General features: G+C 55.2%; 57 protein-coding genes and 2 tRNA genes (2 of these 59 cut by a window edge). 34 read left to right on the forward strand and 25 right to left on the reverse strand.

Annotated elements, in window-relative coordinates; all coding sequences use genetic code 11:
* On the reverse strand, window positions 1–433 hold the start of the coding sequence (gltB, locus tag USG84_RS16115; protein ID WP_320738374.1) for a glutamate synthase large subunit. Its footprint begins 4,028 nt before the window's first position; 433 of the gene's 4,461 nt are visible here — the first part of the coding sequence; it begins with the start codon at window positions 431–433; its stop codon lies beyond the left edge, outside the window.
* Between the two features lie 687 nt (window positions 434–1,120).
* On the opposite strand from gltB, the gene USG84_RS16120 reads away from it, so the two are divergent.
* Window positions 1,121–2,062 carry a TIGR01212 family radical SAM protein gene (locus USG84_RS16120; RefSeq protein WP_151412479.1) on the forward strand — a complete coding sequence of 314 codons (942 nt, stop codon included), beginning with the start codon at window positions 1,121–1,123 and terminating at the stop codon, window positions 2,060–2,062.
* On the opposite strand, the gene USG84_RS16125 is transcribed toward USG84_RS16120, so the two are convergent.
* On the reverse strand, window positions 2,042–3,544 hold the full coding sequence (locus USG84_RS16125; protein WP_320738375.1) for a DUF853 domain-containing protein: 1,503 nt from the start codon (window positions 3,542–3,544) through the stop codon (window positions 2,042–2,044). The two genes, USG84_RS16120 and USG84_RS16125, sit on opposite strands and share 21 nt — an antisense overlap.
* A gap of 137 nt (window positions 3,545–3,681) precedes the next feature.
* Here USG84_RS16125 and USG84_RS16130 point away from each other — a divergent pair, with 137 nt between their 5' ends.
* Window positions 3,682–5,328, forward strand: coding sequence for a dihydroxyacetone kinase subunit DhaK (locus tag USG84_RS16130; protein WP_253543352.1), 1,647 nt, complete (start codon window positions 3,682–3,684; stop codon window positions 5,326–5,328).
* A 92-nt stretch (window positions 5,329–5,420) separates the two neighbouring features.
* On the opposite strand, the gene ahr is transcribed toward USG84_RS16130, so the two are convergent.
* From ahr to pepA, 5 genes are all read right to left on the reverse strand, one after another.
* Window positions 5,421–6,440 carry an NADPH-dependent aldehyde reductase Ahr gene (ahr, locus tag USG84_RS16135; protein ID WP_151412463.1) on the reverse strand — a complete coding sequence of 340 codons (1,020 nt, stop codon included), beginning with the start codon at window positions 6,438–6,440 and terminating at the stop codon, window positions 5,421–5,423.
* 83 nt (window positions 6,441–6,523) lie between these two features.
* A complete protein-coding gene (locus tag USG84_RS16140; protein ID WP_151412480.1) occupies window positions 6,524–7,027 on the reverse strand; it encodes a GNAT family N-acetyltransferase in 504 nt (167 codons plus the stop codon).
* A gap of 123 nt (window positions 7,028–7,150) precedes the next feature.
* The gene (locus USG84_RS16145) at window positions 7,151–10,006 is read right to left on the reverse strand and encodes a valine--tRNA ligase (RefSeq protein WP_253543351.1); all 2,856 of its coding nucleotides are present in this window, start codon (window positions 10,004–10,006) and stop codon (window positions 7,151–7,153) included.
* The gene (gene holC / locus USG84_RS16150) at window positions 10,006–10,449 is read right to left on the reverse strand and encodes a DNA polymerase III subunit chi (protein ID WP_003861884.1); all 444 of its coding nucleotides are present in this window, start codon (window positions 10,447–10,449) and stop codon (window positions 10,006–10,008) included. The genes USG84_RS16145 and holC overlap by 1 nt, the downstream gene beginning before the upstream one ends.
* Before the next feature lie 86 nt (window positions 10,450–10,535).
* Window positions 10,536–12,047: a leucyl aminopeptidase gene (pepA, locus tag USG84_RS16155; protein WP_014833462.1), complete on the reverse strand. Its 1,512-nt coding sequence runs from the start codon at window positions 12,045–12,047 to the stop codon at window positions 10,536–10,538.
* Between the two features lie 143 nt (window positions 12,048–12,190).
* Between pepA and USG84_RS16160 the strand changes: the two genes are divergently transcribed.
* The 6 genes from USG84_RS16160 (at window position 12,191) to mtgA (ending at window position 18,573) form a co-directional block, all read left to right on the forward strand.
* Window positions 12,191–12,250 carry a hypothetical protein gene (locus tag USG84_RS16160; RefSeq protein WP_213743486.1) on the forward strand — a complete coding sequence of 20 codons (60 nt, stop codon included), beginning with the start codon at window positions 12,191–12,193 and terminating at the stop codon, window positions 12,248–12,250.
* A gap of 63 nt (window positions 12,251–12,313) precedes the next feature.
* Window positions 12,314–13,414, forward strand: a complete 1,101-nt coding sequence (lptF, locus tag USG84_RS16165) for an LPS export ABC transporter permease LptF (protein WP_028014576.1) — start codon at window positions 12,314–12,316, stop codon at window positions 13,412–13,414.
* A complete protein-coding gene (gene lptG, locus USG84_RS16170; RefSeq protein ID WP_028014575.1) occupies window positions 13,414–14,496 on the forward strand; it encodes an LPS export ABC transporter permease LptG in 1,083 nt (360 codons plus the stop codon). The genes lptF and lptG overlap by 1 nt, the downstream gene beginning before the upstream one ends.
* A gap of 135 nt (window positions 14,497–14,631) precedes the next feature.
* On the forward strand, window positions 14,632–16,965 hold the full coding sequence (gene arcB, locus USG84_RS16175) for an aerobic respiration two-component sensor histidine kinase ArcB (protein ID WP_061096945.1): 2,334 nt from the start codon (window positions 14,632–14,634) through the stop codon (window positions 16,963–16,965).
* Window positions 16,966–17,197: 232 nt separating this feature from the next.
* Complete coding sequence (elbB, locus tag USG84_RS16180) at window positions 17,198–17,851, forward strand: isoprenoid biosynthesis glyoxalase ElbB (protein WP_151412464.1); 654 nt, start codon at window positions 17,198–17,200, stop codon at window positions 17,849–17,851.
* On the forward strand, window positions 17,848–18,573 hold the full coding sequence (gene mtgA, locus USG84_RS16185) for a monofunctional biosynthetic peptidoglycan transglycosylase (RefSeq protein WP_253543350.1): 726 nt from the start codon (window positions 17,848–17,850) through the stop codon (window positions 18,571–18,573). The genes elbB and mtgA overlap by 4 nt, the downstream gene beginning before the upstream one ends.
* A gap of 39 nt (window positions 18,574–18,612) precedes the next feature.
* Here the strand turns inward: mtgA and npr are convergent, their stop codons facing one another.
* From npr to USG84_RS16240, 11 genes are all read right to left on the reverse strand, one after another.
* Window positions 18,613–18,885 carry a PTS phosphocarrier protein NPr gene (gene npr, locus USG84_RS16190; protein ID WP_003861872.1) on the reverse strand — a complete coding sequence of 91 codons (273 nt, stop codon included), beginning with the start codon at window positions 18,883–18,885 and terminating at the stop codon, window positions 18,613–18,615.
* Entirely contained in the window at window positions 18,882–19,736 is an 855-nt protein-coding gene (gene rapZ, locus USG84_RS16195) for an RNase adapter RapZ (protein WP_014885397.1), read from the reverse strand. The genes npr and rapZ overlap by 4 nt, the downstream gene beginning before the upstream one ends.
* 45 nt (window positions 19,737–19,781) lie before the next feature.
* Window positions 19,782–20,273 carry a PTS IIA-like nitrogen regulatory protein PtsN gene (gene ptsN / locus USG84_RS16200; protein WP_008501443.1) on the reverse strand — a complete coding sequence of 164 codons (492 nt, stop codon included), beginning with the start codon at window positions 20,271–20,273 and terminating at the stop codon, window positions 19,782–19,784.
* Between the two features lie 82 nt (window positions 20,274–20,355).
* Window positions 20,356–20,643 (reverse strand): ribosome hibernation promoting factor, encoded by a 288-nt coding sequence (hpf, locus tag USG84_RS16205; RefSeq protein ID WP_014171818.1) that lies wholly within the window; start codon window positions 20,641–20,643, stop codon window positions 20,356–20,358.
* A gap of 22 nt (window positions 20,644–20,665) precedes the next feature.
* Complete coding sequence (gene rpoN, locus USG84_RS16210) at window positions 20,666–22,099, reverse strand: RNA polymerase factor sigma-54 (protein WP_061096948.1); 1,434 nt, start codon at window positions 22,097–22,099, stop codon at window positions 20,666–20,668.
* A 47-nt stretch (window positions 22,100–22,146) separates the two neighbouring features.
* A complete protein-coding gene (lptB, locus tag USG84_RS16215; protein ID WP_028014570.1) occupies window positions 22,147–22,872 on the reverse strand; it encodes an LPS export ABC transporter ATP-binding protein in 726 nt (241 codons plus the stop codon).
* A 6-nt stretch (window positions 22,873–22,878) separates the two neighbouring features.
* On the reverse strand, window positions 22,879–23,433 hold the full coding sequence (lptA, locus tag USG84_RS16220) for a lipopolysaccharide ABC transporter substrate-binding protein LptA (RefSeq protein WP_061096949.1): 555 nt from the start codon (window positions 23,431–23,433) through the stop codon (window positions 22,879–22,881).
* A complete protein-coding gene (lptC, locus tag USG84_RS16225) occupies window positions 23,402–23,977 on the reverse strand; it encodes an LPS export ABC transporter periplasmic protein LptC (protein WP_028014568.1) in 576 nt (191 codons plus the stop codon). The genes lptA and lptC overlap by 32 nt, the downstream gene beginning before the upstream one ends.
* Window positions 23,974–24,540, reverse strand: a complete 567-nt coding sequence (kdsC, locus tag USG84_RS16230; RefSeq protein WP_151412465.1) for a 3-deoxy-manno-octulosonate-8-phosphatase KdsC — start codon at window positions 24,538–24,540, stop codon at window positions 23,974–23,976. The genes lptC and kdsC overlap by 4 nt, the downstream gene beginning before the upstream one ends.
* A gap of 14 nt (window positions 24,541–24,554) precedes the next feature.
* Window positions 24,555–25,541: an arabinose-5-phosphate isomerase KdsD gene (kdsD, locus tag USG84_RS16235; protein ID WP_253543349.1), complete on the reverse strand. Its 987-nt coding sequence runs from the start codon at window positions 25,539–25,541 to the stop codon at window positions 24,555–24,557.
* A 13-nt stretch (window positions 25,542–25,554) separates the two neighbouring features.
* Entirely contained in the window at window positions 25,555–26,532 is a 978-nt protein-coding gene (locus tag USG84_RS16240; protein WP_151412466.1) for a calcium/sodium antiporter, read from the reverse strand.
* A 227-nt stretch (window positions 26,533–26,759) separates the two neighbouring features.
* Between USG84_RS16240 and mlaF the strand changes: the two genes are divergently transcribed.
* From mlaF to murA, 7 genes are all read left to right on the forward strand, one after another.
* On the forward strand, window positions 26,760–27,572 hold the full coding sequence (gene mlaF / locus USG84_RS16245; protein ID WP_028014565.1) for a phospholipid ABC transporter ATP-binding protein MlaF: 813 nt from the start codon (window positions 26,760–26,762) through the stop codon (window positions 27,570–27,572).
* A gap of 7 nt (window positions 27,573–27,579) precedes the next feature.
* Window positions 27,580–28,362 (forward strand): lipid asymmetry maintenance ABC transporter permease subunit MlaE, encoded by a 783-nt coding sequence (gene mlaE, locus USG84_RS16250; protein WP_028014564.1) that lies wholly within the window; start codon window positions 27,580–27,582, stop codon window positions 28,360–28,362.
* 4 nt (window positions 28,363–28,366) lie between these two features.
* Complete coding sequence (gene mlaD / locus USG84_RS16255) at window positions 28,367–28,915, forward strand: outer membrane lipid asymmetry maintenance protein MlaD (protein WP_041911946.1); 549 nt, start codon at window positions 28,367–28,369, stop codon at window positions 28,913–28,915.
* A 17-nt stretch (window positions 28,916–28,932) separates the two neighbouring features.
* Window positions 28,933–29,568, forward strand: coding sequence for a phospholipid-binding protein MlaC (gene mlaC, locus USG84_RS16260; protein WP_061096951.1), 636 nt, complete (start codon window positions 28,933–28,935; stop codon window positions 29,566–29,568).
* Window positions 29,568–29,861, forward strand: coding sequence for a lipid asymmetry maintenance protein MlaB (mlaB, locus tag USG84_RS16265; protein ID WP_045630728.1), 294 nt, complete (start codon window positions 29,568–29,570; stop codon window positions 29,859–29,861). The genes mlaC and mlaB overlap by 1 nt, the downstream gene beginning before the upstream one ends.
* Window positions 29,862–29,987: 126 nt before the next feature.
* Window positions 29,988–30,242, forward strand: a complete 255-nt coding sequence (gene ibaG / locus USG84_RS16270; protein ID WP_008501458.1) for a BolA family iron metabolism protein IbaG — start codon at window positions 29,988–29,990, stop codon at window positions 30,240–30,242.
* Window positions 30,243–30,292: 50 nt separating this feature from the next.
* Window positions 30,293–31,552, forward strand: coding sequence for a UDP-N-acetylglucosamine 1-carboxyvinyltransferase (murA, locus tag USG84_RS16275; RefSeq protein WP_028014560.1), 1,260 nt, complete (start codon window positions 30,293–30,295; stop codon window positions 31,550–31,552).
* Window positions 31,553–31,614: 62 nt separating this feature from the next.
* Here murA and sfsB read toward each other — a convergent pair whose 3' ends face one another.
* Entirely contained in the window at window positions 31,615–31,902 is a 288-nt protein-coding gene (gene sfsB / locus USG84_RS16280; RefSeq protein ID WP_061096952.1) for a DNA-binding transcriptional regulator SfsB, read from the reverse strand.
* Window positions 31,903–32,133: 231 nt separating this feature from the next.
* The gene (gene ispB, locus USG84_RS16285; protein WP_253543347.1) at window positions 32,134–33,105 is read right to left on the reverse strand and encodes an octaprenyl diphosphate synthase; all 972 of its coding nucleotides are present in this window, start codon (window positions 33,103–33,105) and stop codon (window positions 32,134–32,136) included.
* A gap of 257 nt (window positions 33,106–33,362) precedes the next feature.
* Here ispB and rplU point away from each other — a divergent pair, with 257 nt between their 5' ends.
* From rplU to cgtA, 4 genes are all read left to right on the forward strand, one after another.
* Window positions 33,363–33,674, forward strand: coding sequence for a 50S ribosomal protein L21 (rplU, locus tag USG84_RS16290; protein ID WP_003025032.1), 312 nt, complete (start codon window positions 33,363–33,365; stop codon window positions 33,672–33,674).
* Between the two features lie 19 nt (window positions 33,675–33,693).
* Window positions 33,694–33,951: a 50S ribosomal protein L27 gene (gene rpmA, locus USG84_RS16295; protein ID WP_004385076.1), complete on the forward strand. Its 258-nt coding sequence runs from the start codon at window positions 33,694–33,696 to the stop codon at window positions 33,949–33,951.
* Window positions 33,952–34,046: 95 nt separating this feature from the next.
* On the forward strand, window positions 34,047–35,012 hold the full coding sequence (locus USG84_RS16300) for a DMT family transporter (protein ID WP_061096953.1): 966 nt from the start codon (window positions 34,047–34,049) through the stop codon (window positions 35,010–35,012).
* A gap of 15 nt (window positions 35,013–35,027) precedes the next feature.
* Entirely contained in the window at window positions 35,028–36,200 is a 1,173-nt protein-coding gene (gene cgtA / locus USG84_RS16305) for an Obg family GTPase CgtA (protein WP_014885381.1), read from the forward strand.
* A gap of 34 nt (window positions 36,201–36,234) precedes the next feature.
* Here the strand turns inward: cgtA and pmrB are convergent, their stop codons facing one another.
* From pmrB to dacB, 3 genes are read right to left on the reverse strand one after another with little or no spacing between them, the layout of a single operon-like run.
* Complete coding sequence (pmrB, locus tag USG84_RS16310; protein WP_061096954.1) at window positions 36,235–37,278, reverse strand: two-component system sensor histidine kinase PmrB; 1,044 nt, start codon at window positions 37,276–37,278, stop codon at window positions 36,235–36,237.
* Window positions 37,275–37,937: a two-component system response regulator PmrA gene (gene pmrA, locus USG84_RS16315; protein WP_253543346.1), complete on the reverse strand. Its 663-nt coding sequence runs from the start codon at window positions 37,935–37,937 to the stop codon at window positions 37,275–37,277. The genes pmrB and pmrA overlap by 4 nt, the downstream gene beginning before the upstream one ends.
* 2 nt (window positions 37,938–37,939) lie before the next feature.
* Window positions 37,940–39,373, reverse strand: a complete 1,434-nt coding sequence (gene dacB / locus USG84_RS16320) for a serine-type D-Ala-D-Ala carboxypeptidase (RefSeq protein ID WP_151412467.1) — start codon at window positions 39,371–39,373, stop codon at window positions 37,940–37,942.
* Between the two features lie 228 nt (window positions 39,374–39,601).
* On the opposite strand from dacB, the gene greA reads away from it, so the two are divergent.
* A complete protein-coding gene (gene greA / locus USG84_RS16325; protein WP_006812122.1) occupies window positions 39,602–40,078 on the forward strand; it encodes a transcription elongation factor GreA in 477 nt (158 codons plus the stop codon).
* A 151-nt stretch (window positions 40,079–40,229) separates the two neighbouring features.
* On the opposite strand, the gene yhbY is transcribed toward greA, so the two are convergent.
* Window positions 40,230–40,523: a ribosome assembly RNA-binding protein YhbY gene (gene yhbY, locus USG84_RS16330; protein WP_003861814.1), complete on the reverse strand. Its 294-nt coding sequence runs from the start codon at window positions 40,521–40,523 to the stop codon at window positions 40,230–40,232.
* Between the two features lie 127 nt (window positions 40,524–40,650).
* Between yhbY and rlmE the strand changes: the two genes are divergently transcribed.
* From rlmE to USG84_RS16360, 6 genes are all read left to right on the forward strand, one after another.
* Window positions 40,651–41,277 (forward strand): 23S rRNA (uridine(2552)-2'-O)-methyltransferase RlmE, encoded by a 627-nt coding sequence (gene rlmE, locus USG84_RS16335; RefSeq protein WP_003861812.1) that lies wholly within the window; start codon window positions 40,651–40,653, stop codon window positions 41,275–41,277.
* Between the two features lie 102 nt (window positions 41,278–41,379).
* Window positions 41,380–43,314: an ATP-dependent zinc metalloprotease FtsH gene (ftsH, locus tag USG84_RS16340; protein ID WP_013098921.1), complete on the forward strand. Its 1,935-nt coding sequence runs from the start codon at window positions 41,380–41,382 to the stop codon at window positions 43,312–43,314.
* 98 nt (window positions 43,315–43,412) lie between these two features.
* The gene (gene folP, locus USG84_RS16345) at window positions 43,413–44,261 is read left to right on the forward strand and encodes a dihydropteroate synthase (RefSeq protein WP_151412468.1); all 849 of its coding nucleotides are present in this window, start codon (window positions 43,413–43,415) and stop codon (window positions 44,259–44,261) included.
* Window positions 44,254–45,591: a phosphoglucosamine mutase gene (glmM, locus tag USG84_RS16350; protein ID WP_028014552.1), complete on the forward strand. Its 1,338-nt coding sequence runs from the start codon at window positions 44,254–44,256 to the stop codon at window positions 45,589–45,591. Before folP ends, glmM begins: the two co-directional genes overlap by 8 nt.
* Before the next feature lie 223 nt (window positions 45,592–45,814).
* Entirely contained in the window at window positions 45,815–46,147 is a 333-nt protein-coding gene (gene secG / locus USG84_RS16355) for a preprotein translocase subunit SecG (RefSeq protein WP_021242256.1), read from the forward strand.
* A 9-nt stretch (window positions 46,148–46,156) separates the two neighbouring features.
* A tRNA-Leu gene (locus USG84_RS16360) sits at window positions 46,157–46,243 on the forward strand.
* 153 nt (window positions 46,244–46,396) lie between these two features.
* Here USG84_RS16360 and argG read toward each other — a convergent pair.
* Entirely contained in the window at window positions 46,397–47,743 is a 1,347-nt protein-coding gene (gene argG, locus USG84_RS16365; protein WP_061096957.1) for an argininosuccinate synthase, read from the reverse strand.
* A 287-nt stretch (window positions 47,744–48,030) separates the two neighbouring features.
* Here argG and USG84_RS16370 point away from each other — a divergent pair.
* The 8 genes from USG84_RS16370 to pnp all read left to right on the forward strand — a co-directional run.
* Window positions 48,031–48,107 (forward strand) — tRNA-Met (locus USG84_RS16370).
* A 207-nt stretch (window positions 48,108–48,314) separates the two neighbouring features.
* The gene (rimP, locus tag USG84_RS16375) at window positions 48,315–48,767 is read left to right on the forward strand and encodes a ribosome maturation factor RimP (protein ID WP_014833432.1); all 453 of its coding nucleotides are present in this window, start codon (window positions 48,315–48,317) and stop codon (window positions 48,765–48,767) included.
* A 28-nt stretch (window positions 48,768–48,795) separates the two neighbouring features.
* Entirely contained in the window at window positions 48,796–50,298 is a 1,503-nt protein-coding gene (gene nusA / locus USG84_RS16380) for a transcription termination factor NusA (protein ID WP_014885374.1), read from the forward strand.
* 24 nt (window positions 50,299–50,322) lie between these two features.
* Window positions 50,323–53,010 (forward strand): translation initiation factor IF-2, encoded by a 2,688-nt coding sequence (infB, locus tag USG84_RS16385; protein WP_041907885.1) that lies wholly within the window; start codon window positions 50,323–50,325, stop codon window positions 53,008–53,010.
* 102 nt (window positions 53,011–53,112) lie between these two features.
* Complete coding sequence (gene rbfA, locus USG84_RS16390) at window positions 53,113–53,517, forward strand: 30S ribosome-binding factor RbfA (RefSeq protein WP_041907887.1); 405 nt, start codon at window positions 53,113–53,115, stop codon at window positions 53,515–53,517.
* Window positions 53,517–54,467: a tRNA pseudouridine(55) synthase TruB gene (gene truB, locus USG84_RS16395; RefSeq protein ID WP_045260076.1), complete on the forward strand. Its 951-nt coding sequence runs from the start codon at window positions 53,517–53,519 to the stop codon at window positions 54,465–54,467. The genes rbfA and truB overlap by 1 nt, the downstream gene beginning before the upstream one ends.
* 154 nt (window positions 54,468–54,621) lie before the next feature.
* Window positions 54,622–54,891 carry a 30S ribosomal protein S15 gene (gene rpsO / locus USG84_RS16400; RefSeq protein ID WP_003861789.1) on the forward strand — a complete coding sequence of 90 codons (270 nt, stop codon included), beginning with the start codon at window positions 54,622–54,624 and terminating at the stop codon, window positions 54,889–54,891.
* Between the two features lie 242 nt (window positions 54,892–55,133).
* Window positions 55,134–56,585, forward strand: the 5' portion of a protein-coding gene (gene pnp / locus USG84_RS16405) for a polyribonucleotide nucleotidyltransferase (RefSeq protein ID WP_061096958.1). It continues 681 nt past the right edge of the window; 1,452 of the gene's 2,133 nt are visible here — the first part of the coding sequence; it begins with the start codon at window positions 55,134–55,136; its stop codon lies beyond the right edge, outside the window.

Raw genomic sequence — 56,585 nt, forward strand, 5'->3', positions numbered from 1 at the left:
GCGCGTTAACGAAAATCTGCTCAATGCGAGGCAGCGAGGAGAGGGCGATTTCACCGAGCACCCCTTCGTTGGTTGGCACATCGCGCCAGCCGACAATCGACAGGGTTTCGCGCTGAAGTTCTTCTTCAACGATGCGGCGTGAGGCGGCAGCCTTTTCAGGATCCTGATTCAGGAACAGCATGCCGACAGCGTAGTTTTTGGCTAAACGCCAGCCGCGCTCTTCCGCCACGATGCGGAAGAAACGATCCGGTTTTTGCAGCAGCAGGCCGCAACCGTCGCCGGTTTTACCATCGGCCAGGATGGCGCCACGGTGCTGCATACGGGCCAGTGCGTGAATAGCGGTACGCACTACCTTGTGGCTAGGTTCGCCTTCTATGTGGGCGATCAGGCCGAAACCACAGTTATCCTTCTCAAGGGATTTATCGTACAACATATCAGTGAACCTCCCCAGGCTCGTCGGGCTTCCCACTGAACTTTACCGTGGCGCACAGGCGCAGAAAGAGCATGGCGACGGGGTTTGCGTTTCATACGCGGACCTCGCATTCGCCCTCTTTTTCATCCTTTCGCGCAGGTAAACAAGTTTGAGGACTTGCTTCAGAGGGAATCTCAATTACTGCATAAATATGATGAGCAGGCCGCTCATCCAGAAAGCTTCCAGCGGATTTCCAACTTATCGGGAATTGGTACACAGGTCAAATGGCAATCTTATTTATACAAATATGTGCTAAAGACTACTTATCGTTTTGTTTTTAAATGGTATTTAACTATTTTTATAACCAACGAAAGGCTAGGGGAGCCGTGAAGGAGTGTGATCTGACTCACTGTATGAAAGCGGTATTATTGATGCAGCGTGCTGAAATGCTGATTTATAGCAGAACAATAATCTGGTGATGCATTCAAACCCGCATAAAATCACTGTTTTTCAGTGTTGCCGCTATAAATGAAAAAAACAATCAGAACATAAGGAAAAGTAATCACAGATAGCGTGAATGAAATTGCAGTAATCCTGATTATTTATTCATATAGATAAAGGCCGTCCAGGGCGATTGATCCAGGTCATCGCCGACAGAGGCTAAAAATGGCAGGCTTGTCCCCTTTCTTCGGGACGGTCTATCAGATTATGCAGTTACAGAAATTAGTCAATATGTTTGGTGGGGATCTTTTGCAGCGATACGGCGAAAAGGTTCATAAGCTGACGCTGCACGGTGGCTTTAGCTGCCCGAACCGCGACGGCACTATCGGGCGCGGCGGCTGCACCTTCTGTAACGTTGCGTCGTTTGCTGACGAAGCCCAGCAGCATAAATCCATCGCGGAACAGCTCGCCCATCAGGCAAGCCTGGTGAACCGCGCGAAGCAGTATCTGGCCTATTTCCAGGCCTACACCAGCACGTGGGCGGAGGTGCAGGTGCTGCGTTCCATGTATCAGCAGGCGGTCACCCAGGCCAATATTGTCGGTCTATGCGTCGGTACGCGCCCGGACTGCGTGCCGGAGGCGGTGCTGGATCTGCTCAGCGAGTACAAAGAGCAGGGCTACGAGATCTGGCTGGAGCTGGGCCTGCAGACCGCGCATGACAAAACCCTGCACCGCATCAACCGCGGCCATGATTTCGCCTGCTACCAGCGCACCACGCGGCTGGCCCGCGAGCGCGGCCTGAAGGTTTGTTCGCATCTGATTGTCGGCTTGCCTGGTGAAGGGCAGCAGCACGGCCTGGAGACGCTGGAAAAAGTCGTTGAAACCGGCGTGGACGGCATCAAGCTGCACCCGCTGCATATCGTTACGGGAAGCATTATGGCCAAAGCCTGGGAAGCCGGGCGGTTAAGCGGTATTGAGCTTGAGGAATATACGGTGACAGTAGGGGAGATGATTCGCCACACGCCGCCGGAAATTGTCTATCACCGCATCTCCGCCAGCGCCCGCCGCCCAACGCTTCTGGCACCGCTATGGTGTGAGAACCGCTGGACGGGGATGGTGGAAATCGACCGCTATCTTCAGGAAAACGGCGTGCAGGGTTCTGCGCTGGGTCGCCCGTGGGTTCCCCGCCTACCGGCGACGGCCGCCTAACAGACTTCCCAGCATGCCGCGCACAATCTGATTAGTAACCTGCCGCGCGGCGCTTTTCGCCATGGTCTGTACCACGCCGTCGCGCTTGCCGCCGCGCGGCCCGGTTGTACCAAACAAAATGTCTTTTAGCCCGCCGAGAATGCCGTCATCCACCGCGACTGACTGACCCTTCGCGGGTGGCGCATCCTGCGATTCGGTGGTTGCCTGTACCCCTTTTTGCAGCATCTCGAACGCAGACTCCCGATCGACCTCGTCCTCATACTTGCCGTACACCGGAGAGTGGTTAATCAGGCCGTTGCGCTCATCGTCGGTAACGGGCCCCATGCGCGAACAGGGCGCGATCACCATGGCGCGCTCGACGATGGAGGGGCTGCCCTTCGCATCAAGGAGCGAGATCAGCGCTTCACCGGTGCCCAGCGCCTGAATCGCGGCTTCGGTATCAAAGGCCGGATTGGCACGCATGGTTTGCGCGGCGGCTTTCACCGCTTTTTGATCCTTCGGCGTAAAGGCGCGCAGGGCGTGCTGCACGCGGTTGCCGAGCTGGCCCAGCACATTGTCCGGAATATCCGACGGGTTTTGCGACACAAACCAGACGCCGACCCCTTTGGAGCGGATCAGGCGAATGACCTGCTCGATTTTATCCAGCAGCACCTGCGGAGCGTCGTTAAACAGCAGGTGCGCTTCGTCAAAGAAGAAGACCAGTTTGGGTTTTTCCAGATCGCCCGCTTCCGGTAGCTGCTCGTACAGTTCGGAGAGCATCCACAGCAGGCTGGCGGCGTAAAGCTTTGGCATCTGGTAGAGCTTCTCTGAGCTCAGAATGTTGATGATGCCTTTGCCGCTGCTGTCGGTGCGCATCCAGTCCTTGATATCCAGCATAGGTTCGCCGAAGAAGTGTTCGGCGCCCTGTTGCTCCAGGGTCAGTAGCCCACGCTGAATGGCACCGACGGAGGCGCTGCTGATATTGCCGTACTGGTTCTGGAAAGATTTTGCGTTATCGCCGATGTACTGGGTAATGGCGCGCAGATCTTTAAAATCGAGCAGCAGCAGCCCCTGATCGTCAGCGATACGGAATATGATGTTCAGCACCCCGGACTGCACGTCGTTGAGGTTGAGCAGGCGGGCCAGCAGCAGCGGGCCGAGATCGGAAACGGTGGCGCGCACCGGGTGGCCTTTCTCACCGAAGATGTCCCAGACCACCACCGGGTTGCCGTGCGGCGTCCAGTCCGTAATGCCAATATTCTTCAGCCGTTCGAGCAGTTTTTCAGAAGCGGTACCCTCCTGAGCCACACCGGTTAAATCGCCTTTTACGTCAGCCATAAAGACCGGCACGCCAATCTCTGAAAGTGACTCCGCCAGCTTCTGGAGAGTGACTGTTTTCCCTGTGCCGGTGGCGCCGGTAATCAGGCCGTGGCGGTTCGCCATCGCGGGCAGTAGATATAGTTCTTTTTCCAGCGTCCGGGCAATTAACAATGGTGTACTCATGATACGCTTCCTCTCTTAGTCCTGGGTGGAGTATAGGCAACCTGACGGCAAAATGGTTGAGTAAATTGCTGACTTTGCGGCGCATTGTCCAGCGCGGGCTATGCTTTTGCATACGGTTCATAAAATAGTGGAAAACAATGTCCAGATTCTTCTTTAACGATCGCAAACAGCTGGTCAACGATGCCATTGAAGGCATACTCCTTTCTGCGCCACACGCGAATCTCGTCAAGCTCGATATCGATCCGGCTATCCGCGTGGTGGCACGTGGCGACTGGGATAAAAGCCGCGTGGCGGTGATCTCCGGCGGTGGCTCCGGGCACGAACCGGCGCACGCCGGATTTGTCGGTAAAGGCATGCTGACGGCGGCAGTGTGTGGCGATCTGTTCGCCTCCCCAAGCGTGGATGCGGTGCTGAACGCTATTGTGGCGGTGACGGGCGATCGCGGCTGCCTGCTGATCGTCAAAAACTATACAGGGGACCGCCTGAACTTTGGTCTGGCGGCAGAGAAGGCCAAACGCTACGGCCTGAAGGTCGAGATGGTCATTGTGGCGGACGATATCGCGCTGCCCGACAACAAGCAGCCGCGCGGCATTGCCGGCACGGCCCTGGTGCATAAGATTGCGGGCTATGCGGCGGAGCACGGAAAATCGCTAAGCGAGGTGCGGGATATTGCGCAGCAGGCCTGCGATAACCTCTGGAGCCTGGGCGTTGCGATGCAAACCTGCAACCTGCCGGGCAGCGACGATGAAGAGGGGCGCATCAAGCAGGGCCATGTCGAGCTGGGCCTGGGGATCCACGGGGAGCCGGGTGCCTCGGTGGTTGATACGCAAAACAGCAAAGCGATTATCGACACGCTGGTTACGCCGCTCAAAGCGCAGGCGGGCGAGGGGCGTTTCGCGGTGCTGATTAACAACCTCGGCGGCGTCTCGGCGCTGGAAATGGCGCTGCTGACGAAAGAGCTGGCGCACTCGGCGCTAAAAGAGAACATTGCCTATCTCATTGGTCCGGCACCGCTGGTGAGCGCCCTGGACATGAAGGGCTTTTCTCTGACGCTGCTGAAGCTCAACGATCTGTTCGAAAAAGCGCTGCATGAAGAGGTGGAAACGCTGGGCTGGCAGAAACCCGTGGCGTTTGCCCCTCTGCGTACCGTTCCGCAAACGGCTATTCACGATCGCGTGGAATATATCCCCTCTGACAATCCGCAGGTGAAGGAGTCTGTTTCACGAGTGACGAAGACGCTCATACAGCTGGAAAACCGCCTGAACGCGCTGGACGCCAAAGTGGGCGACGGCGATACCGGCTCCACCTTTGCGCAAGGGGCGCGGGATATTGCGCAGCGTCTGGAGGAGAACGCGCTCCCGCTTGATGATGTGCCTGAGCTTCTGCTGCTGGTGGGGGAACGGCTGGCTACGGTCATGGGCGGATCGAGCGGCGTACTGATGTCGATCTTCTTTACGGCGGCCGGGCAAAAGCTTCACGAAGGGCAGCCGCTACCTGAAGCCTTGCTCAGCGGGCTGGCGCAGATGAAGCAGTATGGCGGGGCAGATCTCGGCGATCGCACGCTGATCGATGCGCTGCAACCGGCGCTGGAAGCATTGCAGAAAGGCGATCTTCAGGCGGCGGCGGAGGCTGCGCAGCAGGGCGCCGAAGCAACGGCAAAAATGGCGAAAGCCGGAGCAGGGCGTTCATCGTATGTGAATAAAGAGAATCTGGACGGGGTAATGGACCCGGGGGCGGTTGCGGTGGCAGAGGTGTTTAAGGCCATGGTAGAAGCAAAACGGTAACAACCGTTACCGTTTTTAGTGTTTGCGCCCTCTCCCTGTGGGAGAGGGTTGGGGTGAGGGCATCAGGCTGCACATTCCCCGGCAATGTCACATCAAAAATCCGCTTTCAACACCACGCGGTAGCGGGCTTTGCCGTCGCGCACGTGCTGGATGGCTTCGTTGATTTTCGACATCGGATACAGCTCGGTGGTTGGCGCCACTTTGGTGCGTCCGGCGAACTTCATCAGCTTGCGCAACTCGTACGGCGTACCGGTCGCTGAGCCGGACACGCTGCGATCTCCGCCGATCAGGGTAAAGGCCGGAACCGGCAGCGGCTTCATCACCGCACCCACGGTGTGGAAGTTACCGCCGTAGGCCAGCGCTTCAAAGTACGGCTGCCAGTTGAGATCCACATTCACGGTGTTGATGATCAGGTCAAACTGGCCCGCCAGCGCGTTCAGCGCGTCCGGATCGCGGCTGTTCACGACTTTGTCCGCGCCCATGGCCAGCACTTCTTTTTCCTTCGACGGGTTAGAGCTGAACGCCGTGACTTCACAGCCCATCGCGTGCAGCAGCTTGATGGCGATATGGCCCAGACCGCCGATACCGATCACGCCCACGCGGCTGGTGGCGGTGACGTGGTGCATCAGCAGCGGTTTAAAGACGGTGATCCCGCCGCACAGCAGCGGACCGGCAGATTCAATATCAATGCTGTCCGGCAGCGGGATGACCCATTGCCAGTCGGCGCGCAGCTTATCGGCGAAACCGCCCTTATTCAGGATGGTGGGCACCGCGCCTTCAAGGCAGTTGATCTGGTTGCCGCTGATGCAGGCATCGCAGTGGCCGCAGCTGCGTGCCGTCCAGCCAATGCCCACGCGCTGGCCAACCTTCAGCCCTTTGTCCTGCGCGGCGCTGCCGAGCGCGACGACGCGGCCAATGACTTCGTGCCCGGCAACCAGCGGATAGCTGGAGAAGCCCCATTCGTTGTCGATCATCGAGAGATCTGAGTGGCAGACCCCGCAGTAATCAACCTGTACTTCGACGTCTTCTGCTTTTAGTTCGCCCGCATCGTACTCGTACAGCTCAAGTTCTGCACCCGCCTGCGGTGCGGCGTAGCTTTTTATCTTCGACATCGTGTTTCCCCCGTTGTGGTGTGAACTGAGAGTGTAGAGCATTCAGTTTACAGCCGCTTAACAGAAGGGGGCAGTAACGAAACTTACAGACTTTTCAGCATTCTGACTTCGCAGTCAACGTGGCCCGTGCAGCCCAGCGGCGCATCGATATGCTCAAAGCCCAGATGTTCATACAGGCCGATGGCCTCTTTGAGGAAGGCGGTGGTTTCGAGGTAACAGCGTTTAAACCCATGAGCGCGCGCGTGCTCCAGGGCGACCAGCGCCAGCTTTTTCGCCAGGCCCTGTCCACGAACCGACGGCAGGAAATACATTTTCTGCAGCTCACAGATATCCGGCTCGCTGCAGCTCAGCGGCGCTATGCCGCCGCCGCCCACAACCTGGCCGTCCTGCTCAATGACCCAGTAGGCATGGCCCGGCTGGCTATAGAGTTGGAAAAGTTCGTCCAGGTTTGGGTCGGCAACGGTGTAACCTTTATCCGCTGTCAGCCCATACTCTGCAGATACGGTGCGGATAACGGCGGCGATAGCCGGATTGTCCTGCTCAGTGATCCGACGCATCGTCGTCGCGACGGGGGTAATCACGCTCATGGCATTACTCATTACAAAAATTGACACACAGTTGCTGTTAATAGCACCGCAGAAAAGGGAGTGCAAGCGAGGAGTTTTCAGGAAGGTTACCCCTTACGCCCTGAAGCGTAAGGGGTAAAAGCATTACAGGGCTGCAATAACCGCCTGCTGCTCGATCAGCTTGGTCTTCGCATCGGCAAAGGCAACCAGACGCTCACGCTCTTTGGCGATGACCGCTTCCGGCGCGCGGGCAACAAAGCCTTCGTTCGCCAGCTTGCTTTCGATTTTGCCAATTTCCACGTCGACTTTCGCCACTTCTTTCGCCAGACGCGCCAGCTCCGCGTCTTTGTCGATCAGGCCCGCCATCGGGATCAGCAGCTCGGCGCCGTCGATGATTTTGGTCACGGAAACCGGACCTTTGTCATCCGCAGGCAGCACGGTGATGCTTTCCAGACGCGCCATGGTTTTCAGGAAGGTGTTGTTCTCGGTGACGCGACGCACGGCAGCCTCGCTGCAGCCGCGCAGCAGCAGTTCAAGCGGTTTACCAGGAGCGATGTTCATTTCGGCACGGATATTACGTACCGCAACGATCGCCTGTTTCAGCCACTCGGTATCCGCAGACGCCGCTTCATCAACCTTAGCCGCATCGAATTCAGGGAACGGCTGCAGCATGATGGTATCGGCGTTGATGCCCGCAATGACCTTCACGCGCTGCCAGATGGTTTCGGTGATGAATGGAATGACCGGATGCGCCAGGCGCAGCAGACCTTCCAGAACGGTAATTAGCGTATTGCGCGTGCCGCGCAGCTCTGCCTCAGAACCGCCGTTCATCACCGGCTTCGCCAGCTCCAGGTACCAGTCGCAGAACTGGTTCCAGGTGAATTCGTACAGGATGCCCGCTGCGATATCGAAGCGGTAGCTGTCCAGCGCCTCGCGGAAGGCTTTCACCGTCTGGTTGAATTCCGCCAGGATCCAGCGGTCTGCCAGAGACAGGGTCATTTCGCCGCCGTTGAAGCCGCAGTCCTGATCTTCGGTGTTCATCAGCACGAAGCGGCTGGCGTTCCACAGCTTGTTACAGAAGTTACGGTAACCTTCCAGACGCTTCATGTCCCAGTTGATGTCGCGGCCGGTAGAGGCCAGCGCCGCCAGGGTGAAGCGCAGGGCGTCGGTACCGTGAGATTCGATCCCGTTCGGGAACTGCTTCTCGGTACGCTTGCGGATTTTCTCAGCCAGCTGCGGCTGCATCATGTTGCCGGTACGTTTTTCCAGCAGGTCTTCCAGCGAGATACCGTCAACCATGTCCAGCGGGTCAATCACGTTGCCCTTGGACTTGGACATCTTCTGGCCTTCGTCGTCGCGGATAAGGCCGGTCATGTAGACGGTATGGAACGGAACCTGCGGCTTGCCGTCTTCGTCTTTGATGAAGTGCATGGTCATCATGATCATGCGGGCAATCCAGAAGAAGATGATATCGAAGCCGGACACCATCACGCTGGTTGGGTGGAACTGACGCAGCGCGTCCGTGTTCTCTGGCCAGCCGAGGGTGGAGAAGGTCCACAACGCGGAGGAGAACCAGGTATCCAGCACGTCTTCATCCTGACGCAGGGCAACGTCAGCGCTCAGGCTGTTTTCCTGACGCACTTCGTCTTCGCTACGGCCAACGTAGACGTTGCCTTCGTTATCGTACCATGCCGGGATGCGGTGACCCCACCACAGCTGACGGGAGATACACCAGTCCTGAATGTCGCGCATCCAGGAGAAGTACATGTTTTCGTACTGCTTCGGCACGAACTGAATGCTGCCGTTTTCAACCGCTTCAACAGCCGGTTTCGCCAGCACGTCGGCACGTACGTACCACTGGTCGGTCAGCATTGGCTCAATAACCACGCCGCCACGGTCGCCGTACGGCACGGTCAGATCGTGAGGCTTAATCTCTTCCAGCAGGCCAAGCGCGTCCACGGCAGCTACGATAGCTTTACGTGCGGCAAAGCGCTCCAGCTTCTGGAACTCCGCCGGGATCTCGCTGGAATAGACGTCGGATTCATTGCCTTTGGTGTCGTACACTTCTGCGCTTTCGCGGATATCGCCGTCGAAGGTCAGAATGTTGATCATCGGCAGGGCGTGACGACGACCCACTTCATAGTCGTTGAAATCGTGCGCAGGGGTGATTTTCACGCAGCCAGTGCCTTTTTCCATATCGGCGTGTTCGTCGCCCACAATTGGAATACGGCGGTTTACCAGCGGCAGCACCACAAATTTGCCGATCAGATCTTTATAGCGCGGATCTTCCGGGTTAACGGCCACGCCGGTATCGCCCAGCAGGGTTTCCGGACGGGTGGTCGCCACCACCAGGTAATCTTTACCGTCTGCGGTTTTCGCGCCGTCGGCCAGCGGGTAGCGGATGTGCCACATGGAGCCTTTGGACTCGCGGTTTTCCACTTCCAGGTCAGAGATGGCGGTGCGCAGTTTCGGGTCCCAGTTTACCAGGCGTTTGCCGCGGTAAATCAGGTCTTCTTTGTACAGACGGACAAACACTTCTTTCACGGCGTTGGACAGGCCTTCGTCCATGGTGAAGCGCTCGCGCTCCCAGTCCACGGAGTTGCCGAGACGGCGCATCTGACGGGTAATGGTGCCGCCGGATTCTGCCTTCCACTGCCAGATTTTGTCGATGAACGCCTCGCGACCGTAGTCGTGACGGGTTTTACCTTCTTCAGCGGCAATTTTACGCTCAACCACCATCTGGGTCGCGATACCCGCGTGGTCAGTCCCCGCCTGCCACAGGGTGTTTTTGCCCTGCATGCGCTGGTAGCGGATCATGGTGTCCATGATGGTCTGCTGGAAAGCATGCCCCATATGCAAACTGCCGGTGACGTTCGGCGGCGGGATCATGATGCAGAAGGACTCTTTGCTTTCTTCGCCGTTAGGCTTGAAATAGCCCTGCTGTTCCCAGTGCTCGTAAAGCGGCTGTTCGATATCGCGTGGGTTATATGTCTTTTCCATTATTTCCAGGTTGCCGTATTCAGGTTAAAACCAGCCAGGCGGTACGCTTTATAGCGTTCGCGCGCCAGTTGCTTCAAGGATTCTTCGTAAGGGACAAAGTCTACCACTTCTGTGAAAGCGGTGGCAAAATCTGCAAAGTCTGTCCGCAGGCTAATGAGAATATCGCGTGCGCTGCTGTTGCGCTTTTGCGGCCAGGCTATTTCGACCGGGGCCCCGCCTCGCGGACCTTCGCCCGACAGGTTATGCGGCACAAAGCTCTCAGGCGGGCGCGCCCACAGCGCTTCATCAAGGCGAATCGCCTGCTGTTCATCTTCACAGGCAATCAGAACGCGTTTACCTGCGCGCCAACGTTCTGCGGCAATTTCACACACCAGCTGTTCAACGGCGCTGAGGCCATCCTGATGGGTGTCGTTGTCCAGAAGGTAGAACGTTGCATTCTTCATATATGGGGCTTCTTGTGCTCGCTTTAAATGCTTAAGCCGGGTGGCGGCTTCGCCTTACCCGGCCTACGGTTTACTGCCGTTTTGACTTACTCGTCGCCGTTGAAACCCGCACGATTGAGCAGGAACTGCGACAGCAGCGCCACCGGACGGCCGGTTGCGCCTTTGGCTTTACCGGAGCGCCATGCGGTGCCGGCGATATCCAGGTGCGCCCAGTTGTACTTGCGGGTAAAGCGCGCCAGGAAGCAGCCCGCGGTAATAGCCCCGCCAGGACGACCGCCGATGTTCGCCATATCCGCAAAGTTAGACTCAAGCTGTTCCTGATACTCGTCGCCCAGCGGCAGACGCCATGCGCGGTCGCCGGCCTGCTCAGACGCGCCGATAAGCTCGTGCGCCAGCGGGTTGTGGTTCGACATCAGGCCGGTGATGTGGTGGCCCAGCGCAATCACGCAGGCACCGGTCAGGGTGGCCACGTCAATCACCGCTTCAGGCTCGAAGCGCTCAACGTAGGTCAGCACGTCGCACAGCACCAGACGGCCTTCGGCGTCGGTGTTCAGCACCTCAACGGTCTGGCCGGACATAGTGGTCAGGACGTCGCCCGGACGATACGCGCGTCCGCCAGGCATGTTCTCGCAGCCTGCCAGCACGCCAATGACGTTAATCGGCAGCTGAAGTTCCGCGACCATGCGCATCACGCCGTATACCGCCGCCGCGCCGCACATGTCGTATTTCATCTCGTCCATGCCTTCGGCAGGCTTGATGGAGATACCGCCGGAATCGAAGGTCAGGCCTTTACCCACCAGCACGATCGGACGCGCATCTTCGGACGGGTTGCCTTTGTATTCGATGACCGACATCAGGGATTCGTTCTGCGAGCCGTTACCCACCGCCAGATACGAGTGCATGCCCAGCTCTTTCATCTGCTGTTCGCCGATGACGCGGGTGATGACGTTTTTGCTGTAGGAATCAGCCAGCTGGCGCGCCTGAGAGGCGAGGTAGGCGGCGTTACAGATGTTTGGCGGCATGTTGCCGAGATCTTTTGCCGCTTTGATACCGGCGGCAATCGCCAGACCATGCTGGATGGCGCGCTCGCCGCTGGTCAGTTCGCGACGGGTTGGCACGTTAAAGACCATTTTGCGCAGCGGACGACGCGGCTCGCTTTTGTTGGTCTTAAGCTGATCGAAGCTGTACAGGCTCTCTTTTGCGGTTTCGACTGCCTGACGCACTTTCCAGTAGGTGTTACGGCCTTTGACGTGCAGCTCGGTCAGGAAGCAGACGGCTTCCATTGAACCGGTATCATTCAGCGTATTAATGGTTTTCTGAATAACCTGCTTATACTGACGTTCATCCAGCTCGCGCTCTTTGCCGCAGCCAATCAGCAGAATACGCTCTGACAGGACGTTCGGAACATGGTGCAGTAACAGCGTCTGCCCAGGTTTGCCTTCCAGTTCGCCACGGCGCAGCAGGGCGCTGATATAGCCGTCACTGATTTTATCGAGTTGCTCGGCGATCGGGGAGAGTCGGCGCGGTTCAAAGACGCCCACAACGATGCAGGCACTCCGCTGTTTCTCCGGGCTACCGCTTTTTACACTGAACTCCATGCACTACGCTCCTGAATCTTAAAGACAACGGCGGCTGCTACGGATAGAATTGAAACCTTTCGTAACTCATGTCCGCTGTTGTGGTGACTTCGTGTTAATCTTACGTTACTACGGTTTCGACACGTCAGAAAAAGTCCTGAAGCGTGAATCCGCCGGATGTTTTAATCTTAGCGACGATTTCGACGACTCAAGAGAATAAATGACGTTTAAGCCATGAAACAAGCGATTTTCCAGCAAAGAGACGGGTTTTTACGGGCGTATTTAAAGTGATAATCATAAGATATCTGGTGCGGGAGACGCTCAAAAGCCAACTGGCGATCCTCTTCATCCTGCTGCTGATTTTTTTCTGTCAGAAGCTGGTGAAGATCCTCGGTGCGGCCGTTGACGGCGAAATTCCAACGAATCTGGTGCTTTCCCTGCTTGGGCTGGGGATCCCTGAAATGGCGCAGCTTATTCTGCCGCTGAGTCTATTCCTCGGCCTGCTCATGACCCTCGGTAAGCTGTACACCGAGAGTGAAATTACGGTGATGCATGCCTGCGGCCTGAGTAAAGCCGTACTGGTGAAAGCGGCGATGATACTGGCGCTGTTCACGGGCATTGTTGCGGCGGTGAATGTGATGTGGGCGGGCCCTATGTCTTCCCGTCATCAGGACGAAGTGCTGGCCGAAGCGAAAGCAAACCCCGGCATGGCGGCGCTTGCGCAGGGGCAGTTCCAGCAGGCGACTGACGGAAACTCCGTGCTGTTTATTGAGAGCGTTGACGGCAGTAAATTCAACGATGTCTTCCTGGCGCAGCTGCGTCCTAAAGGTAACGCGCGTCCGTCCGTAGTGGTTGCCGATTCTGGCCAGCTTTCCCAGCGTAAAGACGGTTCTCAGGTCGTCACGCTGAATAAAGGCACCCGTTTCGAAGGCACCGCGATGCTGCGCGACTTCCGCATTACGGATTTCCAGAACTATCAGGCCATTATTGGTCATCAGGCGGTGGCGCTCGATCCGACGGATACCGAGCAAATGGATATGCGCACGCTGTGGAATACCGATACCGACAGAGCGCGGGCTGAATTCCACTGGCGAATTACGCTCGTATTCACCGTGTTTATGATGGCACTGATTGTCGTTCCGCTGAGCGTGGTGAACCCGCGCCAGGGGCGCGTGCTCTCTATGCTGCCAGCGATGCTGCTTTACCTGATCTACTTCCTGCTGCAAACCTCGATTCGCTCTAACGGCGCGAAGGGTAAGCTGGATCCGATGGTCTGGACGTGGTTCGTTAACAGCCTGTACATCTTACTGGCGCTGGGATTAAACCTGTGGGATACGGTGCCTGTGCGCCGCATACGTGCCCGATTCTCGCGTAAAGGAGCCATCTAATGCAGGCGTTTGGCGTTCTTGATCGCTATATCGGTAAAACCATTTTCACCACCATCATGATGACGTTGTTCATGCTGGTGTCGCTCTCCGGCATTATCAAATTTGTCGATCAGCTGAAAAAAGCCGGGCAGGGCAGCTATGACGCGATGGGGGCGGGGATGTACACCCTGCTCAGCGTGCCAAAAGATGTGCAGATCTTCTTCCCGATGGCGGCCCTGCTGGGTGCGCTGCTGGGGCTGGGGATGCTGGCTCAGCGCAGCGAGCTGGTGGTGATGCAGGCATCGGGCTTTACCCGTATGCAGGTTGCGCTGTCGGTAATGAAAACCGCCATCCCGCTGGTGCTGTTGACCATGGCGATTGGCGAGTGGGTGGCACCGCAGGGCGAACAGATGGCGCGTAACTATCGTGCTCAGGCTATGTACGGTGGTTCACTGCTCTCGACTCAGCAAGGTTTATGGGCGAAAGACGGTAAAAACTTCGTCTACATCGAACGGGTAAAGGGCAATGATGAACTGGGCGGGGTGAGCATTTATGCTTTCAATGACCAGCGCCGTCTGGAGTCTGTTCGACACGCCTCTTCGGCGAAGTTTGACGCGGAACATAAGCAGTGGCGTTTGTCTCAGGTTGATGAATCTGACCTGACCGATCCAAAACAGATTACCGGGTCACAGACGGTGACCGGCACCTGGAAGACCAACCTCACGCCGGATAAGCTTGGGGTTGTGGCGCTGGATCCTGACGCGCTCTCTATCAGCGGCTTGCATAACTATGTGAAGTACCTGAAGTCGAGCGGGCAGGATGCGGGACGCTATCAGCTCAACATGTGGAGCAAAATCTTCCAGCCGATGTCCGTGGCGGTAATGATGCTGATGGCGCTGTCGTTTATCTTCGGCCCGCTGCGTAGCGTGCCGATGGGCGTGCGCGTCGTGACCGGTATTAGCTTCGGCTTTGTCTTCTATGTACTCGATCAGATCTTCGGTCCGCTGACGCTGGTTTATGGCATCCCGCCGATTATCGGTGCGCTGCTGCCGAGCGCCAGCTTCTTCCTGATCAGCCTCTGGCTGCTGCTGAAACGCTCCTGATTGACCTCTCCTCGCCTCCGGTGAACCGGAGGCGAGGCTAATCTCCTGTTTCACCCCGCACTTTTTCTCACAACCTTCAACGTCCCGCCTCGAATTTGAGTATTATTGAGCGATAAAGTCGTGAAGGGATCCTCTATGAAGCAAATTCGAATGCTTGCCCAGTACTACGTCGACCTGATGATGAAGCTTGGGCTGGTGCGTTTCTCCATGCTGCTGGCACTGGCGCTGGTCGTTCTGGCCATTGTCGTGCAGATGGCCGTTACGATGGTTCTGCATGGTCAGGTCGAGAGTATCGACGTTATCCGCTCTATCTTCTTCGGCCTGCTCATTACCCCCTGGGCGGTCTATTTCCTTTCCGTGGTGGTCGAACAGCTGGAGGAGTCCCGTCAGCGCTTATCAAAACTGGTCGATAAGCTCGAGGAGATGCGCGAGCGCGACCTGAAGCTCAACGTTCAGCTTAAAGACAACATTGCGCAGCTGAATCAGGAAATTTCAGATCGTGAGAAGGCGGAGGCCGAGCGTCAGGCCACGCTGGAACAGCTGAAAATCGAAATGAAAGAGCGCGAGGTGACGCAGATCCAGCTTGAGCAGCAATCCTCCTTCCTGCGTTCGTTCCTGGACGCTTCGCCGGATCTGGTGTTCTACCGTAACGAAGATAAAGAATTTTCCGGCTGTAACCGGGCGATGGAGCTCCTCACCGGGAAAAGCGAAAAGCAGCTGATTCACCTGAAGCCGCAGGACGTTTACTCCGAAGAGGCGGCCGCCAAGGTCATGGAGACGGACGAAAAAGTGTTCCGTCATAACGTCTCGCTAACCTACGAACAGTGGCTGGATTACCCGGACGGGCGTAAAGCCTGCTTTGAGATCCGCAAGGTGCCGTACTATGACCGCGTCGGGAAGCGCCACGGCCTGATGGGCTTTGGCCGCGATATTACCGAGCGTAAGCGCTACCAGGATGCGCTGGAGCGCGCCAGCCGCGACAAGACCACCTTTATCTCGACAATCAGCCACGAACTGCGTACGCCGCTCAATGGCATCGTGGGGCTGAGCCGCATTCTGCTGGACACCGACCTGACCGCAGAGCAGGAAAAATACCTCAAAACGATTCATGTCTCGGCGGTCACGCTGGGTAATATCTTCAACGATATTATTGATATGGATAAGATGGAGCGCCGTAAGGTTCAGCTTGATAACCAGCCGGTTGATTTCACCAGCTTCCTTGCCGATCTGGAAAACTTGTCTGGTCTGCAGGCGCAGCAGAAGGGGCTGAATTTTGTCATGGAGCCCACCCTGCCGCTGCCGCATAAAGTCGTTACCGACGGCACGCGGCTGCGTCAGATCCTGTGGAACCTCATCAGCAACGCGGTGAAATTTACCCAGAAGGGGCAGGTGGCGGTGCGTATCCGCTATGACGAAGGCGACATGCTGCACTTCGAGGTGGAGGACTCCGGGATTGGTATTCCGCAGGAGGAGCAGGACAAGATTTTCGCGATGTACTACCAGGTGAAGGACAGCAACGGCGGAAAACCGGCCACCGGCACCGGGATCGGCCTCGCGGTCTCTAAACGGCTGGCGAAGAGCATGGGCGGTGACATCACCGTTGCCAGCCAGGCGGGCAAAGGGTCAACCTTCACGCTGACGGTGCATGCGCCGGCGGTGGCGGAAGAGGTAGAGGATACCTTTGAAAACGACGATATGCCGCTGCCTGCGCTGCACGTGCTGCTGGTGGAGGATATTGAGCTTAACGTGATTGTAGCGCGCTCGGTGCTGGAAAAACTGGGCAACAGCGTGGATGTCGCGATGACCGGTAAAGCCGCGCTGGAGATGTTTAAGCCGGGCGAATATGACCTCGTTCTGCTGGATATCCAGTTGCCGGATATGACCGGGCTGGATATCTCGCGTGAACTGACGCGTCAGTACGCGGCTGATGAACTGCCGCCGCTGGTGGCGCTGACGGCGAACGTGCTGAAAGATAAAAAAGAGTATCTCGACGCCGGTATGGACGATGTACTCAGCAAGCCTCTGGCGGTGCCTGCTCTGACCGCCATGATCAAGAAGTTCTGGGATACCCACGATGAAGAGGAGAGCACCATGACGTCTGTTGATAGCGCAAAAGCCCAAACGATACTCGATACCGCGATGCTGGAGCAGTATATCGATCTGGTCGGCCCGAAACTGATTACCGACGGTCTGGCGGTGTTTGAAAAAATGATGCCGGGCTATCTGAGCGTGCTGGAGTCAAATCTGACGGCGCGGGACCAGAAGGGCATTGTGGAAGAAGGGCATAAAATCAAAGGCGCAGCCGGCTCGGTCGGGTTACGCCACCTGCAGCAGCTGGGTCAACAGATTCAGTCGCCTGATTTACCAGCTTGGGAAGATAACGTGGGTGATTGGGTTGAAGAGATGAAACAAGAGTGGCAGAACGATGTTGCGGTGCTTAAGGCCTGGGTGGACGCCAGAAAAAAATGACCCCGGCTAGACCGGGGTGCGCGAATACTGCGCCAACACCAGGGAAATCGTGGCTGCGCCTGTTTTTTAAAGTAATTTTCTAATGGGCGCCGCCGTAAAAATTTAGGCCGCACGCAGATAAGATAGCAAATCTTAAATGGTTTGTTACATGAATCAGTGAAATGTGTGAAGCATAGCGTTTTAATCAAAATTATTAATGTGCTTCAGCGAGTTGCAGAGAAGGATCGTCAAGATGAAAAAAATTGGTGTCGTCCTGAGCGGATGCGGTGTTTTTGATGGTTCAGAAATACATGAAGCCGTAATCACGCTGCTGGCCCTGGCGAAACAGGGAGCAGAGGTTATCTGTTTTGCGCCCGACAAAAATCAGGCGGATGTGATTAACCATCTGACCGGCGAGCCGATGGCCGAAACGCGCAACGTGCTGATTGAAGCCGCGCGTATTGCCCGGGGAGAGATTCATCCGCTGGCGCAGGCAGATGCCGCTGAGCTGGATGCACTCATTGTGCCGGGCGGCTTCGGCGCCGCTAAAAATCTCAGCACCTTTGCTGCCGAAGGCGCCGAGTGCAGGGTGGACCCTGATTTAAAAGCGCTGACGCTGGCGATGCATGCTGCGGGCAAGCCGCTGGGCTTTATCTGTATTGCGCCGGCCATGCTGCCAAACATTTTCGATTTCCCGTTACGGCTGACGATCGGAACCGATATTGATACCGCAGAGGTCGTCGAGGAGATGGGGGGCGAACACGTTCCGTGCCCGGTCGATGACATTGTGGTGGATGAAGACAACAAAGTTGTCACCACGCCCGCGTATATGCTGGCGAAGAATATTGCGGAAGCCGCCGTGGGTATTGAAAAGCTGGTCGCCCGGGTACTGGTGCTGACGGAATGAGGCGTCAGTTTTCCGCAGGCGCATGGGTGAAACGCCTTCTTCTACGCATCGTTCTCGTGCTGGCGGTGTTCTGGGGAGGTGGGCTGGCGGTGTTCAGCATTTTGCCGGTACCGTTTTCAGCGGTCATGGTTGAGCGCCAGCTTAGCGCGTGGTTCTCCGGTGATTTCGGCTACGTTGCCCATTCTGACTGGGTGAGCATGGATGAAATTTCTCCGTTCATGGGGCTGGCGGTTATCGCGGCGGAAGATCAAAAATTCCCGGAGCACTGGGGGTTCGATGTGGCCGCGATTGAAAAGGCGCTGGCCCATAACGAACGTCACGAAAACCGCGTACGCGGTGCGTCAACGCTGTCGCAGCAGACGGCTAAAAACCTGTTCCTGTGGGATGGCCGAAGCTGGGTGCGAAAAGGGCTGGAAGCGGGCCTGACCCTGGGAATGGAAACGGTCTGGAGCAAAAAGCGTATTCTGACCGTTTACCTTAATATCGCCGAGTTCGGCGACGGGGTATTTGGTGTCGAAGCTGCATCACAACGCTATTTTAATAAACCAGCCAGCAGGCTGAGCATGTCGGAGGCGGCGCTGCTCGCGGCTGTTCTGCCTAATCCTATCCGCTTCAAGGCCAGCGCCCCGTCAGGGTACGTGCGAAGCCGTCAGGCGTGGATCATGCGCCAGATGCGCCAGCTGGGTGGGGAAGGGTTTATGGAGAGAAATGCGTTAATGTAAGGGCGGGTAAGCGCAGCGCCACCCGCCAGAATAGCAGGCCTAATCTTCGTCGAACCCGGCGTTAAACAGCGCAATTACCGCCGCCAGGGCTTCCTCTTCCTGAGGACCGGTGGCTTCTACCTCGATCTGACGCCCTTTGGCGGAGTCCAGCATCAGCAGCGCAATCACGCTGTTGGCTTCCGCTTCGGTGCCTTCGTCATTACGCAGCAGCACTTCTGCATCAAAACCCTGCATCAGCTCAAACAGCTTCATCGCCGGGCGCGCATGCATGCCCAGCTTATTGGTGATCTCAACGGTTTGTTTTACGGTCATGTTTTACGTTTTTCCAGCGTGCGATGACGGGACTGAACGTTCTTACCGCGCGAGCGGAAATAGTCGGCCAGCTGTTCGGCGATATAGACCGAACGATGTTTACCGCCGGTACAGCCAATCGCTACCGTGAGGTAGCTACGATTATTTGTCTCCAGCATAGGTAACCATAGCTCAAGGTAGCTTCGCGTCTGGTAGATAAAATTGTGAACTTCTGTGTGTCGGTCGAGGAACGCCGCCACGGGCTTATCCAGACCGGTCATTGGACGCAGTTTTGGATCCCAGTGCGGGTTCGGCAGGAAGCGCACGTCGAAAACATAGTCCGCATCAATCGGAATACCGTGCTTAAAGCCGAAGGATTCGAATACCATCGTCAGCTCGCGCTCGCGTTTGCCCAGCAGGCGGGTACGCAGCATTTCCGCCAGCTCGTGAACGGACATCTCTGAGGTGTCGACAATCAGATCGGCACGAGATCGCAGCGGCTCAAGCAGATCGCTCTCTTCGTCGATGGCGCTCTCCAGCGAGAGATTCTTGCTGGAAAGCGGGTGCAAACGACGGGTGTCGCTGTAGCGGCGGATCAGGGTATTGCGGTCGGCATCAAGGAACAGCAGCTGAGGCGAGAACGCGTCAGGCAGGTTACTCATTGCCTGTTCGAAGATCTCTGGCGATTCCGGCATGTTACGCACGTCGATACTGACGGCGGCGGAGGTTTGTCTCTCCGCTAACGTGCGTGCCAGATCGGGCAATAACACGACCGGCAGGTTATCGACGCAGTAAAAACCCATGTCTTCCAGCGCGCGCAGGGCAACGGATTTACCCGACCCTGAACGACCGCTGACAATCATCAGCACCATGTTCCGTTTCTCCTCAGGACAACAGATGTGAAGGCCATCACCTGGTTATGCGTCATCCTGATTGCCTTCTGCTTCAGTGATAATTTGATAAAGCTCTTCATCACTTTGGGCTGAGCGCAGTCGACGGCAGATGGTTTTATCCGCCAGACGTTTAGCAACCAGCGAAAGCGTATGCAGATGGGTCTTGGTCTGGTCGGCAGGAACCAGCAGCGCGAAGAGGAGATCGACGGGCTGGTTATCAATGGCGTCAAAAGCGATTGGCGTTTCCAGCTGCACAAACACACCGACGGCACGCAGGGTGTCCTCTTCCAGCTTGCCGTGCGGGATCGCGATGCCGTTGCCGATACCGGTACTGCCCATCTTTTCACGGGTCAGAATTGCTTCGAACACCACCTGCGGCGGCAGGCCCAGCTGTTTTGCCGCCAATTCACTGATGATCTCCAGCGCACGTTTTTTGCTCTGGCAGTGAACGGCACTGCGGGTACATTCCTGGTTAAGGACATTGCTCAGTTGAAGAGCGGAATCGTTGTTCATCATAATTTCACCTAAGCGCTAACTGTACAAATGGCCTGTTGTGTTTCACAACAGGCCGTCCTGCACCCGTTAACTGCCCGGACAATTAGTGTTGTTTCAGTTTATCTTTATGTTTATTGAGCTGTCGCGCAAGCTTGTCAATCAAGCCGTCGATAGCCGCGTACATGTCCTGCCCTTCCGCACTGGCATGGAGCTCACCCCCGTTTACATGCAGGGTCGCATCCGAGATATGAGTCACTTTCTCCACTTTTAACACAACGTAGACCTGGTTGATCCTTTCGAAATACTGCTCGAGTTTCGCGAACTTAGCGTTCACGAAGTCACGTAAAGCCTCAGTAATCTCGACGTTGTGTCCTGTGATATTGAGCTGCATAGTGTCTTCCTTATCGGTTGTGTCAGACCAGCTGTTTACGCTGGTTAGACGGCGGAATGGATAAAGACTCTCGATACTTCGCAACAGTACGACGTGCCACCATAATACCCTGATCGGACAGCATGGTGGTCAACTTACTGTCACTTAGTGGCTTCGCGGGGTTCTCCGCGGCGATCAACTTCTTCACCAGGGCGCGAATCGCCGTGGAGGAGGCTTCGCCGCCACCCTCGGTGTTCACATGGCTGGAGAAGAAATACTTAAGCTCAAAAATACCGCGCGGACTGTGCAGATACTTCTGCGTGGTAACGCGGGAAATGGTGGATTCATGCATCTCGACGGCCTGGGCGATATCCGCCAGCACCATCGGTTTCATATACTCTTCGCCCTGCTCAAAGAATGCCTGCTGCTGTTCAACGATGCAGCGGCTCACGCGAAGCAGGGTATCATTCCGGCTCTCCAGGCTCTTGATCAACCATCGCGCTTCCTGAAGATTGCTGCGAATGTATTGATTGTCGGAGTCGTTGCGCGCGCTGGTACACATGGAGGCGTACTGCTGGTTGATTTGCAGGCGAGGGATGCTGTCAGAGTTCAGTTCAACGACCCAGCGGTCATTGTGTTTTCTGACCAGCACGTCCGGGATAACGTACTCGGGTTCGCTGGTCTGGATCGACTGACCGGGACGCGGATCGAGGGACTGGATGAGATTTACCGCCTCTTTCAGCACCTCTTCCTTCAGGCGCGTCACGCGCATCAGGGTGCGGAAATCGTGGTTAGCCAGAAGATCCAGATGATCGCTGATGATTAAGCGTGCCTCGTCGAGCCACGGTGTTTCTTTGCTGAACTGAGAAAGCTGGATCAGCAGGCAATCGCGCAGATCTTTCGCGGCCACCCCGACCGGATCGAAGCGCTGAATGCGTTTCAATACCGCTTCAATCTCCTCAATCTCAATCTCTTCATCGCCCATGCTTTCCAGAATGTCGTCCAGCGTGACGGTCAAATAGCCGGTGTCATCAACGGCGTCGACAATCGACGTGGCAATGGCGCGGTCGGTATCGGAGAAGGGGGTAAGCTCTACCTGCCACATCAGGTAATCCTGCAGCGACTGGGTGGTTTCACCCTGGTAGACCGGTAGCTCGTCGTCCTGGTAGTCTGCACGCGTGCCGGAAGGGGTGCCGGCGGTATAGATTTCATCCCAGCTGGCATCCAGCGGAAGCTCGTCCGGCATCTCTTTTTGTTCGAGTGCATCCGCGGTGTCGAGCGCTTCTGTGTCCTGCAACTGCTGGGTATCTACCTCGTCATGAAGATCGGCTTGCTCCAGCAGGGGGTTGCTGTCCAGCGCCTGCTGGAGCTCCTGCTGGAGTTCTAAGGTGGACAGTTGCAACAGACGAATTGCCTGCTGTAACTGCGGCGTCATCGCCAGCTGTTGGCTGAGCCTTAATTGCAAACCTTGCTTCATGTTCAGAGCATTTTTCTCCGGTTCGGCGTTACGTTACCTCTACCCTATCAGAGTCTGAAGTCTTCCCCAAGATAGACGCGCTTAACATGATCGTCTTCGAGGATCTGCTGCGGCGTACCGTGAGCGATCAGATTGCCCTGGCTCACGATATACGCGCGTTCACATACCGCCAGCGTTTCACGAACGTTGTGGTCAGTGATCAGCACGCCAAGCCCGCTGTCACGCAGATGCTCGATAATGCGTTTAATGTCGATAACGGAGATCGGGTCAACGCCCGCAAACGGTTCATCCAGAAGGATAAACTTCGGATTGGCGGCCAGCGCGCGCGCAATCTCAACACGACGACGTTCACCCCCGGACAATGCCTGGCCCAGGCTGTCGCGCAGGTGCTCGATGTGAAACTCTTCCATCAGCTCGTTGGCGCGATCCTGACGCTGTTCGTTGGTCAGGTCGTCGCGAATTTGCAGGACCGCCATCAGGTTATCAAAGACGCTCAGACGACGGAAAATAGAGGCTTCCTGCGGCAGATAGCCGATGCCACGGCGCGCGCGCGCGTGCAGCGGCAGCAGGCTGATATCTTCATCGTCAATAATAATGTTGCCGGCATCGCGCGGCACAATGCCAACCACCATGTAGAAGGTGGTGGTTTTACCCGCACCGTTCGGGCCAAGCAGGCCCACAATTTCGCCGGAGTTGACGGTCAGACTGACATCTTCTACGACACGGCGGCCCTTATAGGCCTTCGCGAGATTTTTTGCAGTTAATGTTGCCATAGCGAATTAGTTACTCTTCTTCTGTGCCGGGGCCTGGCCCTTGCCTTTGTCCTGCAGCTGCGACGGAACCAGCACGGTGGTTACGCGTTTGCCTTTCTCGCTGGAGGCCTGCATTTTTTGCTCTTTCACCAGATAGGTAATCTGGTCACCGGTAATATTGCTGTCCAGCTGTTCCAGGTACGCTTTTCCGGTCAGGATGACCAGATCCTTCGCCAGCTCATAGTGCATATGCGAGGCGTGGCCCTTCACCGGCTTGCCGTTGTCCTGCATCTGGTAGAAGGTGGCCGGGTTGCCGTAACCATCGATGATCTCTTTGCCCTGCTCGCCGCCCGGACGGGTAACGACCACTTTATCGGCGTTGATTTTGATGGTGCCCTGCGTCACGACGACGTTACCCGTGAAGGTGACGACGTTACCCTGCATATCGAGAGACTGGGTGTCGGACTCGATATGGATCGGCTGGTCGGTATCGCCCGTTACAGCAAGCGCGGGGAGACTGGCCGCCAGCATCGCGCTGGCGATAATTACTTTAAGGCTGAGTTTGTTTGTTTTGAATTTCATAGGAGGTTCTAACCTTTTCAATCAGCTCGGCGTTCTTGCTGCGTAAGTTCCCGCGCATTCTTAAACCGCTGGAATTAAATGTTGTGCCATACAGTGTGACCAGATCCTGCGACGTCACGTCCTGGGTTACCAGGTTGATCTGGGCATTATCCGTCGTAATTTTTCGCAGTTGCGAGTCAGCGGTCAGGGCGTTGACTTCAACGTGGCCATACAGATAAAGCATACGGTCATTTGTCAGTTTGGCCCGATCTGACTTAATTGACCACGTCGGCACTTTGTCTTTATCGAAAGTGGTCATGACAGGTTGGGTAAACCACGAAACGCCGTCATCGGAAAAGTATTCCACGTGCTGGGCAATCAGGCGATAGTTCAGCGCACCTTCCGGGCTATAGACCACGGTGTCGCTGTGATCGCTTTTATAGGTTGGATCGTTATTGTTGACGACTTCCGTTTGCGTATCGTCGCGATCGGCAAGGTTAACGCCAATCAATACCAGTGCGACAAGCGAAAGCAGAATGATAACCCAACGTCTGGTTTTACTCATATCGATTGCCCTTTGGCTTCATCAAGCTTGCCCTGCGCCAGCAGAAGCAGATCGCAGACTTCACGGACGGCACCCCGGCCACCGTTGATGTGGGTAACGTAGTCAGCGCGTGGGATCAGCAGCGGATGAGCATCAGCAACCGCGATGCTAAGACCGACTTCAGACATCACCGGCCAGTCAATCAGGTCGTCCCCGACGTAGGCCACGTTTTCCGGTGCGATAGCCAGTTTACCCAGTAAATCATTGAACGCTGCCATCTTATCGGATTGACCCTGGTAAAGATGGGTAATGCCTAAGGTTTCACAGCGGTCTTCTACCAGTTTAGCTTTTCGTCCGGTGATGATAGCAACCTCGATACCTGAGGTGAGCGCACAGCGGATACCATAGCCGTCGCGAACGTTAAACGCTTTCAGCTCTTCACCGTTATTGCCCATGTAAATCAGGCCATCGGAAAGTACGCCATCCACATCCAGAATGAGCAGACGAATATTTTCCGCCTTTGCCATCATCTGGGTACTGACCGGACCATAACAGGTTGCAAGGGATGCACCCGCATTACTCATTGTCTTATCCTTTATTACACTACGCCAGCGCGCAGCAGATCATGCATATGTACCACACCCAGCAACTGGTCGCCATCGGCAACCATAACGGAGGTGATATGGCGGGACTGCATCAGGTTCAGCACATCCACGGCCAGCGTACCCGGACGCACGCGAATGCCGCCGGGCGTCATCACATCGGCAATGCCGAGCGTACGGACATCTACACCCATGTCGAACACGCGACGCAGGTCGCCATCGGTGAAGATCCCCTGAATTTTCATCAGATCGTCGCACACGACCGTCATCCCCAGATTCTTGCGGGTGATTTCCAGCAGGGCATCACGCAGGGAGGCTTCTTTACTGACGTGAGGGATCTCATCCCCGGTGTGCATAATATCGTTTACCCGCAGCAGCAGCTTGCGTCCCAGCGCGCCGCCCGGGTGGGAGAGCGCGAAATCTTCCGGCGTAAAACCGCGGGCTTCGAGCAGCGCGACGGCAAGCGCATCGCCCATGACCAGCGCGGCGGTGGTGCTGGACGTTGGCGCCAGGCCGAGCGGGCAGGCTTCTTTCGGTACTTTAACGCACAGGTGAATATCGGCCGCACGCGCCATGCTACTTTCCGGACGGCTGGTCATGCAAATCAGCGGCACCTGCAGACGCTTCAGTACGGGGATCAATGCCAGAATTTCATTGGACTCACCGGAGTTGGACAGCGCGATAACGATATCCTGCGGCGTGACCATCCCCAGGTCGCCGTGCGCGGCTTCCCCCGGGTGTACAAAGAAGGACGAGGTTCCGGTGCTGGCAAACGTTGCCGCCATTTTGCGCCCAATGTGGCCGGACTTGCCCATCCCCATCACCACGACTTTCCCGGCACAGTAGAACATCTTCTCACATGCCAGACTAAAATCCTGATTAATGTACTGATCTAACTGCGCCAGACCTTCACGTTCAATCTCCAGAACCTCTTTGCCTGCTTTCTGAAAGTCAAAAACCGGCTGCAATTCTATTTGCGACATAATGCGTTTCCGTTTACCCAGAGAGAAGAGGCGAGAGCCAGTACAGCATCGCCATCCATACGATAAATCCACCCGTCAGCAGCGCGCCTGCGCCTTTGCCGATCTGGCGTTGCCGCCGCCAGCAGAGCAGGGCAAATATCACGCTGACCAGCAGCATCACCCCGTAATCGCGTGAAAACGCCAGAGGGTTAAACGGCCCCGGCGTAATCAGAGCCGGCAGGCCCATGACAATCGCGATATTAAATATGTTGGAGCCGATGATATTACCAATGGCGATGTCATCTTCCCCTTTACGCGCCCCCGCAATGGCGGTGGCCAGCTCCGGCAGGCTGGTGCCGATAGCAATCACCGTCAGGCCAATCGTCAGTTCGCTCATGGCGAAATAGTTCGCCAGCACCGTCGCGTTATCCACGACCATGCGCGTTGCCATCGGCATGATGATCAGCGCAACGCCAAGCCAGAGCAGGGCGACCGGCAGCGTACCTTCACGCGGAAGTTCGGCAACCTGCTCACGCGTCAGGCTGTCCTGACCCTGCTTTTCCGCCTGGCGGGCAATTTTAACACTATACAGTAACCAGATGACGGCCAGCGCCAGCAGGAAAATGCCGTCGCTATAGCTAAGTACGCCATCATAGAATACGCATCCTGCCAGCAGGCTTACGACTAACATTAGCGGCAATTCACGTCGCAGAACATCAGAATGGACGCGAAATGGATGGAGCAGTGCCGCAAGGCCTAAAATCAGTAATATATTGACGATGTTAGAGCCAATCGCGGTGCCAATTGCCAGGTCTAGCTGACCATGCAGCGACGCCGAGACGGAGACGATGACTTCAGGAAGTGACGTGCCAACGCTGACCACGGTCATCCCGATGACAACAGGCGGTACGCCCGTCAGGCGACACAGGATAGATGCAGCAAAGACTAAACGGTCAGCACTGTAGACCACTAACAGTAAACCAATGATTAACAGTGCTGTTGCTAAAAGCATCAAAAGTCCTTTCTTCAGGTATACTTGTCGGTCCATCGCGCGGGAATGGCTGGACTGCATACGGTCTGAGGCGTAACGAATTCCTAATTTTGACTTTATGCGCCGGAAAAGTAAAACAAATGCCAGCTTTCGCTAACCTCAACGGCTAATATTCTGTAAAAATGCGGGGTTAAGGGCTGATTCAGGCTGCACGCCTTAACGTGAGCAGGGTAAGAAAGGAACTATAAATGAGCCAAACGATGGCGAATATTGTCGATGTCCGCGGTGTGAGTTTTTCTCGCGGCAATCGACTGATATTCGATGATATTTCGCTGACCGTACCGCGTGGCAAAATCACCGCCATCATGGGGCCGTCCGGGATCGGTAAAACGACTCTCCTGCGCCTTATTGGTGGTCAGATCCCACCGGATAGCGGTGAAATCCTCTTCGATGGCGAAAACGTCCCGGAGATGTCGCGCTCGCGCCTGTATACTGTCCGCAAACGTATGAGTATGCTCTTTCAGTCAGGGGCGTTGTTCACCGACATGAACGTCTTTGATAACGTAGCCTATCCGCTACGCGAGCATACCAGCCTGCCGCCTGAGCTTCTGAAAAGCACGGTGATGATGAAGCTTGAAGCCGTGGGGTTGCGGGGAGCCGCGAAGCTGATGCCTTCGGAGCTTTCCGGCGGGATGGCGCGCCGCGCCGCGCTGGCGCGAGCCATTGCATTAGAGCCCGATTTAATCATGTTCGACGAACCGTTCGTCGGGCAGGATCCCATCACGATGGGCGTGCTGGTAAAGCTCATCTCTGAACTGAACAGCGCGCTCGGCGTCACCTGTATCGTGGTGTCTCACGATGTACCGGAAGTATTGAGCATTGCCGATTACGCCTATATCGTGGCGGACAAAAAGATCGTTGCACACGGCAGCGCCCAGGCGCTGCAGGAAAATTGCGATCCGCGCGTGCGGCAGTTCCTTGACGGTATTGCTGACGGACCCGTACCGTTCCGCTACCCGGCGGGCGATTATCGTGACGATTTACTGGGAATAGGGAGTTAAGCCACTCATGCTGTTAAATGCGTTGGCCGCTCTCGGACACCGTGGCATAAAAACCATCAGGACGTTCGGGCGTGCCGGATTGATGTTATTCAACGCGCTGGTCGGCAAGCCGGAGTTTAGCAAGCACGCCCCTCTGCTGGTGCGTCAGCTTTACAATGTCGGCGTGCTGTCGATGCTCATCATTATTGTTTCCGGTCTGTTTATCGGCATGGTGCTGGGGCTGCAGGGCTACCTCGTCCTGACAACCTACAGTGCGGAAACCAGCCTCGGGATGTTGGTGGCGCTCTCGCTGCTGCGCGAGCTGGGGCCGGTTGTGGCGGCGCTGCTGTTCGCCGGGCGTGCAGGGTCGGCATTAACGGCTGAGATTGGCCTGATGCGTGCCACCGAGCAGCTCTCCAGCATGGAGATGATGGCGGTCGATCCGCTGCGTCGCGTGATCTCGCCGCGTTTCTGGGCGGGGGTGATCTCGCTCCCGCTACTGACTATTCTGTTTGTCGCCGTGGGGATCTGGGGCGGTTCGCTGGTTGGGGTCCACTGGAAAGGCATTGATGCCGGTTTCTTCTGGTCCGCGATGCAGGACGCCATCGACCTGCGAATGGATCTGGTTAACTGCCTGATTAAAAGCGTGGTATTTGCCATTACGGTCACCTGGATTGCATTGTTCAATGGTTACGATGCCATCCCGACCTCGGCGGGCATTAGCCGTGCAACTACACGTACTGTCGTACATTCGTCGCTGGCCGTACTGGGTCTGGATTTTGTGCTCACCGCACTGATGTTTGGGAATTGAGTTCATGCAAACGAGAAAAAATGAAATTTGGGTCGGCGTTTTCCTGCTGCTGGCGCTGCTGGCGGCGCTGTTTATCTGCCTGCGAGCGGCAGATATCACCTCAGTACGCACCGAGCCGACGTATCGCATCTATGCCACATTCGATAACATCGGCGGGCTGAAGGCACGTTCACCGGTCCGTATTGGCGGCGTGGTGATCGGCCGCGTATCTGACATTACGCTCGATGAGAAAACGTATCTGCCGCGCGTCGCGATGGATATCGAAGAACGTTACAACCACATTCCGGACACCAGCTCCCTTTCTATCCGTACTTCCGGCCTGCTGGGTGAACAATATCTGGCCCTTAACGTGGGCTTTGAAGACCCTGAGCTGGGAACGACTATCCTTAAAGACGGTAGCGTTATCCAGGATACGAAGTCCGCGATGGTGCTGGAGGACATGATTGGTCAGTTCCTTTACAACAGTAAAGGGGATGATAAAAAGTCTGACGATGCCCCTGCGCAGAGTGAAGACCATACCAACGTTGCGCCGACCCCTGGTGCTGCGAATTAATTCAGGAGAAGTCATTCATGTTTAAACGACTGTTAATGGTTGCCATGCTGGTCATTGCCCCTCTCACTGCGGCGCATGCTGCGGATCAGAGCAACCCGTACAAACTGATGGACGAAGCTGCGAAGAAAACCTTCGACCGTCTCAAAAACGAACAGCCAAAAATTCGCGCGAATCCTGACTATCTGCGTGACGTGGTTGACCAGGAGCTGCTGCCGTATGTGCAGATCAAATACGCGGGAGCGCTGGTGCTGGGGCGTTATTACAAAGACGCGACGCCTGCGCAGCGTGAAGCCTACTTTGCTGCATTCCGTGAATACCTGAAACAGGCTTACGGCCAGGCGCTGGCGATGTACCACGGTCAGACCTATCAGATTGCGCCAGAACAGCCGCTTGGCGATGCCACCATCATTCCTATTCGCGTAACCATCAACGATCCTAACGGCCGTCCGCCGGTGCGTCTGGATTTCCAGTGGCGTAAAAACAGCCAGACCGGCCACTGGCAGGCGTATGACATGATCGCCGAAGGGGTGAGCATGATCACCACTAAACAGAACGAGTGGAGCGACCTGCTGCGCACCAAGGGCATTGATGGCCTGACCGCACAGTTGCAGTCTATTTCTCGCCAGAAAATTACCCTGGACGAGAAGAAGTAATGTCGCAGCAACTCCGCTGGTCGCGTGAAGGTGAGACGTTAAGGCTGTCCGGTGAACTGGACCAGGATCTGCTGAACCCGCTGTGGGATAAACGCCATGAAGCGATGCAGGGCGTGACGCTTATCGACTTAACCGACGTCACGCGGGTGGATACGGCAGGCGTTGCGCTGCTTGCCCATCTGGTTGCCGTGGGCAAAAAGCAGGGAACAAGCGTCATGCTTCATGGCGCGAGTGACAATGTCGTTACCCTTGCGCAACTCTACAATCTGCCTCAGGACGTACTGCCTCGTTAATATTTTCAGTGCGTTACTTCCGAAAGCCCTGACAGTTTCATCGTCGGGGCTTTTTGCTTGTTTAAGACGACGCCACTTTGCTCTAAGATGTTGGGCTTGTTTTCACTATCAGATGATTAAGAGCCCATGGAAAATCATGAAATCCAGACAGTGCTGATGAATGCACTCTCCCTTCAGGAAGCCCACGTCACTGGCGATGGCAGTCACTTCCAGGTTATTGCTGTGGGTGAGATGTTCGACGGTATGAGCCGTGTGAAGAAGCAGCAGGCTGTGTACGCGCCGCTGATGGAATATATTGCGGATAACCGCATCCACGCCCTGTCGATTAAAGCGTTCACCCCGCAAGAGTGGGCACGCGATCGCAAACTAAACGGTTTTTGAGCTGAGGGCGACAGGCCCGCAGCACGGTTGAATTTATAAGAGAGCACACAATGGATAAATTTCGTGTACAGGGGCCAACGCGTCTCCAGGGCGAAGTCACAATTTCTGGCGCGAAGAACGCCGCGCTGCCAATCCTTTTTGCTGCGCTGCTCGCGGAAGAGCCGGTAGAAATTCAGAACGTACCGAAGCTGAAAGATATCGACACGACCATGAAGTTGCTCACCCAGTTGGGCACGAAAGTTGAGCGCAACGGTTCCGTCTGGATCGACGCCAGCAACGTGAACAACTTCTCTGCACCTTACGATCTGGTGAAAACCATGCGTGCATCTATCTGGGCGCTTGGCCCGCTGGTGGCACGTTTCGGTCAGGGTCAGGTTTCGCTGCCGGGCGGCTGCGCCATCGGCGCGCGTCCGGTTGACCTGCATATCTTTGGCCTGGAGAAACTGGGCGCAGAGATCAAGCTGGAAGAAGGTTACGTTAAGGCCTCCGTCAATGGCCGTCTGAAAGGCGCGCATATTGTCATGGACAAAGTGAGCGTTGGCGCTACGGTCACCATCATGTCTGCGGCGACGCTGGCAGAAGGTACCACCATCATCGAAAACGCCGCGCGTGAACCGGAGATCGTGGATACCGCCAATTTCCTCGTGGCGCTGGGTGCGAAGATTTCCGGCCAGGGGACTGACCGCATCACCATCGAAGGCGTTGAGCGTCTGGGCGGTGGTGTGTACCGCGTTCTGCCGGACCGTATCGAAACCGGCACCTTCCTGGTGGCTGCGGCGATCTCTGGCGGTAAGATTGTCTGCCGTAATGCACAGCCAGACACTCTGGATGCCGTTCTGGCGAAGCTGCGTGAAGCAGGTGCTGATGTTGAAACCGGTGAAGACTGGATCAGCCTCGACATGCACGGCAAGCGTCCTAAAGCGGTGACCGTGCGTACGGCGCCGCATCCGGCATTCCCGACCGATATGCAGGCGCAGTTCACCCTGCTGAACCTGGTTGCCGAAGGAACCGGTGTGATCACCGAGACGATTTTCGAGAACCGCTTTATGCACGTCCCGGAGCTGATCCGTATGGGTGCGCATGCTGAGATCGAAAGTAACACCGTGATTTGCCATGGCGTTGAGAAACTGTCCGGTGCCCAGGTAATGGCAACGGATCTGCGTGCGTCTGCAAGTCTGGTGCTGGCGGGCTGTATCGCGGAAGGCACAACGGTGGTGGATCGTATTTATCACATCGATCGTGGCTATGAACGTATCGAAGACAAACTGCGCGCGCTGGGTGCCAATATCGAGCGTGTGAAGGGCGAGTAATCGTTCCGGCAGCCCCCTGCCAGAAATGACCGGGGGGTTGCTATTCCTGTCAAAAAAAGCCGTTATTCCTGCGGTTCTGTTTTTACTTTTCTCTGGCGCATCATGCGCGTTCTGTCGATAAATTCATGGGTAACAGGATCGTGATAACGCGAAGGCCAGATCACCCACGGGTGCGTTTCCAGCGCCGTCGCGATAATTAATTCCCCCTTTGGCCAGGGGCGGGTCAGGGCGTTGGCCAGGGTGGAAGAACTCAGACCATGGCGGCGGGACTCTGCTGCAAGTGACGTACCTCTTTTGCGCAGTGCCGCAATGATATCTGCCGTATGCCAGTCGATAAATTTCGTATCCATAACGCTGTCCTTAAGTTCGGATTCACCTACGCCGTTTCTTCTGAAACGACTGGCTTACTATACCCATTTAACATTCGTGTTCTAAAAAGTTCGCGTTACTTGAAGGGATATTCAGAATAAGACATGGCTTTATTCATGCGGGCTCTAACCCGATGAATTTACATGAATGCGGAATTTACTGGTGCGTTTTTGAACCTCCCCGCGAAGGATGCGGGGAGGTGGGGGGCAAGATTAACGGTCGCGCTGAACAGCGATGTGGGCAAGACCAATCAGGGCATCGCGCCACGGGCTGTCTGGAATAACCTGGAGAGCTTCGATGGCTTTGTCAGCCTCTTCTTCAGCACGCTGACGGGTCCATTCCAGCGAGCCGCAAATGGCCATGGTTTCCAGAACAGGTTCAAGAAGATGGCGACCATTTCCCTGTTCGATCGCCTCACGGATCATTTTCGCCTGGTCGGCCGTTCCGTTGTGCATAGCGTGCAGCAGCGGCAGGGTCGGTTTGCCTTCGTTCAGGTCATCGCCAACGTTTTTGCCGAGCGTTTCGCCGTCCGCGCTGTAGTCCAGCAAATCATCAATCAGCTGGAAGGCGGTACCCAGATAGCGACCATAGTCCTGCAAGCCTTTTTCCTGCGCCTCGGAACAGCCGGCCAGAATGCCGGAGCACTGGGCGGCCGCTTCAAACAGGCGCGCTGTTTTGCTGTAAATAACGCGCATGTAGTTTTCTTCGGTGATATCGGGGTCATTGACGTTCATCAGCTGCAGCACTTCGCCTTCAGCGATGACGTTAACGGCTTCTGACATCACCTCCAGCACTTTCAGAGAACCCAGGCTGGTCATCATCTGGAAGGCGCGGGTATAGATAAAATCCCCGACCAGAACGCTGGCGGCATTCCCGAAGGCAGCGTTTGCCGTGGCTTTGCCACGACGCATATCGGATTCATCCACAACATCGTCATGCAGAAGCGTCGCGGTGTGAATAAATTCGATCAGCGCGGCGATCGTCACGTGGGCATTTCCCTGATAGCCAACGGCTCTGGCAGCCAGAATGGCAATCATCGGGCGAATGCGTTTACCGCCGCCGCTGACAATGTAATAGCCCAACTGATTGATCAGCTGAACGTCAGAGTTGAGTTGCTCCAGGATTGCTGCATTTACACCCGCCATATCTTGCGCGGTTAACTCGTTGATTTTTTCTAAATTCATCGCAAAAGCCGGGCTTTTTATCCTGTTGATCCCATCTTCAATGGGGTAACGAAGGGTTTCGGTTTATCAATAGTAGTGCTGATTGTACTGAAAAAACGGCTCAGATAAACGTTACCGTACGTGTTGTGTTTTTTTTCTTCATGTATTGACGGTAGCACTTGTCAAAGGCTCGCGTTTTGCGTAATATTCGCGCCCTATTGTGAATATTTATAGCGCACTCTGATTCATACGAGGACGTGCGCGGAAGCGGAGTTTATATGTACGCGGTTTTCCAAAGTGGTGGTAAACAACACCGAGTAAGCGAAGGTCAGACCGTTCGCCTGGAAAAGCTGGACATCGCAACTGGCGAATCTGTTGAGTTCGCAGAAGTTCTGATGATCGCAAACGGTGAAGAAGTCAAAATCGGCGTTCCTTTCGTTGATGGCGGCGTTATCAAAGCTGAAGTTGTTGCACACGGTCGTGGCGAGAAAGTTAAAATCGTTAAGTTTCGTCGTCGTAAACACTACCGTAAGCAGCAGGGCCACCGTCAGTGGTTCACTGATGTGAAAATTACTGGCATCAGCGCCTAAGACCTGAGGAGAGATTTAAATGGCACATAAAAAGGCTGGCGGCTCCACACGTAACGGTCGCGATTCAGAAGCTAAACGCCTGGGCGTTAAGCGTTTCGGTGGCGAATCCGTTCTGGCGGGTAGCATCATCGTTCGTCAACGTGGTACCAAATTCCACGCTGGCAATAACGTAGGTTGCGGTCGTGACCACACTCTGTTTGCTAAAGCAGACGGTAAAGTGAAATTTGAAGTTAAAGGCCCGAACAACCGTAAATACATCAGCATCGTTGCTGAGTAAGGTTTTCTCGGTCCGGTAACGGATTAAAGCCCCGCAACGTGTTGCGGGGCTTTTTACATTGGAAACCCGGAAAATTTTCTGTAGGGAAAACGGGCATGAAGCAGCAGGCCGGCATTGGTATTCTTTTGGCGCTCACGACCGCAATGTGCTGGGGTGCGCTGCCAATTGCAATGAAGCAGGTACTGGAAGTGATGGAGCCGCCTACGGTGGTCTTTTATCGCTTTCTGATGGCAAGCATTGGTCTCGGGACCATCCTTGCAATTAAAGGTAAGCTTCCACCGCTGCGACTCTTCCGCAAACCTCGCTGGCTGGTGCTACTGGCCATTGCGACGGGCGGTCTGTTCGGTAACTTCATCCTGTTCAGCTCTTCCCTGCAGTATTTGAGCCCTACGGCGTCTCAGGTGATTGGTCAGCTTTCACCCGTGGGCATGATGGTCGCGAGCGTGTTCATCCTCAAGGAGAAGATGCGCGGGACGCAGATTATCGGGGCAAGCATGCTGCTATGCGGCCTGGTGATGTTCTTCAACACCAGCCTGATCGAGATTTTTACCCGGCTTACGGATTACACCTGGGGCGTGATCTTCGGCGTGGGTGCAGCAACGGTCTGGGTGAGCTATGGCGTCGCGCAAAAGGTGTTATTGCGTCGCCTGGCCTCACAGCAGATCCTTTTTTTGCTGTACACTTTGTGTACAGTTGCATTATTGCCATTAGCGAAGCCGGGCGTCATTACCCAGCTGAGCGACTGGCAGCTGGCGTGCCTCATTTTTTGTGGGCTTAACACGCTGGTCGGTTATGGCGCGCTGGCGGAAGCGATGGCGCGCTGGCAGGCAGCACAGGTGAGCGCATTGATCACGCTTACCCCGCTGTTTACGCTGTTATTTTCAGATTTGTTATCAATGGCCTGGCCCGATGTCTTCGTCAGACCGATGCTCAACCTGTTGGGCTATCTCGGTGCGTTTGTCGTGGTTGCGGGCGCGATGTATTCCGCCATTGGTCATCGTCTTTGGGGACGTTGGCGCAAAAATGAAGCGGTCGTAGTAGTCCCCCGCTCAGGCGAATGAGTTACGGAGAGTAAAATGAAGTTTGTTGATGAAGCGACGATTCTGGTCGTGGCAGGTGATGGCGGTAACGGTTGTGTAAGCTTCCGCCGTGAAAAATATATTCCTCGTGGCGGCCCTGACGGCGGTGACGGTGGCGATGGTGGTGACGTGTGGCTGGAGGCGGATGAAAACCTCAACACGCTGATCGACTACCGCTTTGAAAAATCCTTCCGCGCTGAACGCGGCCAGAACGGCCAGAGCCGTGACTGTACCGGTAAACGCGGTAAAGACGTGACCATTAAGGTTCCGGTCGGTACGCGCGTTATAGATCAGGGCACCGGTGAAACCATGGGCGATATGACTAAGCACGGTCAGCGCCTGATGGTCGCAAAAGGTGGCTGGCACGGTCTGGGCAACAGCCGTTTCAAATCTTCCGTTAACCGTACCCCGCGCCAGAAAACGATGGGTACGCCGGGCGATAAGCGCGATTTGCAGCTGGAACTGATGCTGCTGGCAGACGTGGGCATGCTGGGTATGCCAAACGCCGGTAAATCGACGTTTATTCGCGCTGTCTCTGCGGCGAAGCCCAAAGTGGCGGACTATCCGTTTACCACGCTGGTGCCAAGCCTCGGCGTTGTCCGCATGGATAACGAAAAGAGCTTCGTCGTGGCTGATATCCCTGGCCTGATTGAAGGCGCTGCGGAAGGGGCTGGCCTGGGTATTCGCTTCCTGAAGCACCTTGAGCGCTGCCGCGTCCTGCTGCACCTCATTGATATCGATCCAATCGACGGTTCCGATCCGGTTGAGAACGCCCGCATTATCATCGGCGAGCTGGAAAAATACAGCGAAAAACTGGCGAGTAAACCACGCTGGCTGGTCTTCAACAAAATCGACCTGATGGACAAAGCGGAAGCCGAAGCGAAAGCCAAAGCGATTGCGGAAGCAATGGGCTGGGAAGATAAATACTACCTGATCTCCGCGGCAAGCCAGGTTGGCGTGAAAGATCTCTGCTGGGATGTGATGACCTTCATCATCGAGAACCCGGTCGTTCAGGCTGAAGAAGCGAAACAGCCAGAAAAAGTCGAATTCATGTGGGATGACTACCACCGCCAGCAGCTCGAAGAGCTGGAAGCGGAAGAGGAAGACGACTGGGACGATGACTGGGATGAAGACGACGAAGAAGGCGTCGAGTTCATCTACAAGCACTAATATCTGTCCGAAGCCCCCATCCAGGGGGCTTTTTTCATTCCAGCGTTGAGGGCAGCCAGCAGCTTGCTATCAGCCCGCCTTCAGCACCGTTCTCCAGCATCAGCCTACCGTGATGAAGCTGCAGGATGCGCTGTACGATACTCAGGCCCAGGCCGCTGCCGCCGTAACGCTGATCGAGACGACGGAACGGCTCCGTGATCGACTGTCGGTGCGCTTCGTCAATGCCAGGCCCCTGATCGATTACGCTGAGCTGAGTACCGCCTTCGACCTCGGTGAGCGTCACGGTAATCGTGGTGCCCGTTGGGCTGTAGCGCCCGGCATTCTCCAGCAGGTTGCGCAGCATCAGCCGCAGCAGTACCGCGTCTCCCTGTACCGTGAGCGGACTTTTGTCCGGCCATATCACCGTGTGCGCTTTGGCTTCATGCTCAAGACCAAGAGGCGTGATGATAGTCTCCGTCCAGTTGATGGTTTCATAGTGGCCGCTCGCCATCGCCTGGCCGGCACGGGCCAGCATCAGCAGTTGCTCAACGGTATGCATTAGCTGGTCGATACGGCTGATGAGCGTCGTAGCCTGCGGAGAGCCTGACTGGGCCATGAGCTCCAGATGGAGCCTGATTCCGGCAAGGGGCGTTCGCAGTTCGTGGGCGGCGTCCGCCGTGAAGAGACGCTCCTGCTGAATGGTACTGTCCAGCCTGGCGAGTAGCTGATTGAGCGAGGTGGTCACGGCGCCGATTTCTTCCATGTCGGAATACATAGGAAGCGGGGTTAAGTTATCCGCCGAACGGTTAGCCAGGCTCACGCGCAGTTTGTTCAGCGGCCGGGTTATCCAGGTGACCGCCCAGAACGAGAAAAATAGCGTAAAGCCAACCATCACCAGAGATGGGACCAGCAGCGAGGCAATCGCTTCGCGGATCTCTTTCTCGACGTGGTTGTTACGTGATTTTGCCGACAGCGTTTCGTTAACCAGAAAGCCAATCTGCTCGCGGCTTTCGTGCCATAACCAAATGACGCTTATCAGCTGGAAAAATAACAGGATAACCGCCAGCAACACCATTAATCGCCGACGCATGCTGTTCATTTCTGGCTCTCCAGGCGGTAACCAACGCCACGGACGGTTTTAATCCGATCTTTGCCGAGTTTCCGGCGCAGGTTGTGAATGTGGACTTCCAGGGTGTTGGAGCCCGGATCGTCCTGCCAGGAGTAGATGTCCTGCTGGAGGGTTTCTCTGTGTACCGTTTGTCCGCTTCGCATGATCAGGCGCGTAAGCAAGGCGAACTCTTTTGGCGTAACTTCGACAGGCTGAGACTGACGCAGTACCTGCTGGGTTTGCAGATTCAGGGTAATATCCCCGTCGGTCAACAGGTTATCACTGTGCCCCAGATAGCGTCGTATTAACGCCCGCACCCGAGCCTGAAGCTCCGCAAGCGCAAAGGGCTTCACCAGATAATCATCTGCGCCGGCATCAAGACCGGTAATACGATCTTCAATGGCGTCACGTGCCGTCAGGATCAACACCGGATTGGCAATGCCGCGGCGACGCCACTGGCTGAGCAGCGTGGCGCCGTCTTTATCCGGCAAGCCCAGGTCAAGGATCACCAGGCTGTATTCGCCGCTCTGGATCAGGGCATCGGCTTCTGCCGCGCTGCCGGCACAGTCCAGGGCATAGCCTTCATTGGCGAGTCCCAGAGCCAGTCCTTCCTGTAATAACAGATCGTCTTCAACTATAAGGAGTTTCATCGCTAGTTATTCTGGTAGATGTCTTTATAAAGCCTGCTTTCGAAGCGAACCAGCGGTATACGGCGGTTGCGCTGGTCGGTCGGTTCGACGGCATAGCCGGAAAGATACTGCACGAATGCCATGCGCTGTCCGCTGGCGGTCGTGATGAAACCTGCAAGGTTATACACCCCCTGCAGTGAACCTGTTTTAGCGGAGACTTTGCCGTCCACACCCGCCGCGTGAAGCCCGGCGCGGTACTGCAGCGAACCGTCGTGTCCGGCAAGAGGCAGCATTGAGATAAAGTTTAGCTCAGTGTCATGCTGTGCAATGTACTGAAGCACCTGCATCATGGTGGCCGGGGCAATCAGGTTATGACGCGATAATCCGGATCCATCAACGGCGATAGTGTTGCCCAGATCAATCCCCGCCTGCTGACGCAGGATCTGACGAACAGCGTCTGAGCCCGCGCGCCAGGTTCCCGGCACGCCGAAGCGCGCGTGACCAATCATGCGGAACACGGTGTCGGCAATCATGTTGTCAGACTTTTTCAGCATAATTCGCAGCAAATCGTGCAGCGGTGGCGACTGTTTGCTGGCAATGACCGTACCCGGCTGGTTGACCTGCGTCTGGCGTAGCAGCGTGCCGGAATAGGTTATTCCCGCCTGCTTCAGCTCATCCTTGAGAATCGCACCCGCATAGCTTGCGCCATCCTGAATCGCGAAGGCCAGCGGCAGGGGATCGGCGCGCTGCGTCAGGCAGCCGGTGAGGGTGTAGCGGTTAAGATCGCCAGGCACCACGTCCAGTTCGCAGTACTGGGCATCCGGGGAGCCTTTTGCCAGCGTACGCACCTGGCTAAACATCGTCACCGGATAGTAAGATGCCACGCGAATAAACGCTAAATCATCCGGCTTAGGCGCGCTGTAAAGGGAGATCGAGAAGCAGTTGCGGTCAACAATCGCGGCGGCTGGCGGGGCGCTAAAGCACTGCGTCATGTCGTTCCACGGCCAGCCTGGTGCTTTATCGTGGCTGGCAAAAATGGAGGTATCGATCAGCACGTTGCCATCGATTTTTGTCACGCCGGATTTTTTTAGTACCGCCACCATGTTGCGGATATCCTGGCGCTTAAAGGTGGGATCGCCGCCGAAACGGGCGATAAGATCGCCTTTCAGTTCGCCACCCTCGACGTTACCTTTGGTTTCAAGCGTGGTAGTAAAACGGAAGTCAGGCCCGAGCTGGAGCAGGGCGGCGAGGGCTGTGATCACCTTCTGGGTACTGGCAGGCAGCGCCATCTGTTGACTGTGATAGTCAATCTCGGGAGCCTGTGCGCCAACCTTCTGCACCATCAGGGCAAGGTTCGCGCCTGCGGGGAGCTGATTAATGTACTCATCAACATTCGCGGCCTGGGCGGTGAACGTTATACTGGTAGTCAATCCGATGATAAAACTGGAAAATCGCATAATCTCGCGCTAACAACCCGAAAACAAACCGTCATACTACGGTGCATGGCACTGCAAAGTAAACGATGACCCATAGTGAACTTCGCGGTAAAATGCGTATCAAATTGAAAAATTGCTGCTGACCTGGGGCGTCGCTCCCGGGTCGGTTTTCTTTTTGCTTCTTGCCCGCTTCGGGGGGCAGGAGCAGGGAACACTGCTCCCAACAGGAATGTTTAAGAGGTATAACAAATGCAAGCTATTCCGATGACCTTACGTGGTGCCGAAAAACTGCGCGAAGAGCTGGATTTCCTGAAATCCGTGCGTCGCCCTGAAATCATCGCCGCTATCGCGGAAGCCCGTGAGCATGGCGATCTGAAAGAGAATGCTGAATACCATGCGGCGCGCGAGCAACAGGGTTTCTGTGAAGGGCGCATTAAAGATATCGAAGCGAAGCTGTCTAATGCGCAGGTTATCGATATCACCAAAATGCCTAACAATGGCCGCGTGATTTTTGGTTCTACCGTCAGCGTTCTGAACCTGGACAACGACGAAGAGCAGACCTATCGCATCGTGGGCGATGATGAAGCCGACTTCAAACAGAACCTGATTTCGGTGAACTCACCGATTGCTCGCGGCCTGATTGGCAAAGAGCAGGACGATGTTGTCACCATCCGTACCCCTGGCGGTGAAGTGGAATACGAAATTATTAAGGTTGAATACCTGTAATTCGCTTCTCCACTAAGATGTTGATACATTGTAAAGAAAAGAAAAAGGCCGCGTAGCGGCCTTTTATCAACTCAAGGAGCATGGCATTTTGCTCGCCTGCTGAAAGAAATCCCTCGTTTCACACAGAAAATGTGATTGATTCAGGATATCCTTAGCGTGGCAGCGAGATTTTACGCTCTTTAGATGGGCGATAGAGCACCAGCGTTTTACCGATGACCTGTACATTACAGGCGCCGGTTTCGCGCACGATGGCTTCCACGATCAGGTTTTTAGTGTCTCTGTCTTCAGAGGCGATTTTCACCTTGATCAGCTCGTGGTGTTCCAGCGCTTGTTCAATCTCGGCAAGCACCCCTTCGGTCAAACCATTGTTGCCAAGCATCACTACAGGCTTGAGCGGATGTGCCAGACCTTTAAGGTGCTGTTTTTGTTTAGTACTCAGATTCATCGTATATTTTTGCTTACGTTGGGATTGAAAACGGTTCATTCTACCGCCATCTCCCTTATATCGCCAAATAGCTGCGTAGAAATTTACGTCACAGGCAAGCAACGATGAACCAGGACGGAAATGTTAAATGACAGGTAAAAAGCGTTCTGCCAGTTCCAGCCGCTGGCTTCAGGAACACTTTAGCGATAAATATGTTCAACAGGCACAGAAAAAGGGGTTACGTTCCCGTGCCTGGTTTAAACTTGATGAAATACAGCAAAGTGACAAACTTTTTAAGCCGGGGATGACGGTTGTTGACCTCGGTGCGGCACCTGGCGGATGGTCTCAGTATGCGGTAACGCAGATCGGCGGAACGGGCCGAATCATCGCGTGCGATCTTTTACCAATGGATCCCATCGTCGGTGTCGACTTCCTTCAGGGCGACTTTCGTGATGAATTAGTGCTGAAAGCGTTACTTGATCGTGTTGGTGATAGTAAGGTCCAGGTTGTCATGTCGGATATGGCACCAAATATGTGCGGAACACCGGCGGTGGATATCCCCCGCGCCATGTATCTGGTGGAGCTAGCGTTAGAAATGTGTCGTGATGTACTAGCGCCTGGTGGTAGTTTTGTTGTGAAGGTGTTTCAGGGCGAAGGTTTCGAGGAGTATCTTAAGGAAATTCGCTCCCTGTTTGCGAAGGTCAAAGTTCGTAAGCCGGACTCTTCCCGGGCCCGTTCCCGAGAAGTGTATATTGTAGCGACCGGGCGAAAATGATAACCGGTAGATTTCAGGCGAAAGTTTGAATGAAACTGGATATAGAGTATCCTGACGCTGTTTTTAACACAGTTGTAATATGAGGTTAATCCCTTGAGTGACATGGCGAAAAACCTAATACTCTGGCTGGTCATTGCCGTTGTGCTGATGTCAGTATTCCAGAGCTTTGGGCCCAGCGAGTCGAATGGCCGCAAGGTGGATTATTCTACCTTCCTGCAAGAGGTCAATCAGGACCAGGTTCGCGAAGCGCGTATCAACGGACGTGAGATCAACGTTACCAAGAAAGATAGTAACCGTTACACGACTTACATCCCGGTGAACGATCCTAAGCTGCTTGATAACCTTCTGACCAAAAACGTCAAAGTGGTAGGCGAGCCGCCAGAAGAACCAAGCCTGCTGGCTTCAATCTTCATTTCCTGGTTCCCGATGCTGCTTCTTATCGGCGTCTGGATCTTCTTTATGCGTCAGATGCAGGGCGGCGGTGGCAAAGGTGCCATGTCGTTCGGTAAGAGCAAGGCGCGTATGCTGACGGAAGACCAGATCAAGACCACGTTTGCTGACGTCGCCGGTTGTGACGAAGCAAAAGAAGAGGTGGGTGAACTGGTTGAATACCTGCGCGAGCCGAGCCGTTTCCAGAAACTGGGCGGTAAGATCCCGAAAGGCGTTCTGATGGTCGGCCCTCCGGGTACCGGTAAAACCCTGCTGGCGAAAGCCATCGCGGGTGAAGCGAAGGTGCCGTTCTTTACTATTTCAGGTTCTGACTTCGTGGAAATGTTCGTGGGTGTCGGTGCATCTCGTGTGCGTGACATGTTCGAGCAGGCCAAGAAGGCAGCACCGTGCATCATCTTCATCGATGAAATCGACGCCGTAGGCCGCCAGCGTGGCGCAGGTCTGGGCGGTGGTCACGACGAGCGTGAGCAGACCCTGAACCAGATGCTGGTTGAGATGGACGGCTTCGAAGGTAACGAAGGTATCATCGTTATCGCGGCAACTAACCGTCCGGACGTACTTGACCCTGCGCTGCTGCGTCCAGGACGTTTCGACCGTCAGGTTGTGGTCGGTCTGCCGGATGTTCGCGGTCGTGAACAGATTCTGAAAGTGCATATGCGTCGCGTACCGCTGGCGCCGGATATCGACGCGGCAATCATCGCGCGTGGTACCCCGGGCTTCTCCGGTGCGGATCTGGCTAACCTGGTCAACGAAGCTGCACTGTTTGCCGCACGCGGCAACAAGCGCGTAGTCTCCATGGTGGAGTTCGAGAAAGCGAAAGACAAAATCATGATGGGTGCGGAACGTCGCTCCATGGTGATGACGGAAGCGCAGAAAGAGTCCACCGCATACCACGAAGCGGGCCATGCGATTATCGGCCGCCTGGTACCGGAACACGATCCGGTGCACAAAGTGACGATTATTCCGCGCGGCCGTGCGCTGGGTGTGACCTTCTTCCTGCCTGAGGGCGATGCGATCAGCGCCAGCCGTCAGAAGCTGGAAAGCCAGATTTCAACCCTGTACGGCGGTCGTCTGGCGGAAGAGATCATCTACGGGCCAGAACACGTTTCTACCGGTGCGTCGAACGATATTAAAGTGGCGACAAACCTGGCGCGTAACATGGTGACTCAGTGGGGCTTCTCCGACAAACTCGGTCCGCTGCTGTATGCAGAGGAAGAGGGTGAAGTATTCCTGGGCCGCTCCGTGGCGAAAGCGAAACATATGTCCGATGAGACGGCACGTATCATCGACCAGGAAGTGAAAGCGCTGATTGAACGTAACTATGGTCGCGCTCGTCAGATCCTGAACGACAATATGGACATCCTGCATTCGATGAAAGATGCGCTCATGAAATATGAGACCATCGATGCACCGCAGATTGACGACCTGATGGCTCGCCGCGAAGTGCGTCCGCCAGCAGGCTGGGAAGACCCTGGCGCTTCCAACAATTCTGACAACAATGGCACCCCGCGCGCGCCGCGTCCGGTTGATGAACCGCGTACGCCAAACCCGGGCAACACCATGTCAGAACAGTTGGGCGACAAGTAAGTCACTGCTGTTGAAGCGTTTGTCTGTACCTCAAACCCTGGAGCTTGCTCCGGGGTTTTTCTTTTCCGTTAAACCATACTAAAGGCAGGGATTTAACCATGAAACTCTTCGCCCAGGACTCGCATCTCGATCTTTCACATCCGCATGTGATGGGGATCCTGAATGTTACCCCTGACTCCTTCTCTGACGGCGGCACGCACAACACGCTTATCGACGCGGTTAAGCACGCAAATTTAATGATCAACGCGGGTGCCACCATCATTGACGTTGGCGGTGAATCGACGCGTCCCGGCGCGGCAGATGTTTCGGTGGAAGAAGAGCTGGCGCGCGTGGTGCCGGTGGTTGAGGCCATCGCGCAACGTTTCGAGGTATGGATCTCCGTCGACACGTCCAAACCAGAAGTGATCCGTGAAGTGGCGAGAGTGGGTGCTCACATTATTAATGATATCCGCTCGCTGACCGAACCGGGCGCGATCGAGGCCGCTGCAGAAACCGGCCTGCCGGTATGCCTGATGCATATGCAGGGGCAACCGAAAACCATGCAGGAAGCGCCGAAGTATGATGATGTCTTTGTCGACGTGAATCGCTTCTTTATTGAGCATATTGAACGCTGTGAGCGTGCAGGCATCCCAAAAGAGAAATTGCTGCTCGACCCGGGGTTCGGTTTCGGTAAAAATCTCTCACACAATTATGCGTTGCTTGCGCGCTTATCGGAATTTCATCACTTTGGCCTGCCGCTGCTGGTGGGGATGTCGAGAAAATCGATGATTGGCCAATTGCTGAATGTGGGACCGAGCGAACGCCTGAGTGGCAGCCTGGCCTGCGCGGTAATTGCGGCGATGCAAGGCGCGCACATTATCCGTGTCCATGACGTCAAAGAAACAGTAGAAGCCATGCGTGTGGTAGAAGCCACACTGGCAGCGAAGGAAAACAAACGCTATGAGTAATCGTAAATATTTTGGTACCGATGGTATCCGTGGGCGCGTAGGCGATGCTCCAATCACCCCTGATTTTGTTCTGAAGCTCGGCTGGGCTGCTGGTAAGGTACTGGCGCGTCATGGCTCACGTAAGATCATTATTGGTAAAGATACCCGTATTTCGGGCTATATGCTGGAATCTGCGCTGGAAGCGGGTCTGGCGGCTGCAGGGCTTTCAGCCTCTTTTACTGGCCCAATGCCAACGCCTGCGGTTGCCTATCTTACGCGCACCTTCCGCGCAGAAGCGGGAATTGTGATCTCGGCGTCTCATAACCCGTTCTACGACAACGGCATCAAGTTCTTCTCCATTGACGGCACCAAGCTGCCGGACGAAGTGGAAGAGGCCATTGAAGCCGAAATGGAAAAAGAGATCACCTGTGTTGATTCCGCAGAACTGGGTAAAGCGAACCGTATCGTCGATGCGGCGGGCCGTTATATCGAATTCTGCAAAGGAACCTTCCCGAACGAGCTGAGCCTGGCGCATCTTAAAATTGTGGTGGACTGTGCGAACGGTGCGACCTATCACATTGCGCCGAATGTCTTCCGCGAGCTGGGTGCGAAAGTGATCGCCATCGGCTGCGAGCCGGATGGTCTGAACATTAACGAAGAAGTCGGGGCGACGGACGTGCGCGCCCTGCAGGCGCGCGTGCTGGCGGAAAAAGCCGATCTGGGCATTGCCCTGGACGGCGACGGTGACCGCGTGATCATGGTTGACCATGAAGGCAATAAAGTCGACGGCGATCAGATTCTCTACATCATTGCCCGCGAAGGCCTGCGTCAGGGTCAGCTGCGCGGCGGCGCGGTTGGGACGCTGATGAGCAACATGGGTCTGGAACTGGCGCTGAAACAGCTCGGTATTCCGTTTGTTCGCGCGAAAGTGGGCGACCGCTACGTGCTGGAAAAGCTTCAGGAGAAAGGCTGGCGTATTGGTGCCGAGAACTCCGGTCACGTGATCCTGCTCGACAAAACCACTACCGGTGACGGCATTGTTGCCGCGCTGCAGGTGGTTGCCGCGATGGCGCGCAACCATATGAGCCTGCACGATCTGTGCAGCGGGATGAAAATGTTCCCGCAGATCCTGGTGAACGTGCGCTTCACTGCCGGTAAAGGCGATCCGCTGGAAAATGACAACGTGAAAGCGGTAATGGCTGACGTTGAAGCGGCTCTGGGCAGCCGCGGACGCGTGCTGCTGCGTAAGTCCGGTACCGAGCCGCTGATCCGCGTGATGGTGGAAGGTGAAGACGAAGCGCAGGTCACCGAATTTGCGCACCGTATTGCGGATGCCGTAAAAGCTGCATAATCCTTCACAGTAAGTGTTTAAAAAGGCGGCGCTTGCCGCCTTTGTTTTGAGCAATTAATGGCTTTTTGCTGTTTTTTTCCGCAGTTGATACAATGCCTCAAAAATGCCCTTGCGAAGGCCATTCGCTTTGGTTAGTATTCACACCCGCTTCAGTGGGAAACAAAAATCCTGCTAATTGGTCGAAGCATTGGTATGCGGCAAATCCGCAAGGAACAGGTTGATTATGTACGAAGCTCTTTTAGTTGTTTTCCTTATTGTAGCCATCGCTCTCGTAGCGTTGATCATGCTGCAGCAAGGTAAAGGCGCTGATATGGGAGCCTCCTTCGGAGCAGGCGCTTCCGGTACGCTGTTCGGTTCAAGTGGTTCTGCGAACTTCATGACCCGCACAACGGCGATTCTGGCTACGCTGTTCTTCATCATCAGTCTGGTACTTGGCAATATCAACAGCAACAAGACCAGCAAAGGAAGCGAGTGGGAAAATCTGAGCGCGCCAGCAAAAACTGAGCAGACTCAGCCAGCTGCACCGGCTAAGCCAACCAGCGATATCCCGCAGTAAGTATTCCGTACCGAGGTGGTGGAATTGGTAGACACGCTACCTTGAGGTGGTAGTGCCCTAACGGGCTTGTGGGTTCGAGTCCCATCCTCGGTACCAATATTCCAGAAGAAAGACGTCGAAAGACGTCTTTTTTTTCGTCTGTATATTGTGGTGGCTGGCAAAATGGCGGGTGGCGCTACGCTTGCCCGTCCAACAAATGCCCAATAAAAAAGGCGCCCGTGGGGCGCCTTTTGCATGTCTTGCTGTCGATTATTTCTTATCGCTGTGTTCCAGGTTCTCAACCTGCGGCAGGCCGTTACCGGAATTCGCGGAGAGCAGACCATTCTCAACGTAGTTGAACAGCTTCTCACGGGTATCGGTGATATCCAGGTTACGCATGGTTAACTGGCCAATACGGTCGTCCGGAGAAAACACAGACTCACCTTTTTCCATGGTCAGACGCTCTGCTTTATAGGTCAGGTTGTCCGACACGGTGTTCAGGATGGAGTAGTCGTTACCGCGACGCAGTTCCAGCGTCACTTCACCGGTGATCGCGCTCGCTACCCAACGCTGCAGCGCGTCACGCAGCATCAGCGCCTGCGGATCGAACCAGCGACCCTGATACAGCAGTTTGCCCAGCTGACGACCATGAGAGTGATACTGCTCGATGGTGTCTTCGTTGTGAATACCGGTCAACAGACGCTCGTAAGCGATGTGCAGCAGCGCCATCCCCGGAGCTTCATAGATACCGCGGCTTTTCGCCTCGATGATACGGTTTTCAATCTGATCGCTCATGCCCAGACCGTGGCGACCGCCGATGCGGTTTGCTTCCAGCATCAGTTCAACATCGTCAGAGAAGGTCTTGCCGTTCAGGGCAACCGGATGGCCACGTTCAAAACGCACGGTCACTTCTTCCGCCGGGATCTTCACGCTCTCGTCCCAGAACTTCACGCCCATGATCGGGTTAACGATCTTCACGCTGGAGTTCAGGAATTCCAGGTCCTTCGCTTCGTGCGTCGCGCCCAGCATGTTGGAGTCGGTAGAGTAGGCTTTCTCAACGGACATTTTGTAGTCAAAGCCGCAGGCAATCATAAACTCGGACATTTCATGGCGGCCACCCAGCTCGTCGATGAAGTCGGTGTCCAGCCACGGCTTGTAAATCTGCAGCTCCGCGTTGGTCAGCAGGCCATAACGATAGAAACGTTCGATATCGTTACCTTTATAGGTGCTGCCGTCACCCCAGATGTTCACGCCATCTTCTTTCATGGCGGCAACCAGCATGGTGCCGGTAACGGCACGACCCAGCGGGGTGGTGTTGAAATAGGTCAGGCCGCCCGTGGTGTTATGGAACGCACCGCACTGAATAGCGGCGATGCCTTCAGCAACCAGCTGCTTGCGGCAGTCAATCAGTCGCGCGTTTTCTGCGCCATACTCTTTAGCGCGACGAGGAATAGCATCATAGTCGTCCTCATCCGGCTGACCCAGGTTCGCAGTATATGCATACGGAACCGCTCCCTTCTGGCGCATCCACAGCAGTGCAGCGCTGGTATCCAGGCCGCCTGAGAAAGCGATGCCAATACGTTGTCCTACCGGAAGATGCTTGAGAATCGTCGTCATAGAATAAAACCCTGCTTGATTGACTGATTAGAGACCGCTTTCGCTCTCTTGTGCATTTTTATGCAAAATAAGTGAGTATTCATTTAATCATCTTTTATCGAATACCGGAAGAGACTCGTGCGTTTTTTGTAAAAAATTTGGTCTGTTCTGTCTGGCGGAAGCTGGGTTGACAGGTGGGGTTAACTATCAATATACTAAACGCCGATTTTACGTCCCGTCTTCGGTACCAAATCCCAGCATTATTTGCAAATTCTGTCCAAAACGCGTAGAATTTGCCACGTTTCAGGCGCGGGGTGGAGCAGCCTGGTAGCTCGTCGGGCTCATAACCCGAAGGTCGTCGGTTCAAATCCGGCCCCCGCAACCACTTTCCCATAAAGTTCTTTTTCAAATATACTGTGAAGACTTAGAGCCTTCGTAGCTGGATTTGAAAAAATTCTTTCGGAGAGTGCTCCAGGCCACAGTTGTGGCTATAGGGTTCAGTTATCTAAAGCCCCGATTTATCGGGGTTTTTTGTTATCTGACTACAGAATAACTGGGCTTTACGCCCTTTTTTTATGTCTTGGGGGTGGGCTTGTCCACATTAGAGCAAAAATTAACAGAGATGATTACTGCACCGGTCGAAGCACTGGGCTACGAACTGGTCGGCATCGAATTCGTTCGCGGCCGTACATCGACGCTGCGCATCTATATTGATAGTGAAGATGGCATCAATGTTGATGATTGTGCTGATGTCAGCCACCAGGTGAGTGCGGTTCTTGATGTTGAAGACCCAATTACCGTTGCGTACAACCTGGAAGTTTCCTCACCTGGCCTGGATCGCCCGATGTTCACGGCCGAGCACTATGTGCGCTTTACCGGTGAAGAAGTGGCTCTCGTTCTGCGTATGGCCGTACAGAACCGCCGTAAATGGCAGGGAATTATCAAAGCCGTTGATGGTGAAATGATCACGGTGACAGTCGAAGGCAAAGATGAAGTGTTCGCGCTGAGTAATATCCAGAAGGCGAACCTGGTTCCCCACTTTTAACAGTCTGGATTGAGGTGAAAAGCCCGCGATGAACAAAGAAATTTTGGCTGTTGTTGAAGCCGTCTCCAACGAGAAATCACTGCCGCGTGAGAAGATTTTCGAAGCGCTGGAAAGTGCACTGGCTACAGCAACCAAGAAAAAATACGAACAAGAGATCGATGTTCGCGTAGAAATCGATCGTAAAAGCGGTGACTTCGATACATTCCGTCGTTGGGTAATCGTAGAAGAAGTGACCCAGCCGACCAAAGAGATCACCCTGGAAGCTGCACGTTTTGAAGACGAAAGTCTGAACGTGGGTGACTACGTTGAAGATCAGATTGAATCTGTCACCTTCGACCGTATCACCACCCAGACCGCTAAGCAGGTTATCGTGCAGAAAGTGCGCGAAGCCGAGCGCGCGCTGGTTGTCGATCAGTTCCGCGATCAGGAAGGCGAAATCATCACCGGCGTGGTGAAGAAAGTGAACCGCGACAACATCTCTCTGGAAATTAAATCCGAAGGGATGCCGGGCAACGCTGAAGCCGTGATCCTGCGTGAAGATATGCTGCCGCGTGAAAACTTCCGCCCGGGCGACCGTATTCGTGGTGTTCTGTACGCCGTGCGCCCTGAAGCGCGTGGCGCGCAGCTGTTCGTGACCCGTTCTAAACCAGAAATGCTGGTTGAACTGTTCCGCATCGAAGTGCCGGAAATTGGCGAAGAAGTTATTGAGATCAAAGCAGCAGCTCGCGATCCAGGCTCTCGTGCGAAAATTGCGGTGAAAACCAACGACAAGCGTATCGACCCGGTCGGTGCTTGCGTCGGTATGCGCGGCGCGCGCGTTCAGGCGGTTTCTACCGAACTGGGCGGCGAGCGTATTGATATCGTTCTGTGGGACGACAACCCGGCGCAGTTCGTAATCAACGCAATGGCTCCGGCTGATGTTGCGTCTATCGTTGTTGACGAAGACAAACACACCATGGATATCGCTGTTGAAGCGGGCAACCTGGCGCAGGCGATTGGCCGTAACGGTCAGAACGTACGCCTGGCGTCACAGCTGAGTGGCTGGGAACTCAACGTCATGACCGTTGATGACCTGCAGGCTAAGCATCAGGCTGAAGCCCATGCGGCGATCGATACCTTCACCAAATACCTCGACATTGACGAAGACTTCGCCACTGTTCTGGTAGAAGAAGGTTTCTCTACGCTGGAAGAACTGGCCTATGTGCCAATGAAAGAGCTGCTGGAAATTGACGGTCTGGATGAGCCAACCGTTGAAGCCCTGCGTGAACGCGCTAAAAACGCACTGACCACCCTGGCACTGGCTCAGGAAGAAAGCCTTGGCGATAAGAAGCCGGCTGATGACCTGCTGAATCTGGAAGGTCTTGATCGTGCGATTGCGTTCAAGCTGGCTGCCCGTGGTGTTTGTACGCTGGAAGATCTCGCTGAGCAAGGCGTTGATGACCTGGCCGATATCGAAGGTTTAACCGACGAGAAAGCCGGCGAACTCATCATGGCCGCACGTAATATTTGCTGGTTCGGCGACGAAGCGTAATAAACTGTAGCAGGAAGGAACAGCATGACTGATGTAACTGTAAAATCGCTGGCTGCTGAGATTCAGACCTCCGTGGACCGCCTGGTACAGCAATTTGCTGATGCAGGGATCCCGAAGTCCGCTGATGACTCGGTGACCGCGCAAGAAAAACAAACCTTGTTAACGCACCTGAACCGCGAACACGGTTCTACGCCTGACAAGTTAACGCTGCAGCGCAAAACGCGCAGCACGTTAAACATTCCTGGTACCGGTGGCAAAAGCAAATCGGTACAAATTGAAGTCCGCAAGACGCGCACCTTTGTAAAACGTGATCCGCAAGAGGCAGAACGCCTTGCCGCGGAAGAGCAGGCACAGCGTGAAGCGGAAGAACAAGCTCAGCGTGAGGCGGAAGCAGCCGCCAAACGTGAAGCAGAATTAAAAGCTGAACGTGAGGCCGCAGAAAAAGCGAAACGCGACGCCAGTGATAAAGTGAAGCGTGACGCTGCGGAAAAAGACAAAGTGAGCAATCAACAGACAGACGAAATGACCAAAACCGCCCAGGCTGAAAAAGCCCGCCGTGAAAATGAAGCTGCCGAGCTGAAGCGTAAAGCGGAAGAAGAAGCCCGCCGTAAGCTGGAAGAAGAAGCTCGCCGCGTCGCTGAAGAAGCGCGCCGTATGGCAGAAGAAAACGAGAAGAATGGCGTGAATACCGCTGAACCGACTGAAGATACCAGCGACTATCACGTGACCACTTCTCAGCATGCGCGTCAGGCTGAAGATGATAACGACCGTGAAGTAGAAGGCGGCCGTGGCCGTGGTCGTAATGCAAAAGCCGCGCGTCCGGCGAAGAAAGGTAACAAACACGCTGAATCTAAAGCTGACCGTGAAGAAGCACGTGCAGCGGTTCGCGGTGGTAAAGGCGGTAAGCGTAAAGGTTCTTCTCTGCAGCAGGGCTTCCAGAAGCCAGCTCAGGCGGTTAACCGTGACGTCGTGATTGGCGAAACCATCACCGTTGGCGATCTGGCGAACAAGATGGCGGTTAAAGGCTCTCAGGTCATCAAAGCGATGATGAAGCTGGGCGCAATGGCAACCATCAACCAGGTTATCGACCAGGAAACCGCACAGCTGGTTGCCGAAGAGATGGGCCACAAAGTTATCCTGCGTCGTGAAAACGAGCTGGAAGAAGCAGTAATGAGCGACCGTGACACTGGCGCTGCGGCTGAACCGCGTGCACCGGTTGTGACCATCATGGGTCACGTTGACCACGGTAAAACCTCTCTGCTTGACTACATTCGTTCTACGAAGGTTGCCTCCGGCGAAGCGGGTGGTATTACCCAGCACATCGGTGCTTACCACGTAGAAACCGAAAACGGCATGATCACCTTCCTGGATACCCCAGGCCACGCAGCGTTCACCTCAATGCGTGCTCGTGGTGCTCAGGCTACGGATATCGTTGTACTGGTTGTTGCAGCAGACGATGGCGTTATGCCACAGACCATTGAAGCTATCCAGCACGCGAAAGCGGCGCAGGTGCCTCTGGTTGTTGCGGTCAACAAAATCGATAAGCCAGAAGCCGATCTGGACCGCGTGAAGAACGAACTGTCTCAGTACGGCGTTATGCCGGAAGAGTGGGGTGGCGAAGCGCAGTTCATCCCTGTATCTGCAAAAGCGGGTACCGGTATCGACGACCTGCTGAACGCTATCCTGCTTCAGGCTGAAGTTCTGGAGCTGAAAGCCGTTCGTAAAGGTATGGCGAGCGGTGCGGTAATCGAATCCTTCCTGGATAAAGGTCGTGGTCCGGTTGCTACGGTTCTGGTTCGCGAAGGTACGCTGAACAAGGGCGACATCGTTCTGTGTGGCTTCGAATACGGTCGCGTTCGTGCGATGCGTAACGAACTGGGTCAGGAAGTGCTGGAAGCAGGTCCGTCCATCCCAGTGGAAATCCTGGGTCTGTCCGGTGTTCCGGCTGCCGGTGATGAAGTGACCGTGGTGCGTGACGAGAAGAAAGCGCGTGAAGTGGCACTGTATCGTCAGGGCAAATTCCGTGAAGTTAAGCTGGCGCGTCAGCAGAAATCTAAACTTGAGAACATGTTTGCGAACATGGCTGAAGGCGAAGTTCACGAAGTGAACGTCGTTCTGAAAGCGGACGTTCAGGGTTCTGTGGAAGCGATCTCCGACTCCTTGCTGAAACTGTCTACCGACGAAGTGAAAGTGAAGATCATCGGTTCTGGCGTAGGTGGTATCACCGAAACCGACGCAACCCTGGCTGCGGCATCCAACGCTATCCTGGTTGGCTTCAACGTGCGTGCTGATGCATCTGCTCGCCGCGTGATCGAAGCGGAAAGCCTGGATCTGCGCTACTACTCCGTCATCTATAACCTGATCGACGAAGTGAAAGCTGCGATGAGCGGTATGCTGTCTCCTGAGCTGAAACAGCAGATCATCGGTCTGGCTGAAGTGCGTGACGTGTTCAAATCACCGAAATTCGGTGCTATCGCGGGCTGTATGGTTACCGAAGGTACCATCAAGCGTCACAACCCAATCCGCGTACTGCGCGACAACGTGGTTATCTACGAAGGCGAGCTGGAATCCCTGCGCCGCTTCAAAGATGACGTTAACGAAGTCCGTAACGGCATGGAATGTGGTATCGGCGTGAAGAACTACAACGACGTTCGCGTTGGCGATATGATCGAAGTGTTCGAAATCATCGAGATCCAACGCAGCATCGACTAATCCTTCAGGGATAAGTCCATATGTAGGCCGGGATCGCCTCGTGCCACCCGGCAATAATTTTAAAAGGGGCTTTTAGCCCCTTTTTTGTCTGGAGAATTTATTATGGCGAAAGAATTTGGTCGCCCACAGCGCGTGGCGCAGGAGATGCAGAAAGAGATCGCACTCATCCTGCAACGCGAAATTAAAGACCCGCGTATCGGTATGATGACCACCGTATCTGGCGTGGAAATGTCTCGTGACCTGGCCTATGCCAAAGTGTTCGTAACCTTCCTGAACGATCAGGACGAAGCGGCGGTTAAAAACGGCATTAAAGCACTGCAGGAAGCCTCTGGTTTCATCCGCTCTCTGCTCGGCAAAGCGATGCGCCTGCGTATCGTGCCAGAGCTGACCTTCTTCTACGACAACTCGCTGGTCGAAGGTATGCGCATGTCCAACCTGGTGACCAGCGTGGTGAAACATGACGACGAACGTCGTGTTAACCCGACGGACGACAGCAAGGAGGACTGATGAGTCGTCCTCGTCGTCGCGGTCGCGACGTGCATGGCGTGCTGCTGCTGGATAAACCGCAGGGCGCATCCAGCAACGACGTGCTGCAAAAAGTGAAGCGTATTTATAACGCTAACCGTGCGGGCCACACCGGCGCGCTGGATCCGCTGGCGACTGGCATGCTGCCGATTTGCCTGGGTGAAGCGACAAAGTTTTCCCAGTACCTGCTCGATTCCGATAAACGCTACCGCGTTATCGCTAAACTGGGCCAGCGTACGGATACCTCCGACGCGGATGGTCAGGTGGTAGAAGAGCGCCCGGTGACCTTCAGCGCCGAACAGCTTGATGCGGCCCTGGAGAGCTTCCGCGGGGACACGATGCAGGTGCCGTCGATGTATTCGGCGCTGAAATATCAGGGCAAGAAGCTCTACGAATATGCGCGACAGGGAATTGACGTCCCGCGCGAAGCCCGCCCGATTACCGTGTATGAGCTACTCTTTATTCGCCATGAAGGCGATGAGCTGGAGCTGGAAGTCCACTGTTCGAAAGGGACCTATATTCGCACCATCATTGACGATCTGGGTGAAAAGCTGGGCTGCGGCGCGCATGTGATCTACCTGCGTCGTCTGGCGGTCAGTAAATATCCGGTGGAACGCATGGTGACGCTTGAGCAGCTGCGCGCGTTGGCTGAGCAGGCACAAGCGCAGGGAGTGGAACCAGCAGATTTGCTGGATCCATTGCTGATGCCAATGGACAGTCCGGCAGCGGACTTCCCAATCGTTAATCTTCCTTTAACATCGTCCGTTTACTTTAAGAACGGAAACCCGGTTCGTACGGCGGATGCGCCGCTGGATGGACTGGTACGCGTGACGGAAGGTGACGAAGGGAAATTCATCGGTATGGGCGAAATGGACGGTGAAGGGCGCGTTGCGCCGCGTCGTCTGGTCGTCGAATATCCGGTCGACGCGTGACGGCGATAACGGCTCACCTTGCGATAAGCAGGGGAGACGAGTAGAATATCGCCGCTTAACGCCCGGTGAATTGTTTAACAATCTGCGGGGCGTACATGGGGTCGCTGAATTAGAGATCGGCACCCTTACATTCTTTATACTTTGGAGTTTGAAAATGTCTCTAAGCGTTGAAGCTAAAGCTAAAATCGTTTCTGAGTTTGGTCGTGGTACTAACGACAGCGGTTCTACCGAAGTTCAGGTTGCACTGCTGACTGCACAGATTAACCACCTGCAGGGTCACTTTGCAGAGCACAAAAAAGATCACCACAGCCGTCGTGGTCTGCTGCGCATGGTTTCTCAGCGTCGTAAACTGCTCGACTACCTGAAGCGTAAAGATGTTGCACGCTACACCGCGCTGATCGAGCGTCTGGGTCTGCGTCGCTAAGTCTTGCGAGTTTCAGAAAAGGGGGCCTGATGGCCCCTTTTTTCAACCAGACGGCAGCAATTCAATGGAAACTATTGTATTGTTGCTATAAATGATCTTCATTGCAGAGGTTCGCGCGGCTAATGAGAGGCTTCACCCATGGGGGTGTCGGTTGTCATTAGTCGCGAGGATGCGAAGAAGGTCGGGTTAAATCGACAGCACGCCGGCGGTGTGCTGTCATACATTTAAGAAAGGACAGAATTTTGCTGAATCCGATCGTTCGTAAATTCCAGTATGGTCAACATACCGTCACGCTGGAAACCGGCATGATGGCACGTCAGGCGACTGCTGCCGTTATGGTAAGCATGGATGACACCGCGGTATTCGTTACCGTAGTTGGCCAGAAAAAAGCTAAACCAGGTCAGGACTTCTTCCCGCTGACCGTAAACTACCAGGAGCGTACCTACGCTGCCGGTAAAATCCCGGGTGGCTTCTTCCGTCGTGAAGGCCGTCCAAGCGAAGGCGAAACCCTGATCGCGCGTCTGATTGACCGCCCGGTTCGTCCGCTGTTCCCGGAAGGCTTCGTTAACGAAGTTCAGGTTATTGCGACCGTTGTTTCCGTTAACCCACAGGTTAACCCGGACATCGTTGCGATGATCGGTGCTTCCGCTGCCCTGTCACTGTCTGGTATTCCATTCAATGGCCCAATCGGTGCCGCGCGCGTCGGTTACATCAACGACCAGTACGTGCTGAACCCAACTCAGGAAGAGCTGAAAGAGAGTAAGCTGGACCTGGTTGTAGCCGGTACTGAAGCGGCTGTGCTGATGGTTGAATCCGAAGCTGAACTGCTGAGCGAAGACCAGATGCTGGGCGCTGTGGTGTTCGGTCACGAGCAGCAGCAGATTGTTATCCAGAACATCAACGACCTGGTGAAAGAAGCCGGTAAGCCACGTTGGGACTGGCAGCCAGAAGCGGCAAACGACGCGCTGAACGCACGCGTTGCGGCACTGGCAGAATCTCGTCTGAGCGATGCATACCGCATCACCGACAAACAGGAGCGTTATGCTCAGGTTGACGCGATCAAAGATGAAACCATCGCCACCCTGGTCGCTGAAGACGAAACGCTGGACGCTAACGAGCTGAGCGAAATCCTGCACGCTATCGAGAAAAACGTTGTTCGTAGCCGAGTACTGGCAGGCGAGCCGCGCATCGATGGCCGTGAAAAAGACATGATCCGTGGTCTGGACGTGCGTACTGGCGTACTGCCGCGTACTCACGGTTCCGCGCTGTTCACCCGTGGTGAAACGCAGGCGCTGGTTACCGCAACCCTGGGTACCGCACGTGACGCGCAGATCATCGACGAACTGATGGGCGAGCGTACTGACAACTTCCTGTTCCACTACAACTTCCCTCCGTACTCTGTGGGCGAAACCGGTATGGTTGGCTCACCGAAGCGTCGTGAAATTGGTCACGGTCGTCTGGCGAAGCGCGGCGTGCTGGCAGTGATGCCAGAAGCTGACAAATTCCCGTACACCGTTCGCGTGGTTTCTGAAATCACCGAATCTAACGGTTCTTCTTCCATGGCTTCCGTATGTGGTGCTTCTCTGGCGCTGATGGATGCAGGCGTGCCGATCAAAGCCGCTGTTGCGGGTATCGCAATGGGGCTGGTGAAAGAAGGCGACAACTTCGTTGTTCTGTCTGACATTCTGGGTGAC

The sequence above is a fragment of the Enterobacter sp. 168J2 genome (genome assembly GCF_034107265.1).
In the GTDB taxonomy this organism is placed as follows: domain Bacteria; phylum Pseudomonadota; class Gammaproteobacteria; order Enterobacterales; family Enterobacteriaceae; genus Enterobacter; species Enterobacter nematophilus.

Coding starts and splice junctions, on each gene's coding strand:
- rlmE (WP_003861812.1), top strand. CDS start 40,651: ATGACAGGTAAAAAGCGTTCTGCCAGTTCCAGCCGCTGGCTTCAGGAA.
- elbB (WP_151412464.1), top strand. CDS start 17,198: ATGAAAAAAATTGGTGTCGTCCTGAGCGGATGCGGTGTTTTTGATGGT.
- USG84_RS16145 (WP_253543351.1), bottom strand. CDS start 10,006: ATGGAAAAGACATATAACCCACGCGATATCGAACAGCCGCTTTACGAG.
- ftsH (WP_013098921.1), top strand. CDS start 41,380: ATGGCGAAAAACCTAATACTCTGGCTGGTCATTGCCGTTGTGCTGATG.
- dacB (WP_151412467.1), bottom strand. CDS start 39,373: ATGCGATTTTCCAGTTTTATCATCGGATTGACTACCAGTATAACGTTC.
- rapZ (WP_014885397.1), bottom strand. CDS start 19,736: ATGGTGCTGATGATTGTCAGCGGTCGTTCAGGGTCGGGTAAATCCGTT.
- yhbY (WP_003861814.1), bottom strand. CDS start 40,523: ATGAATCTGAGTACTAAACAAAAACAGCACCTTAAAGGTCTGGCACAT.
- mlaE (WP_028014564.1), top strand. CDS start 27,580: ATGCTGTTAAATGCGTTGGCCGCTCTCGGACACCGTGGCATAAAAACC.
- USG84_RS16125 (WP_320738375.1), bottom strand. CDS start 3,544: ATGAGTACACCATTGTTAATTGCCCGGACGCTGGAAAAAGAACTATAT.
- USG84_RS16120 (WP_151412479.1), top strand. CDS start 1,121: ATGCAGTTACAGAAATTAGTCAATATGTTTGGTGGGGATCTTTTGCAG.
- pepA (WP_014833462.1), bottom strand. CDS start 12,047: ATGGAGTTCAGTGTAAAAAGCGGTAGCCCGGAGAAACAGCGGAGTGCC.
- arcB (WP_061096945.1), top strand. CDS start 14,632: ATGAAGCAAATTCGAATGCTTGCCCAGTACTACGTCGACCTGATGATG.
- greA (WP_006812122.1), top strand. CDS start 39,602: ATGCAAGCTATTCCGATGACCTTACGTGGTGCCGAAAAACTGCGCGAA.
- lptG (WP_028014575.1), top strand. CDS start 13,414: ATGCAGGCGTTTGGCGTTCTTGATCGCTATATCGGTAAAACCATTTTC.
- pmrA (WP_253543346.1), bottom strand. CDS start 37,937: ATGAAACTCCTTATAGTTGAAGACGATCTGTTATTACAGGAAGGACTG.
- lptB (WP_028014570.1), bottom strand. CDS start 22,872: ATGGCAACATTAACTGCAAAAAATCTCGCGAAGGCCTATAAGGGCCGC.
- USG84_RS16130 (WP_253543352.1), top strand. CDS start 3,682: ATGTCCAGATTCTTCTTTAACGATCGCAAACAGCTGGTCAACGATGCC.
- ptsN (WP_008501443.1), bottom strand. CDS start 20,273: ATGATGAACAACGATTCCGCTCTTCAACTGAGCAATGTCCTTAACCAG.
- sfsB (WP_061096952.1), bottom strand. CDS start 31,902: ATGGATACGAAATTTATCGACTGGCATACGGCAGATATCATTGCGGCA.
- holC (WP_003861884.1), bottom strand. CDS start 10,449: ATGAAGAATGCAACGTTCTACCTTCTGGACAACGACACCCATCAGGAT.
- hpf (WP_014171818.1), bottom strand. CDS start 20,643: ATGCAGCTCAATATCACAGGACACAACGTCGAGATTACTGAGGCTTTA.
- USG84_RS16240 (WP_151412466.1), bottom strand. CDS start 26,532: ATGCTTTTAGCAACAGCACTGTTAATCATTGGTTTACTGTTAGTGGTC.
- kdsC (WP_151412465.1), bottom strand. CDS start 24,540: ATGAGTAATGCGGGTGCATCCCTTGCAACCTGTTATGGTCCGGTCAGT.
- folP (WP_151412468.1), top strand. CDS start 43,413: ATGAAACTCTTCGCCCAGGACTCGCATCTCGATCTTTCACATCCGCAT.
- rpmA (WP_004385076.1), top strand. CDS start 33,694: ATGGCACATAAAAAGGCTGGCGGCTCCACACGTAACGGTCGCGATTCA.
- pmrB (WP_061096954.1), bottom strand. CDS start 37,278: ATGAACAGCATGCGTCGGCGATTAATGGTGTTGCTGGCGGTTATCCTG.
- rpsO (WP_003861789.1), top strand. CDS start 54,622: ATGTCTCTAAGCGTTGAAGCTAAAGCTAAAATCGTTTCTGAGTTTGGT.
- lptA (WP_061096949.1), bottom strand. CDS start 23,433: ATGAAATTCAAAACAAACAAACTCAGCCTTAAAGTAATTATCGCCAGC.
- truB (WP_045260076.1), top strand. CDS start 53,517: ATGAGTCGTCCTCGTCGTCGCGGTCGCGACGTGCATGGCGTGCTGCTG.
- lptC (WP_028014568.1), bottom strand. CDS start 23,977: ATGAGTAAAACCAGACGTTGGGTTATCATTCTGCTTTCGCTTGTCGCA.
- ibaG (WP_008501458.1), top strand. CDS start 29,988: ATGGAAAATCATGAAATCCAGACAGTGCTGATGAATGCACTCTCCCTT.
- mlaD (WP_041911946.1), top strand. CDS start 28,367: ATGCAAACGAGAAAAAATGAAATTTGGGTCGGCGTTTTCCTGCTGCTG.
- npr (WP_003861872.1), bottom strand. CDS start 18,885: ATGACCGTAAAACAAACCGTTGAGATCACCAATAAGCTGGGCATGCAT.
- glmM (WP_028014552.1), top strand. CDS start 44,254: ATGAGTAATCGTAAATATTTTGGTACCGATGGTATCCGTGGGCGCGTA.
- nusA (WP_014885374.1), top strand. CDS start 48,796: ATGAACAAAGAAATTTTGGCTGTTGTTGAAGCCGTCTCCAACGAGAAA.
- USG84_RS16140 (WP_151412480.1), bottom strand. CDS start 7,027: ATGAGCGTGATTACCCCCGTCGCGACGACGATGCGTCGGATCACTGAG.
- argG (WP_061096957.1), bottom strand. CDS start 47,743: ATGACGACGATTCTCAAGCATCTTCCGGTAGGACAACGTATTGGCATC.
- infB (WP_041907885.1), top strand. CDS start 50,323: ATGACTGATGTAACTGTAAAATCGCTGGCTGCTGAGATTCAGACCTCC.
- cgtA (WP_014885381.1), top strand. CDS start 35,028: ATGAAGTTTGTTGATGAAGCGACGATTCTGGTCGTGGCAGGTGATGGC.
- ahr (WP_151412463.1), bottom strand. CDS start 6,440: ATGTCGAAGATAAAAAGCTACGCCGCACCGCAGGCGGGTGCAGAACTT.
- mlaB (WP_045630728.1), top strand. CDS start 29,568: ATGTCGCAGCAACTCCGCTGGTCGCGTGAAGGTGAGACGTTAAGGCTG.
- ispB (WP_253543347.1), bottom strand. CDS start 33,105: ATGAATTTAGAAAAAATCAACGAGTTAACCGCGCAAGATATGGCGGGT.
- USG84_RS16300 (WP_061096953.1), top strand. CDS start 34,047: ATGAAGCAGCAGGCCGGCATTGGTATTCTTTTGGCGCTCACGACCGCA.
- murA (WP_028014560.1), top strand. CDS start 30,293: ATGGATAAATTTCGTGTACAGGGGCCAACGCGTCTCCAGGGCGAAGTC.
- kdsD (WP_253543349.1), bottom strand. CDS start 25,541: ATGTCGCAAATAGAATTGCAGCCGGTTTTTGACTTTCAGAAAGCAGGC.
- rpoN (WP_061096948.1), bottom strand. CDS start 22,099: ATGAAGCAAGGTTTGCAATTAAGGCTCAGCCAACAGCTGGCGATGACG.
- secG (WP_021242256.1), top strand. CDS start 45,815: ATGTACGAAGCTCTTTTAGTTGTTTTCCTTATTGTAGCCATCGCTCTC.
- mlaC (WP_061096951.1), top strand. CDS start 28,933: ATGTTTAAACGACTGTTAATGGTTGCCATGCTGGTCATTGCCCCTCTC.
- rplU (WP_003025032.1), top strand. CDS start 33,363: ATGTACGCGGTTTTCCAAAGTGGTGGTAAACAACACCGAGTAAGCGAA.
- rbfA (WP_041907887.1), top strand. CDS start 53,113: ATGGCGAAAGAATTTGGTCGCCCACAGCGCGTGGCGCAGGAGATGCAG.
- mtgA (WP_253543350.1), top strand. CDS start 17,848: ATGAGGCGTCAGTTTTCCGCAGGCGCATGGGTGAAACGCCTTCTTCTA.
- mlaF (WP_028014565.1), top strand. CDS start 26,760: ATGAGCCAAACGATGGCGAATATTGTCGATGTCCGCGGTGTGAGTTTT.